Source organism: Streptomyces canarius (assembly GCF_014650735.1).
Lineage (GTDB): Bacteria > Actinomycetota > Actinomycetes > Streptomycetales > Streptomycetaceae > Streptomyces > Streptomyces olivaceoviridis.
Genome location: NZ_BMVN01000020.1, coordinates 115047 through 161086, shown reverse-complemented (window position 1 = coordinate 161086; position 46040 = coordinate 115047). Strand labels below are relative to the sequence as shown.

Sequence of the window (46040 nt, the reverse complement as noted above, 5' to 3'; positions counted from 1 at the left end):
ACGGCACCTTCTACGAACCGCAACCTGCCCCCACGGGTTGACGAAACCCATAGGGGCACCCCCCCCGTAGGTGTTGAGCTGCCAGGCCATGACGAACTCCGGGGCGTGGGATGAGTATCGGGTCGCCTGCCCGTCCTCGACCAGCCAGAGTCCGCGTTCGTCTCCCGGGGCTGGCGGCCCAGGGTGATCGCTGACGATTCGTACGGAGCGGCGGGTCGCTCAGCGCAAACTCGCATCGGACGAGGGTCAGTCCTGGTCGAGAACGTCTAGCTGCTCCGCCAAGAGGTCCCGGAGCTCACGTTCGAGTAACGAGGTCATGAACGAAGACAGTAGCGGTGCGGGCTGACATGGAACCCAAGACGGCGGGAGCTCACCATGCGGCGGATCCGCTGGCCTGCGCTATCACTCCATCAAGGGCTGTACTCAGAATGACGGTGCGTCGGTGTCCGTCCTACGTTGTCTGGGCTCGTCGATACGGCTCAGCACCAACAGGCACACCGCGTTCGTTGAACGAGCCCTCTTTCGCGGGGCCGTGTCACCGGCACGGCGGAGCCATCAGACGGGGGTTTCTGAGGCACGTTCGCGGTCGAGTCGACGACTGGTCGTTCGCGAACGTGCAGGTGTGGGTCGGCGCAGCCGAGGCATGTTGCTACTACTCGACGATCGCCTGATCCTCGCTGAGGATCAGGCCCCTGAACTGGTACTACGGCGTCGGGGTGGCGGGATTTGAACCCACGACCTCTTCGTCCCGAAGCAACTTGGGCGCCGGTGCTTCCTTGGGCTGGTACGGCTCTCACCTGCGCTGATGGTCCGCTGACGTTCGCGCTCGTCCGCCGTTGTTCGTCGGCGTTGTCACGCAGTTAGACACTCACCGGTCAACGGTCGATCGCTGGCGAGTCGCTTGTCAGTGCTGGCGCCTATGGTCTCAAGCGCGCGGTCGGCTACCGGGGGTCCCAGCTCGGAAGGGAATGGTTGCATTCCCGGCCTGTCTGGGGGTGGCCCGGAGAATCGTCCGGGACCTAACCGACGGTCGGGCTTCGTCGATGGCCAGCGGATGACCTGCCCGAGCCGACCGTGCACCCCCTCCGCGTAGGCAGACGCACGCTTTCCAACTGTGGTGGTGGCGCCGGAGGTCTCGGACGGGGTCGTTCACCTGTGTTCATGGGCGGCCGGTCGTCGGGGCTGCTGCTGCCTCCGGTCCGCTCTGAACGGCCATGAACGGCGCTGAATGAGACGGAAACTGAGACGGACGGCGGGACCTGGTTCGCTAGCATTCGCTGTTGGAGGGGGGACATGGCGCTGGCCAGCAAGGGATCACGACAGATCATTGTCGACGGCACGGCCTACCGCTGGCGGCTGCGAGGCCGGCCGACGTACGTCCAGGGCCTGGCCTGGTCGCCGTGCACGTTCGCGGTCGAGCATGCGGCCACCCCAGGCACGACGCTCGTGGTCACCACCAACCAGCCGCATCCGAGCAACTGGATCGGTCGCGAGGCTGAGCCTGTACTCCCTCCCGGTGTGGCTGCGGCTGTTCGGCTTGCCCTGCGCGTGGGGTGGACTCCGACGGCAGTGGGCCCTGCGTTCCACCTTGACCAGTCCGCTGGCTTTACGCCCTTTTACTGAACCGAGCTGTCGAAGTGAAAGACAAACGTTGGAACTGGTGAACCGGAGGTTCTTGCATGGACTGGGGACGCTCTGGGGGCGCTCAACCGGCTCATCAGGGCGGAGAGGACGTACTAGATGAGAGTGATCCTGACCGCCGCGATTAATTGATCTACACTCTTCCCAGTGGCAGGCACGTGGAGGGCGAGGAAATTGCGAGCGACCGAAGCACTCAGGGTGCTGTCTGAACTAGAAGGTGCAGGCGATCTGCGAGACGAGAGTGCATTCATCGAATGGGAATCCAAAGTTCTTGCGGTGCTACGTTCCACTTTTGGAGCTAATTCACCACACGTTAGCCGTTTCTCGTCCAGCGTCTCCGTTTTTCCAGATGGCATGACTTCGGGCAACCGAATTAAGGATAGGGAGCGCTACCGCCTCACCGCTGCGTCTAGGGGAAAGGCTGAAATCAGAGCCTCCATCTTTATTTTGGAAACGCTGCATCACGACAGTCCGCTAGACGATGCTTCAATCGATCCGGAACTTTGGGCACATGTACAGGGGCTCATCGCGGATGACGACTGGGCCAAGGTTCCAGCGGCTGTGGCCATTTTCGTAGAAGATAAGGCCCGGTCTTGGGCTGGAGATCCTCGCAATTCTAAGGGTGAAGTCCTTGTGGGTAAGGGGCTCTACACGCAAGTCTTGAACCCGTCGGGTATTTTGCGCATGGGTGGCCAGCAAAGCGAAATCGAAGGCTGGATGGCTTTGGGGAGTGGCCTCGCGCAGGCCATCGGGAACGTAGATCGACACCGCATTCAACAGCGTTCAGACGTGCGGCGATACGCAATGGGAGTTCTAGGACTAGGCAGCTTGCTGCTTACCCAGTTCCGATATGAGCACCCCGCGCGCGTTCAGGAGGCGGAGGCCCAGGCTCAAGCGGGCACGTTGGAGGCGGAGAGGCAGTAATTCTTCCCACGTTGCCACGTCGCTTACCAGAGCCAGGCCACGTCGGCAGAGGCATGGCCGCAAGAGACTGCGTCCCGCAGTTACTCTGCTAAGCGCCTGGCCACAGGGTGGGGCTACGCCCCACTGTTGGCAGCCTGGTCAGGGATGTGAGTAACTGCTCCACCATCTCGGGTCAATGGATGTCCGAGCAATGCCCGGTCCAAGTCAGCAGTGGACGGTAGCGATGGGCCTGTTCGGATACAGGCCATCAAAAGATCGCGTAACAAGGACCACGAAGACGTCAACGCTTCCTCAATTTTCGAGGCGTCCATTTTTGCACCATGGACGGCTTTAGAGCGTAGCGTGTAGAGCCGTTTGAATCTGGCCTGAACGTCTATCCTTTGCTCAAGGTCGTCAGAGATCAAAACGGCCGCATACATTGAGAGTCGAAAGCTAAGTTCATTCTGTACATCGAAGAGTGATTCGATGCCAGACCAGATGCGCGCCATCGCAGTGCGGGGGTCTTTGAGGAAAGGCGCATCTGCTGCCGAATCGTACGCGAGTCTATAGCTAGGCTGCTCGTGCAGCTCAAAGTCCCGCGCGAGCCGCAAGGTCACCCATTCGAGCTCGCTCTCGCTAATTACCGCTTGCGACACCCAAAGGGCTCGCCTGGGCTCTTCAAGCGGCTGAATTTCTACAGTGTTCAAGTGTGCGGCCACCTGCCCCCAGGGCACTTCAGAGTATGAGATCCCGTTGATCAGGCAGGACGTTTTCAGGCGCAAAAGAGAGATGGCTCGATATGCCACGTTGAGAGCCGCTTGGGTCGTTTCTGCAACGCGCTTGGAAATGTAAAATTCGTGACTAATGGTACCGGATAGGTGGTTGAGGTAGCTGAAATTATTCCTCCCTGCGGGAGTGAGCGCGCGAGCGAGAGAGCCGATGTCGGGCCTATTTGTGACCGGGGTGATGGCGAAAATCGGATCGTCCTGGCCTGCGGACACTGAAATCCCGTCACCAGTAGATCCTGTCGTCAATGTACAACCGGAAAGTCCGATGAAATGCCCTTTGCGTTTATCTCGATCCTGTTGGCGTTTCGCCTCATCGATGATGCGCTGCCCGTACTCGGCTTGACGTTCCAGAATTCTCGCGGCTCTGCGCAGCTCGTCGGCGGGACTCAGAGGCTTTTGTTCACCGGTAACGTCACTCAAGGGTTCTCCCCGACTCCTGGGCGGCTTGGTTGGTAAGGTACCTCCTGGATCCACTATGTTGCACAGGAATTGCACGGTCGGTGGAGCGGCTTTGGGCTGGAGCTGCTTTGGCGCGAGTGATCATGGCCCCGTAAGCTTCCGGCGCGTCGGGCAGTCTGTGGACCTGCCCGGTAAAGCACGACGTTGGGGCCATGATCTGCGAGGCTCGCGCCAAAGTGGCTGCCTAAAGCCGTGGAGCCGACCGCCCCAGCCACGACGTACCCCTTCTCTGACGTCAGGCGGCTGATTGCTGTGCGCGCGGCACGGGCGCCGGCCGGGCTGGAGCGGGGCGGAGACAGGAGCGCAGGCCCGGCCGGGGGCCGGGCCGCGCGCGGCGAGCGGAGCGAGCCGCCTTGAACCAGTAGAGAAAGTTTGAATCATGCTCGGGCTGCTGATCGTTGTGGCTGGCAGTACCGGCACCTGCTGTCTCGTGGTGTAGAACCCTGGGCATGGGGAGTGAGCGGCGGGAGCTGATGAAGGCGCTGGGAGCGCGTCATCGAGTGCTTCGTACACAGGCTGGCCTGACTGGTGCTGTGCTGGCGCAGCGTGCCGGTGTGGGGCAACCGACCGTGTCCAAGGTCGAGACCGGGCGCATGGTTCCGAGCCTGGACGTGCTCGACAGGCTTTCGCGGGCTCTCGGCCTGGACGAGTCGACCAGTCGTGAGCTGCGTGACCTCCTGGCCGCCGTGATGGCCGCCGCCGACTCTGGCTCGGCTGCGGACGACTCAACGGGGACCGGCGCGGCGGTAGATGATGCTGTCCGGTCCGCGCGACTGGTGCGCTCCTTTCAGTGCGTCGTTCTGCCGGCCATGTTGCAGAGTGCGGAGTACGCCCGGCACGTCTTCGAGAGTGCGCCCCGGTCGACGCCTGAGGCTGTCGGTCGGGCCGTCGCTGCCCGTGTGGAGCGGCAGAGCGTGTTGTACGAGCCGGGGCGTGAATCGGTGTTCGTGCTTACAGAGGCCGTGTTGCGGACCTGGCCGGGGACGCCGGCGCTGATGCTCGCTCAGTTGGACCGGCTCCTGGCAGTCGAGAGCCTGAGCACGGTACGGCTCGGGGTCATCCCCTGGCGTCGGCCGGTGCCGGTGCTGCCGCGTCATGGCTTCACCTTGTGCGACCAGCGGGCGGTCGTGGTGGAGACGTTCGACAGCGAGCGGGTGTCCACCGACGCTGAGGAGCTGGCTGCCTACCAGGAGACCTTCGCTCACTTCGAGCGGGCTGCGGTCTTCGGTCCTGAGGTGCGAGAACTGCTGTTGCTGGTGATGAAGGAGTTCCGCGAGCTCGGAGACTCCCTCACTCCTTAGAGGAATAATTCCTCTGAATGCCTGGCGCGCTGTGCACCCCTGGGAATACTCTGCCGCTGCGCTGTCTAGCCCCCTAGACGTACCGGAGGAGTCCCTGTGCTCACCAAGTGGTGCCGTGCTTTCCAAGGCTTGCCAGAAGAGGTGCCCCATGCTCGTCACTTCGTCGCGTCCCTGCTGGCCGACCGCGGGCCGGTGAATGATGCCGTCCTGGTCGTGAGTGAGCTTGCGACCAACGCCTTGCGGCACACGGTGAGCGGCTCGGACGGTGGCCGCTTCTTCGTGATCGTCGGCCTCGGCGACGATGTCGTGCGGATCGAGGTGGTCGATCAAGGCGGTGAGCTCGTGCCGCACCTTTGCCATGCCACCGACCGGGAAGAGGGCGGCCGTGGACTGAGGTTGATCGCAGCCGTCGCGAAGAACTGGGGCTACACGGTCTGGCGCGACGGGCGCTCGGTGTGGGCTGAACTGGCGCGAGCGAGTGCGTGAGCGCGTCGGGTGCGATGCCTCTTCGGGCCCCAGTCGCTGGCGGTGATGAGTGAGCCCGCGGGGTGTCCCTCGCCGGAGGTCCCGGTTCTTCGTGATCGGCGTTCATACAGGGCGGCGCCTCCCGCCCATTCCGTCTAGGGCCCTAGACTCCTGGGTACTTCCAGGAGGTGCGGTCATGTCGGACGAGTTGCAACGGATCACCGCGATCGATGATCCGTATCTGCTTCTGCGTGAGGTCACGAAGAGGCTGGCCGACGCGCAGCAAGAGGTGACCGAACTCGCCCGGCTCCGTCGCCGTGTGGTCCAGGACCTCCACGCGCAAGGGCTGTCCTATGCGCAGATCGCAGAGAAGGCCGGCTTGAGCCGGGGAAGGATTCATCAGATCCGGCACACCGGGCCGGCGCCAGAGGGAGCCTTTCTCGGTATGGGCGCCGTCACTGTTGTGACTCCGCTGCGATGGGACGCCGAGAAGAAGCGGCCGGTCGTCGCCATGGCCGACATGAACTCGGGCAAGCGGCTGGAGGAGCTGGCCAAGTCCTACGGGCTCGCCGTCAGCTCTGGCCACGTTCTCGTGAGTGGGGAGGTCGATCTCAACCGTGACGGCCTGATCGTCGTCTGCGGGCCCGGCATGTCCGAGGCGATGAAAGACCTGTACGCCCAGGACCCGGTACTCGGCTGGGAACACCCGGAAGGTGAACCGTGGGCTCTGGTCGACCGGCGAACCGGCGCTAGGTACAACGCGGGAGCCGACATCGAGCCCCGTCGTCCGCATGACGTCGGATACCTCGGCCGGCTGCCACGGCCGGACGGTAACGGCTCGGTCCTCGCCATCGCCGGAATCCACACCGCAGGCTCCCTCGGTGTGGTCCACCTGCTGACCTCGGACCTGAACACGCTCTGGGGGCAGGTGGGGGAACGTCACTTCTCCACGCTGGTGAGCGTCGAATACGACCCCGAGACCGACGAACCGCAATCCGTCGAACTGCTCTGCCCCCTCTACCTGCACGAAGCGGAGGCAACGGCGTGATCGTCGCCCTGGGGTCGCAACCGGCCGAAGCGGCGCGTGCGAACGAGGACTTCGCCGCTGCCGGTCTCGGTGCGGCCGTTCTCCTCGACGGCGCCGGTGTGGCCGGTGCGGAGACCGGATGTGTGCACGGCATCGCATGGTTCTCCTCGACGCTGGGCGGACTGCTGCTGAGCTCCATCGCGGCGGTCCCCGCCCGGCCGCTCGCCGACTGTCTCGCCGACTCGATCCGGACTGTGCGCTCCTTGCATGAAGACACGTGCGACCTGACATACCGGGCCAGTCCCACCAGCACGGTCGTCGCTGTCCGGGCCCACGCGGGAGTTCTGGACTATCTCGTCCTGGGAGACTCCACACTGCTCCTCGCCGGGACCGACGAGAGCGCGACCGCCATCACCGACCAGCGCCTGGACGAAGTCGGCAAGCGGCTGCGCGGACCGGTCGACACACTGCCCACCGGCTCATCAGAACACTCCGCCGCGCTCGCTGAATACCGGGACGCTCTGACCGGGCTCCGCAACCGGCCTGGCGGGTTCTGGATCGCCGGACCCACGCCAGAGGCGGCCGATCACGCCCTGGCCGGGACGGTGTCTCTGGACTCGCTCGCCTCCGTGACACTGCTGAGTGATGGTGCGACGCGACTCGTCGACAGCTTCGAGCTGGCCGACTGGAAAGAGACCCTGGCGCTCCTCAACTCGTCGGGGCCTGATGAGCTGATCCGCCGCGTACGTGAAGCTGAGGCCGGCGACCCCGACGGTCGACGTTGGCCCCGTGGCAAGACGCACGACGATGCGACCGTCCTTCACTGGTCGCTGATGTAGCGGGTTCGGCAGAGGCTGAGACGGACGACTCGCCCACACTCGTATACCCCCCTAGACAGTTGACGGGGTGTCGGTTACCTTTACTGTCGACCCCCCTAGACAGTTGGGTGGTCGCCCTCCTGTGCTGTCTAGGGGGGTATCCAGTCCGAGCGGTGCCGATCAACGAAGGCACCGACAACTCAGTGAGGTACTGATGCGAGTCATTCCCGTAGACACCTCGGCCGCCACGCTGCTCGTCACCAAGCTGCCGGAGGTGAAGGTCAGGGACCGGCAGACCGGTGAGGTCGCCGTGGACCCCGTGACCAATCAGCGGCTCATGACGCTGGAGCTGGTGTTCATCGCGGCCGGCGGTTCGGACATGATCAAGGTCACCGTTCCCGAGCAGGGCATTGGCGAGGGTCTGGTCATGGGAGCGCCGGTCATCCTGTCGGGACTGGTGGCCCGTCCCTGGGAGAGCGAGTTCGGCGGGCGGGCCCGTCACGGCATCGCCTACCGGGCCGACGCCGTCATGGTCAACACGCCTATCGCGGCGCAGGGCTGATCGCCATGACTGACACAGTACGAGTGCTGTTACCGGTCCTGCTGGTCCTAGTGGTGCTCCTGGTGGTGCGTCGCCGCATGCCGGTGGTGTTCTGGTGGCTCGTCGGGTATCCGGTCGTCGCGCTGCGCTTGCTCATCTCGTACCGCGCGACGATGGACGCGTGCGGCCTGACGGTCCCGGCTTCGGCCGTCCGCCGGGCGACTGCCCGGATGATGGGGCGGCAGGCGGCGCCCGTACCGCCCCGGCGGACCTTCCCACTGCCGACCGGGTCCGGCCTCGTGATGCGGCTGCGTATGGCGACCGGACAGGCACCCGAGGACTTCACCGCCTCGGCCGACCGGCTGCGGCACGCCTGGGGAGCCCATGCCGTGCACGTGCGCCCCACGAAACCGGGGTGGCTGGAACTGCGGCTGGTCGGCTGGGATGTGCTCGCCGAGGTACGCCCCGCTCGCCGTCGACTGGCGGCCGAGCCGCTCCGCCTGCCCTTGGCCCTCCGAGAGGACGGCCGTTGGCACGTACGGGACTTCCGCACCGTGCCGCACGAACTGATCCTGGGCGCCACACAGTCCGGCAAGTCCGTGTACCTGCGCAACCTGCTGTGCGGCCTGGCCCGACAACGGGTCGTGCTCGTCGGGATCGACTGCAAATGGGGCGTCGAACTGGCCCCGTTCGCGCCCCGGTTGTCCGCGCTCGCCGACGACCCGGACCGCGCGAACGAACTCCTGGACGTGCTGGTGGAAGAGATGGAGGCACGGTTCCGACTCATCGGTCTCAGTGGCGGGACCGGCCCGGACACTTCCCTCACCTCGGACGTATGGGGATTGCCGGAAACGGTGCGGCCAGTACCGGTCGTGGTCGTCGTCGACGAGGTCGCGGAACTCTTCCTCGCCGCGAACAAGGACGACGAGAAGCGGCGGGACGCCATGGTCACCAAGCTCATCCGCCTCGCCCAGCTCGGCCGCGCGGCCGGCATCTACCTTGAAGTCTGCGGGCAGCGCTTTGGTGCCGAACTCGGCAAGGGCGCGACCATGCTGCGCGCTCAGTTGACCGGCCGCGTCTGCCACCGTGTCAACGATGAAGCCTCGGCGAACATGGCGCTGGCCGACATCTCGCCTGAGGCTGCGCTGGCCGCCACTTCCATCCCCGCCGAACGGCCTGGTGTCGCGGTCGTCGGCGACTCCTCCGGCGGCTGGTCTCGCGTCCGCTCGCCCCATCTCACCCTCGCGGACGCAGCGGCCGTCTGCCGCGACACCTCGGCCCTGGTCCCGGAACTGCCCCGGCTCGACTCCTTCCGGCCCGCCGTTGCCGTCGAATCCGCCGGATCGTCCTCCACGCCTGCTGCTGCGCCCACCGCGCGCCCGGTGACCGAGTAGCCCGCTCCATCACCTCACGGTCGGCGTGACCGCCTCGCGCCATGTCCCTACCCCTCCCATGCCCAAAGCAGGAAGGAACCGGAGCCGATGCGTGCCCACATGGTCCGCGTGGACGCCGTTGTCGTCCAGGCCGTCATCGCGGGCGCCCTGTCCTTCTCCCACCTCCACGACCTCGCGGCGGCGGCTGGACAGGGCGGCTGGAAGGCGTGGGCCTACCCCGTGAGCGTCGACCTGCTGCTGGTCGCCGCATGGCGCCGGATGAGGCAACAGCAGCGAGCGGGGCAGGCGGCCGGTAGCCCGCGGCTGTGGTTCCTGGTGGCACTGGCCGCATCTCTTGGTGCCAACGTCGCCACCGCCGGACTTCTCGACCTGGACCACGTCCCCGCCTCGCTCCGCGTCGTCGTCGCGGGCTGGCCCGCCGTCGCCTTCTTCGGCGGCACTCTCCTGGCCCACACGCCGCACGGCCCGGACACGTCGGCGGTCCCGGAGTCGTCGACCACTGACCCGTCCGAGGAACAGGCCACCGCACCGGCCGCCGTCGATGCTCCCGCACCGGACGCGCTATCAGCTCCGGCTCCCGAGCCCACCACGTCCGAGCCGGAAACCGTCCCGGCTCCGCCGCCCGGCCCCGCCGTCGCGCTGCCGCCCGTGCTCATCGACCGTGTCCGGGCCCTGGCCGACGAACACCGCTCGACCACCGGCCGCCCCGCCGACCCCGACGCCGTACGCGCCCGGCTCGGCTTGCCCCCGTCCATGACCGCGTCCGTCGCCGCCCACCTCTGAGAGGAGCACCGCCATGCACCGCCGCTTCCGCAACGTCCTCCGCATCGGCCCCGTGAACGTCGCCTCCTACGTCGACCGGGGCAGGAACCGCCACCTGGCCGCCTGCACCGCGCCCCGCTGCGACTTCTCCGCCGAGTACGACTCACGCGCCGCCGTCGAACTCGCCGCCCGCACCCACCGCTGCTCGGCCTGACAGGAGACCCCCCATGGACGTCCCGCTCTGGCTCGCCCTGCTCGTCGTCGGCGTCCTCGGCGTCAAGCTCATCCGCCCGCCCTGGTGGCTCATCGCCGTACTCCTCCTCGGCGGCTACCTCCTCGCCGACAGCCTGCTGGCCCCCGTCATCAACTCCCTCATCCAGTAACCCGCCAAAGGAGACCTCTCATGTTCCGGCCGAAGATCCCGACCATGCCGCAGCCGACTGGCCTGGCCACCCCTCCCACCATCATCGAGCCGACCACGGTCACCCCGGCCCCCTCGGCCACGCCGCCGGCCTCCCAGGCTCTGGCCGCATCCCGCCCGGCCGTCCAGCTCACCCCCGGAACCGTTCTCGCCCTCGTCGGCGGTGGCACCGCCGTGGTCCTGGTCGTCGGTGCCGTCCTCGTCTCCATGCTCCTCGCCGTCGCCCTTACCGCCACCTCGGTCGCCGTCTGCGCCGTCGTCACCCGCTCCCTGCTCACCCGCCGCTGATTCGGAAACTGCTCCCGCCCGGCTTGCCCCTACTGTCTAGCCCCCTGGACAGGCAGGCCGGGCGGCCACCCCAGACTGCTTAAGGAGGAACCCGCACATGCGCCCGCCGGCTCCCCTGGGAGCCATCCGTCACCTGGCCGCCCTCGCCCGGCACGGCGACGTGAGTGCTTACGCCCGGCAGATCCAGCGTCTCGGCGGCTGTGAACGGCCCGTACGAATGGAGGGCCACCGGCTGGACGTCCACGCCGCCACGGGCGAGATCGTCCGAGAAGTCGCCGACCGCCATCTTCCTGCCGGACAGCTCCTCATCCGCTGCAACAACCGCCGCGCCACCCGGTGCGCCACCTGCGCCGAGACGTACCGCAAGGACACCTTCCACCTGGTCACGGCCGGTCTGAGCGGCGGCAAAGGCATCGGCCCGGCCGTCGCCCAACACCCGCGCGTCTTCGCGACGTTCACCGCCCCTTCCTTCGGCCCCGTCCACAACCGCCACACCGGTGGCTGCTGCCGCTGTGGACGCCCCCACCCGGAGGACGACCCCGCCCTGGGCACACCGCTGAACGCGGAGCGGTACGACTACCGGGCAGCCGTCCTCTGGAACGCCCACGCCGGTGCCCTCTGGGCCCGCTTCGCCACCTACCTGCGCCAGCAGCTCGCCTCCCGCGCGGGCGTCACCCGCACCGCGCTGCGTGACTGCCTCAAGGTGTCGTACGCCAAGGTCGCCGAGTACCAGCGGCGCGGTGCCGTCCACTTCCACGCGGTGATCCGCCTCGACGGTCCGGACGGCGCCGAGTCCGCCCCGCCGGCCTGGGCCACGACCGAACTCCTCACCGACGCCATCCGCTCGGCGGCCCGCCTCGCCGAGGCACCCGGCCCCGTGCTCGACGGCCGCACGTACGCCTTCCGCTTCGGTGATCAGCTCGACATCCGCCCCATCCGCTCCGCCGACTTTGCAGGCAGCTCGGAGCTCTCAAGCCGGGCCGTGGCTGCCTACATCGCCAAGTACGCCACGAAGGGCGCCGAGACCGCCGGCACCCTGGACCGTCCCGTCCGCAACCCGATCACGGACCTGATCGGCTCCGGCGTCACCAACCACGCCCGGCGGATGATCCTCACCTGCTGGCACCTCGGTGGGCTCCCCGAACTCGAAGCCCTGCGTCTGCGCAAGTGGGCCCACATGCTCGGCTTTCGCGGCCACTTCTCCACCAAGTCCCGGGCCTACTCCGTGACCCTCGGCGCCCTCCGCCAGGAACGCGCTGACCACAACGAAGCCTTGGCCCGCGCACGCGCCGCCGAGGCGGGCCACCCGCTGCCCGACCCGGACACCGTCCTTGTCCTCTCCCACTGGCGCTTCGCCGGAACCGGACTGACAGACGCGGAAGCCGTCTTCTCGCCCTCTCGATCAACCGTTCTTGACGCACAAGGAGAACCCGACCGTGCACGATGACGAACTCCTGACCGTTGCCGAGGTGATGGCCCGTCTACGGCTCGGCCGTTCCAAGGTGTACGACCTGATCCGCGCGCGGCGCCTGCCCTCGGTCACCATCGGCCGATGCCGGCGCATCCCGGCATCCGCCCTGGGCTCCTTCATCGCCGGACAGATGGAGCGTGCGGCCTGATGACCAAGCGTCGGAGCCGCGGTGACGGCGGCCTGCACTGGGACGAGAAGCGGCAACGGTGGATCGCCACGGCGAACCTGGGCTTTGATCCGAGCGGCAAGCGGATCGTGAAGCGGGGGAGTGGCAAGACCAAGACAGAGGCGAAGAACAAGCTCAAGGAGGTATTGCGGGACCACGAAGACGGCCTTGCGATCGCGCCCACCAACTACACGGTCAAGGACGCGGTGACGGACTGGCTCGCGTTCGGCCTCGTGGGCGTCGATCCCAGCACGGCCAAGACCTGCGCGATCCTCTGCCAGACGCACGTCATCCCGTCGCTGGGCGCTCGCAAGCTCCGCGACCTGAGCGCCGAGGACGTTGACCGCTGGCTCGCTGCCAAGGCGAAGACCCTCAGCACGCGCACCCTCCAGTCCATCCACTCGTGCCTGAACCGCTCGGTCAAGCGGGCCATGGCCCGGGACAAGGTGAAGCGGAACGTCGTCGAGCTGTGCTCGGTGCCACAGGGGCAAGCGGGGCGTCCCTCCAAGGCGCTCACCTTCGCCCAAGCCGAAGCCGTGCTGAAGGGCGCCGAGGGAACCTCGATGTACGCGTACATCGTCATCGCCCTGCTGACGGGTGCCCGCACAGAGGAACTGCGGGCTCTCACCTGGGACCACGTCTTCCTGAAGGGCAAGCCGGACACCGACCCGCCGCAGCCTCCGCACATCGCAGTGTGGCGCTCGGTCCGTCGGGGCGGGGACACCAAGACCCGGAAGTCCCGGCGAACCCTCGCTCTGCCGGCGCGCTGTGTCGATGCCCTGTGGCAGCAGTTCGAGGATCAGGGGTGGGATCGGCTCGCCGCTGATGACGCGTGGGAGGAACACGGCCTCGTCTTCTCCTCGGCCGTGGGCAAGCCGCTCGACGCAGCCAACGTCCGCCGGGCCTTCCGCCAGGCGCTGAAGGGCATCGACGGGATCGACCCCGATGAGTGGACCCCGAGGGAACTGCGGCACAGCTTCGTGTCCCTGCTCTCCGACCAGGGCGTGCCGCTAGAGGAGATCTCCCGACTCGTCGGACACTCGGGTACGGCCGTGACCGAGGAGGTCTACCGGAAGCAGATTCGGCCTGTGATCCAGACCGGCGCCACAACCATGGACCGTATCTTCAGATGACGGCTAGCGCTGTGAGCACTTGAGCGGTGGAGGGCCCAAGGCCCCCACCGCTCCTTCGCTATCAGAACACAGTCACGTATCCGACGTCGGGCCGTCTTCGCTATCGCCGCGCCAGAAGTCACGTAGCTCCCGGGCGGCCTTGATTACGGACATGAACGCCCCTACTGCCATCACGAAGAGCACAGCGACGAGTCCAACGAGATCTGCAACATCGAGCAGCACAGACCTGACCTTGTCGTACCAAAGCACTGGGCTGTGTCCCTTTCTTGATCACACAGCCAGACTGGGCATAGGGGCAGGCTCAGCCCGACCGTGTTCGCGGTCGAGGTGAGTTCTGCCAGCGCCAGAAGATCACGCAAGGTGCAAGGTGGTGCAGTTGAAGTAGTGGCACTTACTTCAACGGTCCTCACGACGGCGGGCTAGATGATTCGTGGAACTTCGGCCGCGCGGAGCCGGATGAACCTCGAAAGACACCTGTCGCGGCCGACCTAGTCGGTCTGTCGCTCGCGAACTACGAGCTGGCCTCTCCTGGCAGCTCGTGGCCGACCTGTTCGGTCTGACGCCTGAGTCCCTGCAACGTGAGGGCACCACACTAGCGGCATGCGGCGTCCCGAGGGTCAGATTGTCTGTGATGGCTTGCGTGTGCGGAACGTATCGGAGCGCATAGTCACGCAGTTAGTCACTCAAACCAGCAGGGGCCTGATCCGCTCTCACGGATCAGGCCCCTGACCTGGTACTACGGCGTCGGGGTGGCGGGATTTGAACCCACGACCTCTTCGTCCCGAACGAAGCGCGCTGCCAAGCTGCGCTACACCCCGGTGTCGCTGCTTCTCGCGGCGACGACGTTTACTTTAGCCCACCGGTGGCTGTAGACGAAATCCGGTTTAGGCGGGGTGGCGGACCGGGGTCGGGCGGGTGTGGTCGAGGGCCACCAGGAGGACGGCCAGGGCGTAGATCGCGAGGCCGATGAGGAGGGCGTTGGCCAGGGTGCTGCGGTAGCCGTGGGTCGCCACGTCCAGGAAGGGATAGAGGTACCGGGACGGGCTGGTCGGCGGCAGGAACGCGGGCCTCGTGAGGGAGAAGACCAGGTAGGCCAGGGGGTAGAGGAGCCAGGCCGCGGTCTGGCGGAGGTGCAGGCGGGCCGCGGGGGTCAGGAGGAGCCAGTCCAGCAGGGCCGCCACCGGGACCAGGAGGTGGAGGACCTGGAGGGCTGCCCACTGGGCGTGCCAGCGCTCCGGGGGCGCCGTCGCTCCGGTCATGGAGAACGGGGGCGTCGTGTGGGCCAGGAGCAGGTGGTAGACCAGGGCCGAGGTCAGGACGTAGAGGAGTGTGGCGCCTGTCACGGCCGACGGGAGCGGGCGGCGGGCCCTCCAGGCCCTCGACGCGGACAGGAGCATCACCACGGTCAGCAGGATGCCGGCCTGGACGCTGAAGTAGCTCAGGATGTCGGCCGGTGGGCCCAGCAGGAGTTCCAGCGCGACGCCGACGGCCGCCGCCACGGCGGTCACCAGGCGGAACACCGCGGCCCGGGGGCGGCGGACCGGGGCCACCACCGCCGTGGCCGGGACCGGGGCGGGCAGCAGCAAGGGTGGGGCCGGGACCGCGGGCAGGTCCGGGATCTCCCTGGGTATCGGGGCGGTCATGCCCTCACGCTAGGAGTGGGGGAGGGGGGCGGCCATGTGGACGCGTCCGTATGGGGGAGGGCGGGGAGGGGGTGTGCAGGGGACGGGTGTCTCGGGTGTCGTGCGGTGCCCCCCGCTCCTTGCCCCTGCCTCTTCCCTTACTCCTCGTCCCTGCCCCCTTACCCCGTTGCTCCCCTACTCCCTCCCCACCAACGTCAGCAGCGTCGCCTCCGGTGGGCAGGCGAAGCGGACCGGGGTGTAGCGGCTGGTGCCGCAGCCCGCCGAGACGTGGAGGTAGGAGGTGTGACCCTCCGCCGTGTGCGTGGAGAGGCCCTTCACGCGGTCCGTGTCCAGGTCGCAGTTGGTGACCAGGGCGCCGTAGAAGGGGATGCACAGCTGGCCGCCGTGGGTGTGGCCGGCCAGGATCAGGGGATAGGCGTCCGCCGTGAACGCGTCCAGGACCCGCAGGTACGGCGCGTGGACCACGCCGAGCGAGAAGTCGTACGACCCGGAGGGGCCGCCGGCCACCTGGGCGTAGCGGTCGCGCTTGATGTGCGGGTCGTCCAGCCCCGTCAGCTCGATCGAGACGCCCTCGACCTTCAGGACGCCCCGCGTGTTCGTCAGGTTCAGCCAGCCCGCCTCGTCGAATCCGTCCCGCAGGTCCTGCCACGGGTTGTGGATCGCGCCGACCACCGGCGGGTTGCCGTTCAGGCCGTGCCGGCCGTTCGTCTTCTCCAGCAGGTAGCGGGCGGGGTTGCGGGGCCTGGGGCCGTAGTAGTCGTTGGAGCCGAAGACGTACGCGCCCGGGAACTCCATCAGCGGGCCCAGGGCGTCCATGACCTCGGGGACGCCCTCGGGGTCCGACAGGTTGTCGCCCGTGTTGATCACGAAGTCGGGGCGCAGCCCGGCCAGCGACCGCAGCCAGCGCTGCTTCTTGCGCTGCCCGCTCACCATGTGGATGTCGGAGACCTGAAGCACGCGCAGCGGGCGCATGCCCGGGGGGAGGACGGGGACGGTGACCCGTCGGAGGCGGAAGGAACGGGCCTCGAAGCCCGCCGCATAGACCAGGCCGGCGGCGCCGGCCGCCACGATTCCCAGGGGGATTCCGTATCGCGCGCGCATGTGCCCATCGTGTCAGACGCGTTGACCGTGGTGAGACCGGCCGCCCGGTAAATCGGCGGGCGTGCCGGTCGGTACACCTGCGACAATCGGGCCATGACCACCACGCTCAAGTCGAAGCTGCACGACGACCTCAACGCCGCGATCAAGGCGCGCGACGAGCTCCGCTCCTCGACCCTCCGGCTGACGCTCGCCGCGATCACCAAGGAGGAGGTCGCGGGCAAGGAGAAGCGTGAGCTCTCCGACGACGAGGTGCTGAAGGTGATCACCCGCGAGGCCAAGAAGCGCCGTGAGGCGGCCGACGCCTTCGCGCAGGGCGGCCGCGCCGAGCAGGCCGAGCGGGAGAAGGCGGAGGGCGAGGTGCTCGCCGGGTACCTGCCCAAGCAGCTGTCCGACGAGGAGCTGAACGCGATCGTCGCCCAGGCCGTGGAGGAGGCGAAGGCGGCCGGCGCCGAGGGGCCGCGGGCCATGGGCGCCGTCATGAAGATCGTGAACCCGAAGGTGGCCGGCCAGGCCGAGGGCGGCCGGGTCGCCGCCGCGGTGAAGAAGCTCCTTCAGGGCTGAGCGACTGGTTCGGGGCTGGGCAACTGGTTCGGGGCTGAGCGACAGGTTCAGTGCCAAGAGGCCGCTTCGGCGCTGAGAGGCCGCTGCACGTCAGCGGGGCCGCACCCGTCACACAGGTGCGGCCCCGCTGTCGTACGTCGTACGGCAGACCGGTGACGGTGGCTACCTTCGCCCGCCCCCGTGCCCGCCCCCGTGGTTCCCGCCGTTCACCTGGCCCTGGATGAAGTTCCCGGGGATGGAGATGGTCGGTGTCGGGAACGTGCCGCCGAGGGTGCCGCCGGTCGCGTCACCGGTGCTGCCGTCCGTCGCTCCCCCGTCCGTCGGGCCGCCGATCAGTCCGCCGGTCAGCTGTCCCGTCGTGTCCCCGTTGTTGCCGTCCTCCGTCCCCCCGTCGCCTTTTCCCGGATCATCACCCTCGTGGGTGCCGTCGGGGATGTCGACCAGGTGGAAGTCTTCGACGGGCTTTCCCTCCAGCGCGCCGCTCATCATGTCGCGCCAGATCGGGCCCGGGACCTCACCGCCGTAGACCTTGTCGTGCGGGACGCCGCCGATGGTGATGTTGGTCATCTTCCGCTTGTGCTGCGGGTCGCCGACCCAGACCGCGCCCGCCATGTTCGGGGTGTAGCCGACGAACCAGGCGGCGAAGCGCTCGTCCGTGGTACCCGTCTTGCCCGCGCTGGGGCGGTTGCCGAGACCGGCCTCCTGACCCGTGCCGTCCTCGACCACGCCCTTCAGGAGCGTGCTGACCGTGTCGGCGGTCTTCTCCGACATCGCCCGCGAGCAGGTCGACTTCGGCACCGGCAGGGACTTCCGCTCGCTGCCGACCTTCTTGGTGACCGACTCGATGGCGATCGGCGTGCAGTACATCCCCCGCGACGCGAAGGTGGCGTACGCGTTCGCCATCGTCAGCGGGGACATCTCCTGGGTGCCGAGCGCGATGGACGGGGCCTGCGTGATCTTGCGGCCGTCCGCGCGCTGCACGCCCATCTGCTTGGCCATGTTGATGACCGGGCAGATGCCGATGTCGCTGATCAGCTGCACGTAGTAGGTGTTGACCGACTTGGCGGTCGCCTCCTTCATGGCGTACGGACCGCGCTCGGACTCGTTCTCGTTGGTCAGCTTGGTGGGCTTGTTCGGGTCGTCGCGCCAGGTCTTGCCGTCACACGCCGAGACCGGGCTCGGATACGTCATCTCGTACGGCGACGAGTACTCCTGCGTCGGGGGCCTGCCCCCCTCGATGGCCGCCGCGGCGACGATCGGCTTGAACGTGGAACCGGGCTGGTAGCCGGCGCCGCCGCCCATGTCCCCGTTGACCGACAGGTTGATCGTCGTCTCGTCGTTCTTGACGTTGACGCCGTACGGGCGTGACTGGCCCATGGCGAGGATCTTGCCGGTGCCGGGCTCGACGATGGTCGCGGCGGTCGCCACCGCGTCGCTCTTGTAGACGTGGTCCTTGATGGACGCCTGCGCGGACTGCTGGGCCTGCGGATCGAGCGTCGTACGGATCGTCAGGCCGCCCCGGTTCCAGAGCTTGGCCCGGGCCTCCTTGGACTTGCCGAAGACCGGGTCGGTGAGGACGACCTGGCGGACGTAGTCACAGAAGAAGCCGGCGTCCTTCACCGCGGTGATGCAGCCGTTCTTGGGGCGGCTGGTGTTGAGGCCGAGCGGTTTCCCCTTGGCCTGGTCGGCCTCCTTCTGGGAGATGTCGCCGACCTCCGCCATGCGTTGCAGGACGGTGTTGCGCCGCTTGGTGGCCTCCGCCTCGTCGTTCACCGGGTCGTAGCGGCTCGGGGACTGCACGATGCCGGCCAGCAGGGCCGACTCCTGGAGGTTCAGGTCCTTGGCGTGCTTGGAGAAGTAGCGCTGGGAGGCGGCCTCGACGCCGTAGGCCTGCTCGCCGAAGAAGGTGATGTTCAGGTAGTTCTCAAGGATCTTCTTCTTGCCGAGCTTGTCCTCGATCTGGATCGCGTACTTCAGCTCGCGGATCTTGCGGCCCAGGGTCTGCTGGGTGGCCTCGGCGACCTTCGTCGGGTCGTCGCCGGCCTCCTCGATGAAGTAGTTCTTCACCAGCTGCTGGGTGAGCGTGGAGGCGCCCTGGGCGACCCCGCCCTCCTGCGCGTTCTTGTTCAGGGCGCGCAGCACGCCCTTGAGGTCGACGGCGCCGTGCTTGTAGAAGCGCGAGTCCTCGATCGCGACGATCGCCTTCTGCATGTACGGCGAGATGTCCTTGAGGTCGACCACCGTACGGTCGCGGGAGTAGACGGTCGCGATCTGTTTGCCCTGGTTGTCCAGGATCGTCGTGCGCTGGCTCAGTTGGGGGCTCTTCAGGTTGGCCGGGATCTCGTCGAAGCCCTGGACCGAGCCCTTGGCCGCGAGGCCGAGCGCGCCGGCAGCGGGCAGCGCGATGCCCGCCATCACGGCTCCGGCGAGCACACTGACACCGAGGAACTTGGCGGCCTGCTGCATGGGCGACAGACCGCCGCCCGGGCGCTTCTTTGGCATGGGGGCAGCCTAATCCGTACTGTTGAGCGTTCCTAAGGAGCGACCGCATCACGGCACGGCAAAGCGGGGGGTCTGCGTTCCCATTCGCCGGACACGCGCGCAGGCCTTGGCCTAAGCTGCTCTCGACTGTCACAGCTGAGCGGTCACCTAGCTATACGTCCGGCGCACCCGAATCGTTCCGGACGTAGCCCGAACTTCCCAGGGACGGGCCCGTTTCCTGAGAAGGCCGAGCCCGATTCCGCCTCATGTGTCACCTGACGTCCGGTGTGACGTATCGCGACTGTCCCGGTTTGCCGGGATGGTCACGCATGTCGCCAGCTCACTCCCGCGGGTGATCTGCCGCTTACCCATAGTCCGTTCGGGCCATTCAAGATTGGGCCCGCAGGGGGTGTTGCGCTGTCCCCACCTTCCGTAACGTCCTCAACTGGCTGCGGTGAATATGCCGCTGCCGCCGTGGGGGAGCCTCGATTCGGGAGAGGACGGCGCCGGTATGGGCTGGGTAACCGACTGGAGTGCGCAGGCTGCCTGCCGCACTACCGATCCGGATGAACTGTTCGTTCAGGGAGCAGCGCAGAACAGGGCCAAGGCGGTGTGCACCGGATGCCCGGTACGCACGGAGTGCCTGGCAGACGCGCTGGACAACCGCGTCGAGTTCGGCGTGTGGGGAGGCATGACGGAGCGTGAGCGCCGCGCACTGCTGCGCCGGCGGCCCACCGTGACCTCCTGGCGGAGGCTGCTGGAAACCGCACGCTCGGAGTACGAGCGGGGCGCGGGAATCGTCCCCCTCGACAACGACGAGGTGTACGAGAACTACGCGGCGGTGAGCTGAGGGCATCCCCTGGGGCCATCCACCTGGGGCCATCCCCCTCGGGCATCCCGTTCGGGTATCTCGTTCGGGCAAACCCCCAGGGCGCGCTCTTGGAGCACCTCGCGGGCGCATGGTCCGGTGACCGGTGCATGTCCCATGGGTATATGCCCGATGGGCACGTGGTCCGGGAGGACCGCTTCAGCAGCAGCCCGGGTGGACCCGCGTGCCTCTTCCGTGCGCGTGTGTGCGGAGCCTGGCGCGTGTGACGGCGCGCGACCGCCATAGCTGTGGTCTGCCACGTCCTGTGATCCGCCGTGTACCTGCGGTCCCGCCCACCTGCCCTCTGGTCTACGTGCGTTCCGCCTCCGTGCGTTCGGCCTACGTGTGTTCCGGCCGCCCGGCCGCCAGGCGGTCACCGATGTCGCGCAGGCCCGCGAGGTCATGGACGTCGCCGGGCAGCGCGGGTACCTCGACCACCGCCACCTCGGGGTGGCGGGCGGTGAAACGGCCACGCGTGCGCTGCTCGCGTGAGAGCAGTTGCATGCGGTCGGCGTGCAGCCTCAGCAGTCTCGCGGTGAGCCGGTCGACGGAGCGCTCCGTGTCGGCGGGGGAGCCTTCTGCGGAAGCGGTGGCTGCGGTCTCGGCTGCGGGTTGTGCTGCGGGTTGTGCCTCGGCCTCGGCCGCGGACTCGGCTGGGGGTTGTGCCGCGGTCTCGGTCGCGGGACGTGCCGGTGCCTCAGCCGCGAGTGTTCCTGAACTGCCGTACGTGTCGGGAGAGTTACGAAGTCCAGCTTTCCCGTCCCCCTGATCCACAATGCGGGGGTCCTCAAGATTTTCCGCGGCGGCGAGCGCCCGCTCGGCCGACAGCCGTCCGGCGCCGCTGCCATGGACCCGGTTGAGCACCAGGCCCATCAGCGGCATGTCCTCCGCGGCCAGCCGCTCCACGAAGTACGCGGCTTCGCGCAGGGCGTCCCGCTCCGGCGCCGCCACCACCAGGAACGCCGTGCCGGGCGCCTGGAGCAGCTTGTAGGTGGCGTCCGCGCGCGTGCGGAAGCCGCCGAAGGTGGTGTCCATCGCGGCCACGAACGTCTGCACGTCCTTCAGCAGCTGACCGCCCAGCAGCTTGCCCAGCGTGCCGGTCATCATCGACATGCCGACGTTGAGGAAGGCCATCCCCGCGCGGCCGCCCAGCTTGGCGGGGGCGGTCAGCAGCCGGATGAGCCGGCCGTCCAGGAAGGAGCCGAGCCGCTTGGGCGCGTCCAGGAAGTCCAGCGCCGAGCGGGAGGGCGGGGTGTCGACCACGATCAGGTCCCACTCGTCCTTCGCCCGCAGTTGGCCCAGCTTCTCCATCGCCATGTACTCCTGCGTGCCCGCGAAGCCCGCCGAGAGCGACTGGTAGAAGGGGTTCGCCAGGATCGCGGCGGCCCGCTCCCGGTCCGCGTGCGCCTCCACGACCTCGTCGAAGGTGCGCTTCATGTCGAGCATCATGGCGTGCAGCTCGCCGTCGCCCTCCGTGCCCTTCACCCTGCGCGGCACGTTGTCCAGGGAGTCGATGCCCATCGACTGGGCCAGCCGCTTGGCCGGGTCGATGGTCAGCACGACCACCTTGCGGCCCCGTTCGGCCGCCCGGAGCCCGAGGGCGGCCGCGGTCGTCGTCTTGCCGACCCCGCCCGCGCCGCAGCACACCACGATCCGCGTCTTCGGGTCGTCGAGCAGCGGATCGACGTCCAGCACGCGCGCGGGGGAGAGCCGCGGGCGTGCCGCGTCCTGGTGGGGGGCGGCGTTCTGCGCCTCGGCCGGGTCCGCACTCATGACAACCCCTGCTTCCGCAGCTCGGTGGCGAGTTCGTACAGGCCCGCGAGGTCCATGCCCTCGGCGAGCAGCGGCAGCTCGTGCAACGGCAGGTCCAGCTCGCCGAGGACCGCGCGCTGTTCCTGCTCCAGCGCGTACCGCTCGGCGTACTCCGCGGCCTGATCCAGCAGCGGGTCCACCAGCTTCTCGGCGTTCCCGCCGCGCCGGGCCCCGCCCAGACCGGCCGCCGAGAGCGCCTGTGCGACCGATGAACGCTCCACGGTCCGTACGAGTTCCAGATCGGTGGCGTCCAACACCTCCGGCCGGACCATGTTCACGATGACCCGGCCCACCGGCAGCCGCGCCGCGCGCAGCTCCGCGATGCCGTCGGCGGTCTCCTGGACCGGCATCTCCTCCAGCAGGGTCACCAGGTGCACGGCCGTCTCCGGCGACTTCAGCACCCGCATGACGGCCTGTGCCTGATTGTGTATGGGGCCGATCTTCGCGAGGCCCGCCACCTCGTCGTTGACGTTCAGGAAGCGGGTGATGCGGCCGGTCGGCGGGGCGTCCATGACGACGTAGTCGTAGGCGAACCTCCCCGACCTGTCCTTGCGGCGCACCGCCTCGCACGCCTTGCCGGTCAGCAGGACGTCCCTGAGGCCGGGCGCGATGGTGGTCGCGAAGTCGATCGCGCCCAGCTTCTTCAGCGCCCGGCCCGCGCCGCCGAGCTTGTAGAACATCTGGAGATAGTCCAGAAGGGCCAGTTCCGGATCGATGGCGAGGGCGTACACCTCGCCGCCGCCCGGAGCGACCGCGATCTTCCGCTCCTCGTACGGAAGTGCTTCCGTCTCGAAGAGCTGCGCGATGCCCTGCCGGCCCTCGACCTCCACGAGAAGCGTCCGCTTCCCCTCGGTCGCGAGGGCCAGCGCGAGTGCGGCGGCGACCGTCGTCTTTCCGGTCCCGCCCTTGCCGCTGACGACCTGGAGCCTGCTCACATCTTCGAGACTAACCAGTCCGGGCGACACTCACGCGGGAGGCTGTGGATAACGGGGGCCGTGGTGGGCCGCCGGACCCTCCGGTCGCAGCGGCTACAGTCGCCCCCATGACCAAGAAGTGGGAATACCAGACCGTGCCGCTGCTGATCCACGCCACGAAGCAGATCCTGGACAGCTGGGGCGACCAGGGCTACGAACTCGTCCAGGTCGTGCCCGGTCCCAACCCGGAGTCGCTCGTGGCGTACCTGAAGCGGGAGAAGCCGGAGGCGGACGCGTGAGCGCGGTCGAGGCCAAGCTGGCCGAACTGGGTCTGACCCTGCCGGACGTCGTACCGCCGCTGGCCGCGTACCAGCCGGCCGTGCGGTCGGGGGTGTACGTCTACACCGCCGGCCAGCTGCCGATGGTCGAGGGCAAGCTGCCGGTCACCGGCAAGGTGGGCGCCGAGGTCACCGCGGAGGAGGCCAAGGAGCTGGCCCGCACCTGCGTGCTGAACGCGCTCGCCGCCGTGAAGTCCGTCGTCGGCGACCTGGACCGCATCGCGCGCGTGGTGAAGGTCGTCGGCTTCGTCGCCTCGGCGGCCGACTTCACCGGGCAGCCCGGTGTCGTCAACGGCGCCAGCGAACTGCTCGGTGAGGTGCTCGGCGAGAAGGGCGTGCACGCCCGCAGCGCGGTCGGCGTCGCGGTCCTCCCGCTGGACGCGCCCGTCGAGGTGGAGATCCAGGTCGAGCTGGACCGGTAGCCCCCCGGCAGGCCCGCTGACCTCGGGTACCTCTCGAACATTCGCCCTACACGGGATAGCCTCCGGCCATGGCGAACGGTCAGTGGTACCCCCCGGAGTGGCCCGACCGCATCCGCGCGCTCGCGGACGGCACCCTCACCCCGGTGACCCCGAGGCGCGCGGCCACGGTGCTGCTCCTGAAGGACACCCCGGACGGGCCGGTCGTCCACATGCTGCGCAGACGCGCCTCCATGGCCTTCGCCGGGGGCGCGTACGCGTATCCCGGGGGCGGCGTCGACCCGCGGGACGACGACCGCCAGATCCGCTGGGCGGGCCCCACGCGCGCGTGGTGGGCCGAACGGCTCGGCGTCGACGCGGCGGGCGCCCAGGCGATCGTCTGCGCGGCCGTGCGGGAGACCTACGAGGAGGCCGGCGTCCTGCTGGCCGGACCCGACCCGGACTCGGTCGTCGGCGACACCACCGGCGACGACTGGGAAGCCGACCGTGCCGCCCTGGTCGCGCGCGAGCTGTCCTTCGCCGAGTTCCTCGACCGGCGCGGCCTGGTGCTGCGCTCGGACCTGCTGGGCGCCTGGACCCGGTGGATCACCCCGGAGTTCGAGGCCCGCCGCTACGACACCTGGTTCTTCGTGGCCGCCCTCCCCGAGGGGCAGCGCACCCGGAACGCCTCCACGGAGGCCGACCGCACGGTGTGGATCCGCCCCGAGGAGGCCGCCGCCGGGTACGACAAGGGCGAGCTGCTGATGATGCCGCCCACCGTCGCCACCCTGCGCCAGCTGCTCCCGTACGGCAGCGCCGCCGAGGCGCTGGCCGCCGCTCCCGCGCGCGACATGACCCCGGTGCTGGCCCGGGCCCGCCTCCAGGACGGCGAGATCGTCCTCTCCTGGCCCGGACACGACGAGTTCACCAAGCACGTCCCGACCGCTCCGACGCCCGCTGAGACGACCGGTGGAGGCCCCGCATGACCGACGCAGCAGCCCTGCCGGGCCAGCCCCGGGGCGGAGTGCTCTCGGGCCCGGCCACCGAACGGGCCGTCAACGTGCTGGCGCCCAACGCCTCCGCGATGACCCTGGACGGCACCAACACCTGGATCGTCGCCGAGCCCGACTCCGACCTGGCCGTGGTGATCGACCCCGGGCCGCTGGACGACGGTCACCTGCGCAACGTCGTGGACACGGCCGAGAAGGCCGGCAAGCACATAGCCCTGACCCTGCTCACCCACGGCCATCCCGACCACGCCGAGGGCGCCGTCCGCTTCGCCGAACTGACCGCCACGCGCGTGCGTGCCCTCGATCCGGGCCTGCGGCTGGGCGACGAGGGGCTGGCCGCCGGAGACGTCGTCACCGTCGGCGGCCTGGAGCTGAGGGTCGTACCGACCCCCGGGCACACCGCGGACTCGCTGTCCTTCCACCTCCCGGCCGACCGGGCGGTGCTGACCGGCGACACCGTCCTCGGGCGCGGCACGACGGTCGTGGCGCACCCCGACGGCCGGCTCGGCGACTACCTGGACTCCCTGCGCCGCCTGCGGTCCCTGACGGTGGACGACGGCGTGCACACCGTCCTGCCGGGCCACGGGCCGGTCCTCGACGACGCCCAGGGCGCCGTCGAGTTCTACCTCGCCCACCGCGCCCACCGGCTCGCCCAGGTGGAGACCGCGGTCGAGAACGGCTACCAGACCCCGGCCCAGGTCGTCGCCCATGTGTACGCCGACGTCGACCGCTCGCTGTGGCCGGCGGCGGAACTCTCGGTCCGGGCCCAGCTGGACTACCTCAGCGAGCACGGGCTGATCTAGGGCGACGCCGGGAACGGCAGGGGCTAGTCCGGCCGCGGGGCCTTCACGCCGTGCACGCGCGTGTACTCCGTCGCGAGCCAGGGGCCCAGGTCGTCGACGTACGTCCGCAGGACGTCGGGGTCGCCGACCGGTTCACAGCCGTACTCGGCCGCCGTACGCAGCTGCGCGGCCCGCGGCGGGTAGTAGGCGCCGAACACCTCGGCCATCTCGCGCAGATCGCTGGTCCAGCCCTGCCAGCGGGGCATGACGAGCGTGAAGGCGGTACGGACGAGATGCCGGGACATGAAGCGCACGAGCGGCCGGCGGGCCTCCTCGGTGTCCTCCGCCCCGGCGATCCGTTCCCGCCAGCGCGGCAGCCACCGGGCGAGGTCGCCGTTGGTCTCGCGGGCCAGCAGGGAGTCGGGGCGGTAGCGGGGCAGGTGCGCGGCGAGGTCGTCACCGAGCAGCGGGGTGCACAGGCAGGCGACGAACCAGCCCATGTCATGGCGCTCCAGGTCGCTCAGCAGCCGCTCCCGGCCGTAGAGCGGCGTGCCGACGCCGTCGATCTGCGGGAACTCCCGGTCGACCGCCTCTCCGAGGACGCGTACGGCGTCCCGGTCGGCGTCGGTCGGCTCCTCGCGCAGGGCGACCAGGAGGTCCAGGTCGCTGCGCCCCACGCGCGCGGTGCCGCGCGGGACCGACCCGTAGAGGTAGGCGCTGTGCAAGCGGGTGCCGAAGACGGCCGGCAGCCGGTCCTGGACGGCGGCCACGACGGGGCGGAAGGGGGACCGCACGCGCGCGAGGGAACCTTCGCGGACGAAGCGGCCCTGGGCGTCGACGCCACCGGGGGCGGGGAGCACGGTCATGGACCTACTGTGCCGTCCGCCCACGCCCCGGGCAGCCGGGTTTTCCGGCCGCCGGGTCCGCGTCAGCGCGACCGCTTCGCCAGCCTCTCCACGTCCAGCAGGATCACGGCCCGCGCCTCCAGGCGGAGCCAGCCGCGCTGGGCGAAGTCCGCCAGCGCCTTGTTCACGGTCTCGCGGGAGGCGCCGACCAGCTGGGCCAGCTCCTCCTGGGTGAGGTCGTGGACGACGTGGATGCCCTCCTCGGACTGCACGCCGAAGCGGCGGGAGAGGTCCAGCAGGGCGCGCGCCACGCGGCCGGGGACGTCCGAGAAGACCAGGTCGGACATGGCGTCGTTGGTCTTGCGCAGACGGCGGGCGACGGCGCGCAGCAGGGCGCCGGCGACCTCGGGCCGGGCGTTGAGCCAGGGCTGGAGGTCGCCGTGGCCGAGACCGAGCAGCTTGACCTCGGTCAGCGCGGTCGCGGTGGCCGTGCGGGGGCCCGGGTCGAACAGCGACAGTTCGCCGATCAGCTCGCCGGGGCCGACGACGGCGAGCATGTTCTCGCGGCCGTCCGGGGAGGTGCGGTGCAGCTTGACCTTGCCCTCGGTGACGACGTACAGCCGGTCCCCGGGGTCGCCCTCGTGGAACAGGGAGTCGCCGCGTGCGAGGGTCACCTCACTCATGGAGGCGCGAAGCTCCGCGGCCTGCTCGTCGTCGAGAGCCGCGAAGAGCGGGTTGCGCCGCAGAACGTCGTCCACGAGTTCTCTCCTTGTCGACCTGCTCAGGGGATCTTGCTCCCCTATGTGCCAGGGGTCCGTGTTCCCCATTTTGCCGGACGGTCCAAACAGTGTGATCTGTCACAAGGATGCCGCACAGGTGTCCCGGGGTAAGCGTCAGGGGTCCGATCGGGGGCCGCTCAGCGGGCTCCGGCGCGGATGTCGGTGCCGGGCTTTAGGCTGGCCGGGTGTCCAAATCGCCGGTGAGAGCACAGGGCAAGGGGGCTGGGCGGGTGGTTGCGCGTCATGATTCCGCTGTGGGCGAACAGGATCCCGGTGGAAGTAATAAAACAGGCAAATCGGTCAAAAAGGCTGCCGTTGCCGTGAAGAAGACTTCGGCCGCGAAGAAGGCGCCTGCCGCCGAGAAGGCCCCTGCCGCGAAGAAGGCGCCTGCGGCCAGGAAGACCCCCGCCGCGAAGAAGAGCGCGACCGGCAAGAAGGCCCCGGCCATGAAGAAGGCCGCCGTCGTGAAGCAGGCCGCGTCCGTCGAGAAGCCCGCCAGGAAGGCCGCCCCCGTCAAGAAGATCGCCGTCACGCCCCCGTCCGGCGAGTCCCCCACCGCCCTGGTCCGCCGCGCCCGCCGGATCAACCGCGAGCTGGCCGAGGTGTACCCGTACGCCCACCCGGAACTGGACTTCGAGAACCCCTTCCAGCTGCTGGTCGCCACCGTGCTGTCGGCCCAGACCACCGACCTGCGGGTCAACCAGACCACCCCGGCGCTCTTCGCCAAGCACCCCACCCCCGAGGACCTCGCCGTCGCCAACCCGGAGGAGGTCGAGGAGATCCTGCGCCCCTGCGGCTTCTTCCGCGCCAAGACCAAGTCGGTCATAGGGCTCTCCAAGGCGCTCGTCGAGAACTTCGGCGGCGAGGTGCCCGGCACGCTGGAGGAGCTGGTCACGCTGCCCGGCGTGGGCCGCAAGACCGCCTTCGTCGTCCTCGGCAACGCCTTCGGCCGGCCCGGGATCACCGTGGACACCCACTTCCAGCGGCTGGTCCGGCGCTGGCAGTGGACCGACGAGACCGACCCCGACAAGATCGAGGCTGCCGTCGGCGCGCTCTTCCCCAAGAGCGACTGGACCGACCTGTCCCATCACGTGATCTGGCACGGCCGCCGTATCTGCCACGCTCGCAAGCCCGCCTGCGGCGCCTGTCCCATCGCCCCGCTCTGCCCGGCCTACGGCGAGGGCGAGACCGACCCGGAGAAGGCGAAGAAGCTGCTGAAGTACGAGAAGGGCGGCTTCCCGGGACAGCGGCTCAAGCCCCCGCAGGCCTACCTCGACGCGGGCGGCAGGCCGGCGCCGCCGCTGGGGGCCGCGTGACGGAACGATCTCGGGGCCCTCGGGCGTTGGAGAGTGCAGAGCGACGGGGGTGGCGATGACGAGGGCAAGTGACACACAGGGCGGTCCGGTGACGCTCAGCAAGGAAGGGCTGCCGGACTGGCTGGAGCCCGTCGTGCGCGCCGCCGAGACGATCCAGCCGCTCCAGCTGAGCCGGTTCCTGCCGCCGGAGAACGGCTCGGGGCGCCAGTCGGCCGTACTGATCCTGTTCGGCGAGGGGGAGCGGGGCCCGGAGCTGCTGCTCATGGAGCGCGCGGGCTCGCTGCGCTCCCACGCCGGACAGCCGTCGTTCCCGGGCGGCGCGCTGGATCCGGAGGACGGCGATCCGCAGGAGGAGGGCCCCCTGCGGGCCGCGCTGCGCGAGGCCGAGGAGGAGACCGGGCTTGACCCGTCCGGCGTGCAGCTCTTCGGCGTGCTGCCGAGGCTGTACATCCCGGTCAGCGGCTTCGTCGTCACCCCCGTGCTGGGCTGGTGGCGCAAGCCCAGCCCGGTCGGCGTCGTCGACCCGAACGAGACCGCGCGGGTCTTCACCGTCCCCGTGGCGGATCTCACGGACCCCGCCCACCGCGCCACGGCCGTCCATCCCCGTGGCCACAGCGGCCCGGCATTCCTGGTCGAATCGGCCCTGGTGTGGGGTTTCACGGCCGGGGTGATCGACCGCCTGCTGCACTTCGCGGGCTGGGAGCGCCCCTGGGACCGCGGCAAGCAGGTCCCGCTCGACTGGCACGCATGACAGGGTGATCCCGTGAACGTGCTGGACATCCTGCTGCTGGTCGCGGCCGTGTGGTTCGCGGTGGTGGGCTACCGCCAGGGCTTCGTCGTCGGCATCCTGTCGGTGATCGGGTTCCTGGGCGGCGGCCTGGTCGCCGTGTACGCGCTGCCCGTCCTCTGGGACGCCGTGACCGGCAAGGCCAAGGTCGGCACCACCGCCGCCGTCGTCGCCGTGGTCGTCGTGATCGTCTGCGCCTCCGTGGGCCAGGCCCTGACCACCCACCTCGGCAACAAGCTGCGCCGGCACATCATCTGGTCCCCGGCGCGCGCCCTGGACGCCACCGGCGGTGCCCTCGTCAACGTCGTCGCGATGCTCCTGGTCGCCTGGCTGATCGGTTCCGCCCTGGCCGGTACGACCCTGCCGACGCTCGGCAGGGAGGTACGCGGCTCCAAGGTCCTCCTCGGGGTCTCCCGGGCGCTGCCCGCGCAGGCCGACACCTGGTTCGCGGACTTCTCCTCCGTGCTCGCGCAGAACGGCTTCCCGCAGGTCTTCAGCCCGTTCGCCAACGAGCCGATCAAGGACGTACAGCCGCCCGACCCGGCCCTGGAGAGCAGCCCGGTCGCCTTCCACGCCCAGCGCTCCATCGTCAAGGTCACCGGCACCGCCCAGAGCTGCGGCAAGGTCCTTGAGGGCAGCGGGTTCGTCTTCGCCGACCGCCGCGTGATGACCAACGCGCACGTCGTCGGCGGGGTCGACGCGCCGCGCGTGCAGATAGGCGGAGAGGGCCGCAGGCACGACGCGAAGGTCGTCCTGTACGACTGGAAGCGCGACATCGCCGTACTCGACGTACCGGACCTGAAGGCGACCGCCCTGCGGTTCACCTCGCAGGACGCGGCCTGGGGCGACGGCGCGATCGTCGCGGGCTTCCCGGAGAACGGCTCGTACGACGTGCGCGCCGCGCGCGTGCGCGGGCGCATCACGGCCAACGGCCCCGACATCTACCACCGCGGCACGGTCCGCCGCGACGTCTACTCCCTCTACGCCACCGTCCGCCAGGGCAACTCCGGCGGCCCGCTGCTCACCCCGGACGGCAAGGTGTACGGCGTGGTGTTCGCCAAGTCCCTCGACGACGCGGACACCGGCTACGCCCTGACGGCGGACGAGATCCAGGCCGACATCGAGCGGGGGCGTACGGCGAACGAGCAGGTGGGTACGGACAGCTGCGCCCTGTAGGACGACGCGGCGCGTTCAGCCCCGCGGGTGACGCAGGCGCACCGAGACCCAGCGGGCCCGGCGGCGCAGGATGCGCGGGATCCCCACCCGGAGGTCCGCTTCCGCGAGTTGCGGGGTGCCTCGCTGAGGCGTGCTCAGACCCGTGGCCGAGCGGCGGTTGCGGGGTGCGTCACTGTAGTCGTGCGTCCAGCCCATACCCCGACGTGTGCCCCCACCCCAAGGTCGATAACCGCTTGTGCGCCCCCCAATTGGCCTATGCGGCAGGCATGTGGCCGTTCGGGGGACAACTGTTCAGGAAATCGGATACTCCACGCATCGAACCTTCACCGCACGGTCACCGAACGGGCGCCTGACGCCTCATCGGTCGGGCTCGGGGTCCTTGAGCCAGTTGATCAGTTCGGTGGAGAACGCCGCCGGGTCCTCCTCGTGCGGGAAGTGGCCGAGCCCGTCGAACAGCCGCCAGCGGTACGGCGCTTCGACGTACTCGCCCGAACCGGCCGCGCTGCGCGTCCGGGTCACCGGGTCCAGCGAGCCGTGCAGGTGCAGCGTCGGCACCCGTACGGGCCGCTTCATCCGGCGGTAGAACTGCACGCCGTCCGGCCGGGCCAGCGAACGCACCAGCCAGCGGTACGGCTCGATCGCGCAGTGCGCGGTGGACGGGATGCACATGGCCCGCCGGTACGTCTCCAGGGCCGCGTCCTGCGGCAGCCGCGGCCCGGACCAGTCCCGGATCAGCCGGCCCGCCAGCGCGCCCCCGTCGGCGGTCAGTTGGCGCTCGGGGATCCAGGGCCGCTGGAACCCCCAGATGTAGGAGTTGGCGGCCGTCTGCCGGGCGTCCCGCAGCATCGCCGCGCGCCAGCGCCGCGGATGCGGCATGGACGCCACCGCCAGGCGCCGCACGAGCTTGGGCCGCATGGCCGCCGCCGTCCACGCCAGGTAGCCGCCGAGGTCGTGGCCGACCAGCGCGGCGTCCGGCTCGCCGAGGGACCGGATCACCCCGGTGACGTCCAGCGCGAGGTTGGCGGGGTCGTACCCGCGGGGCGTGCGGTCGCTGCCGCCGACGCCCCGCAGGTCCATCGCCACCGCCCGGTAGCCCGCGTCCGCGAGCGCGGTCAGCTGGTGCCGCCACGTCCACCAGAACTGCGGGAAGCCGTGCAGCAGCAGGACCAGCGGGCCGTCGCCGAGCTCGGCGATGTGGAAGCGCGCGCCGTTCGCGGCGACGTCCCTGTGACTCCAGGGACCTTCGATCCGTACGGCCGAGGGAGCGGCGGGGTCCGTCATGACGACGAGCGTGCCACAGCCTCGATGGCCGCGGGAGCCCGGTCCTCGGGCAGCTCCGGACGCGGGTGCGGCTTGGCGTTCTGGAGGACGCCCGCCGACTGCTTCATCGAGGCCGCCACCTTCTGCGGGCCCTGGCTCTTCTTGGCCTTCTTCGCGAACACCGTGCCGATGAGCGCGAGGAGGCCGGCGACCAGCACGTTGGCCGCGAAGGACAGCACGAAGCAGATCGCCAGGTTCCAGTGGCTCCAGGTGCGAATGCCGTAGGCCAGGGCGAAGTTGAGCATCGGCAGGGAGAACACCAGTACCGCGCCCGCCATCGAGAAGGCGCCGCCGCTGACCGCGCCGCGCTTCACGTCCTGCTTGAGCTGGGCCTTGGCCAGCGCGATCTCGTCGTGCACCAGCGCCGACAATTCGGTCGTCGCCGAGGCGAACAGCTGGCCGATGCTGCGTTCGGCGCCGACCGGGCTGCCGTCGGGTGCGCTCATCGCGTTCTCCCTCAGAGGTCTCTCGTGGGTCTTACGTACCGTTGGGTCTTGCAGTGCCGTCTTGCGTACCGTCTTGATTTGTACCGTCTCGTCAGATCATGCCGGACGGCCGTCCTCCCCGCCTGCCCCGCCCGGCACTTCCCGAAGCCCGTGGCGCGCTTCGGCGGCCAGCCGGCGGTGTTCGGCGGCCTTGCGCTCGTGGATCTCGGCCATCCGGAGGTGGTACGCCGGGTCGTCCTGCTCGTAGACGTCCGGGATGCCGTCGAGGTCCTCGTCGCGCTCCTCCTCCTCGCACAGCCTGCGGTACTTGGCGTTGCGCAGCTTCAGCAGCACCGTCGCGCACGCCGTCGCGATCAGCGACCCGGTGAGGACCGCCGCCTTCACCTCGTCGGTCAGGACCGTGTCGCCCTCGAAGGCCAGCTCGCCGATGAGCAGCGAGACCGTGAACCCGATCCCGGCGAGCGTCGCCACCGCGAAGACGTCGGCCCACGCCAGGTCCTCGCTGAGCTGCGCGCGGGTGAAGCGGACCGTCAGCCAGGTGCCGCCGAAGATGCCGACCGCCTTGCCCACGACCAGGCCGAGCACCACGCCGAGCGTCTCGGGTCTCGTGAACACGTCCCCGAGCGCCCCGCCGGATATCGGCACACCGGCGCTGAACAGCGCGAACAGCGGTACGGCGAGCCCGGCGGACAGGGGCCGCACCAGATGCTCGATGCGCTCGGCCGGCGAGCGCTCCTCACCCTCCCGGGTGGTACAGCGCAGCATCAGGCCCATCGCCACGCCGGCGATGGTGGCGTGCACGCCGCTGTTGTACATCAGCGCCCAGACGACGACGCCGAGCGGCACGTACACGTACCAGCCGCGTACCCCCTTGCGCAGCAGCAGCCAGAAGACCGCGAGTCCGGCGGCGGCCCCGCCGAGGGCGGCGAAGTTCAGCCGGTCGGTGAAGAAGACCGCGATGATCAGTATGGCGAAGAGGTCGTCGACGACCGCGAGCGTGAGCAGGAAGGCGCGCAGGGCGCTGGGCAGTGAGGTGCCGATGACCGCGAGGACGGCGAGCGCGAAGGCGATGTCGGTGGCGGTGGGCACCGCCCAGCCCTGCGTGGAGCCGTGCCCGGCGACGTTGGTGAGGGTGTACACGAGCGCCGGTGCGGCCATCCCGCACAGCGCCGCCACCACGGGCAGCGCGGCCGCCCGGGGGTCGCGCAGGTCACCGGCGACCAGCTCGCGCTTGAGCTCGATGCCGGCGACGAAGAAGAACACGGCGAGCAGGCCGTCGGCGGCCCAGTGGGCGACGGAGAGGTGCAGGCCGAGGGCTCCGGGGCCGGCGTGGAAGTCGCTGACCGTCTCGTAGCCGTGGCGGATGCCGGGGACGTTCGCCCAGACCAGCGCGGCCACGGCGGCGAGGAGCAGCAGCACACCGCCGACGGTCTCGGTGCGCAGCGCGTCCGCGACGAAGGAGCGCTCGGGCAGCGACAGGCGGCCGAGGACCTTGCGGGGGGCGGTGCGGATGCGGGGGCGGTGCGCGGTCACGGGAGACCTCCGGGGCAGGCGGGACTCACATGCCGACCAGACTTCCCGGCGCACCTGGCGTGCCGCTCCGTACGGCACTTTGTTTACTTTACCTAACGTGCCGTACGCCCGGGTCCGCGATCTCCACCGTGGACGCCCGAGGGGAACCGGCACGTTCGCCGGCCGGGTGCCCCTCGGGGTGCCGCTCAGTCCTCCCGTTCCGTTCAGTCCTCGCTGGGCGATGCGGGCAGCTTGGCCTGGATGAGGTCCATGACCGTGGAGTCCGTCAGCGTGGTCACGTCACCGAGCTGGCGGTTCTCGGCGACGTCCCGCAGCAGACGGCGCATGATCTTGCCGGAGCGGGTCTTCGGCAGCTCCGCCACCGGCAGGATCCGCTTGGGCTTGGCGATCGGGCCGAGCGTGGCGCCGACGTGGTCGCGCAGCTCCCCGACGAGCGCCTCGTTCTCCGAGGCCGTGCCGCGCAGGATGACGAACGCGACGATGGCCTGGCCGGTGGTCTCGTCCGCGGCGCCGACGACGGCGGCCTCGGCGACCGACGGGTGCGAGACGAGCGCCGACTCCACCTCGGTGGTGGAGATGTTGTGCCCGGAGACGAGCATCACGTCGTCCACCCGGCCCAGCAGCCAGATGTCCCCGTCCTCGTCCTTCTTCGCGCCGTCACCGGCGAAGTACCTGCCCTCGAAGCGGGACCAGTAGGTGTCGAGGAACCGCTGGTCGTCGCCCCAGATGGTGCGCAGCATCGACGGCCACGGTTCGGTCAGCACCAGGTAGCCACCGCCGCCGTCGGGCACCTCGTTCGCCTCGTCGTCGACGACGGTCGCGCTGATGCCGGGCAGCGGACGCTGCGCGGAGCCGGGCTTGGCCTCGGTGACGCCGGGCAGCGGCGAGATCATCATGGCGCCGGTCTCGGTCTGCCACCAGGTGTCCACGACCGGCGTCCTGTCGGCGCCGATGTGCTTGCGGTACCAGATCCACGCCTCGGGGTTGATGGGCTCGCCCACCGAGCCGAGGACGCGCAAGGAGGACAGGTCGAACTTGGCGGGGATGTCGTCGCCCCACTTCATGAACGTCCGGATCGCGGTCGGCGCCGTGTAGAGGATCGTGACCTTGTACTTCTGCACGATCTCCCAGAACCGGCCCTGGTGCGGGGTGTCCGGCGTGCCCTCGTACATCACCTGCGTCGCACCGTTGGCCAGCGGGCCGTACACGATGTACGAGTGCCCGGTCACCCAGCCGACGTCGGCCGTGCACCAGTACACGTCCGTCTCCGGCTTGAGGTCGAAGACCGCCCAGTGGGTGTAGGCCGTCTGGGTGAGGTAGCCGCCGGAGGTGTGCAGGATGCCCTTCGGCTTCCCCGTGGTGCCGGAGGTGTAGAGGATGAACAGCGGGTGCTCGGCCTCGAACGCCTCGGGGGTGTGCTCGGCCGACTGGCGGGCGACGATGTCGTCCCACCACACGTCCCGGCCCTCGGTCCAGGCCACCTCCTGGCCGGTGCGGCGGACCACGAGCACGTGCTCGACGTTGTCCACCTTGCCGATCGCCTCGTCCACCGCGGGCTTGAGCGCGGACGGCTTGCCGCGCCGGTAGCCGCCGTCGGCGGTGATGATCACCTTGGCGTCCGCGTCCTGGATCCGGGTCGCGAGCGCGTCCGCCGAGAAGCCGCCGAAGACGACCGAGTGCGCGGCGCCGATCCGGGCGGAGGCCAGCATCGCGATCGCGGTCTCCGGGATCATCGGCATGTAGATGGCGACGCGGTCGCCCTTGCGCACGCCCAGCTCCAGCAGGGCGTTGGCGGCCCGGGAGACCTCGTCCTTCAGCTCCGCGTAGGTGATCGCCCGGCTGTCACCGGGCTCACCCTCGAAGTGGATGGCGACGCGGTCCCCGTGTCCGGCCTCCACATGCCGGTCCACGCAGTTGTAGGCGACGTTCAGCTCGCCGTCCTTGAACCACTTCGCGAACGGCGGGTTCGACCAGTCCAGCGTCTCGGTCGGTTCCTTGGCCCAGGTCAGCCGACGGGCCTGCTCGGCCCAGAAGCCGAGCCTGTCAGCCTTGGCCTGTTCATACGCCTCCGCGGTGACGTTGGCGTGTGCTGCCAGGTCGGCGGGGGGCGCGAACCTGCGTTCTTCCTTGAGCAGGTTGGCCAGGCTCTCGTTGCTCACGACATCTCCCTCTCGAAGGGTGTCCGTTGTGTCCCAGGCCACAGCTCATCAGACACGGGGGTCCGATGACAAGGGTCGACCGAAAAATTGGTTTAGACCTGTCCGGGGCTCGTGACCCACACCCCTTCGCGTGCCTCCTCACCTCCGCCGATGCCTCCCGCGACGTCCTCGAACACCACTGCCTCCTCCGTCCCCGCGAGCAGGTAGGCCTGGGCCTCGCCCACGTGGAAATACATGCCGTGCAGTTCCAGCGCCCCCTCGGCCAGCGCCCGGGCCACCGGCCCGTGCTCCCTCAGATGCGCCAACTGCTGGACCACGTTGGTCAGGCACAGCAGCTCCACCGTGTCCGCGGGCTCCCGCCCGGCCAGCCGGGGCCGCCCGGGAGGATCGCCGGCCGTTCGCGCCAGGCTCGGCAGCCCGTGCCGCAGCCACCGCTGGAGCGGGGTGCCGTCCCCCTGGCCGGCCCCCGTGGTCAGCAGTGCCTGCATCGCCCCGCACCCGGAGTGCCCGCACACCGTGATCGAGCGCACCCCGAGCACGTCCACCGCGTACTCGATGGCGGCGGCCACCGAGTCGTCGCCGTGCTCCTCGCCCGGCGGCGGCACCAGGTTGCCGACGTTGCGGACGACGAACAGGTCGCCGGGACCACTGGCAGTGATCATCGACGTGACGAGCCGGGAGTCGGCGCAGGTCAGGAAGAGCTGGGAGGGCCGCTGGCCCTCCCGGGCGAGCCGCGCCAGCTCCTCCCGCACCAGCGGGGCGGTGTTCCGCTGGAACGAGCTGATGCCACGGGCCAGTTCCCGGCCGGCCCCCTGCCCTTCCCGGACGGCCGGGGCTGCGGCGAAGCATGCCTGGTGGTTGCGCCAGGGGGTCCAGGGGCGGCACCGGCACTCGGTGGCCGGGGCCCGCTCGGCGGTCCGGATTCCGTCGCGCCGGCCGGCGAGCTCGGCCGTGCCTCCCCGCGCGGTGTGGGAGCTGCGCCAGTCCTGCAACGACTCGTACGCCGCGTGGTCCATGAACGAGCCGTCCAACTCCACGACGGCGTGGGCGCCTTGGGGTACGAGATGCAGGGTCCGGCTGAGCCGGGGCACCGCGAGGAAGGTCAGCTGACCTCGGACGCGTACGTGATGGACTCCTTCCTTCTCGTGGTGGGTGATGCGGGTGCGGGCGAGGCGGTGCAGGGCGACGGCGACCGCCACGGCGACCCCGAGGAACACGCCCTGGAGGACGCCGAGGGCCACCACGCCGAGTGTGGTCACGGCGTAGACCGGCACTTCGCGGTGGCGCGTCACCGTGCGGATGTGGTGCAGGGACACCATCTGGATGCCGACGGCCATCACCAGGGCGGCGAGGGAGGCGAGCGGGATCTCCTCCAGGACCGGGACCATCAGCAGCGCGGCGACTACTACGAGAACGCCGTGCACCATCGTGGAGTTCCGGCTGACGGCACCTGAATTCACATTCGCGGTACTGCGCACCGCCACGCCCGCGATCGGCAGCCCGCCGAGGGTGCCGGAGACGATGTTGGCGGCGCCCTGGCCGAGCAGCTCCCGGTCCAGGTCCGAGCGGCCGATGCGGGACTGCGGGCCGGTGCGGGCGGCGACCAGCTTGTCCACGGCCACCGCACCGAGCAGCGACTGCACGCTGCACACCAGGGTGGTGGTGAGCACGGCGGCCACCAGGCCGAGAGCCGGACCCTCGGGCAGCCCGGCCAGGGCGTGGCTGTGCCAGGACGGCAGCTCGACCCGGGGGAGGCTCAGGCCGGTGAGGGCGGCGGTCGCGGCGGCTCCGGTGACGGCGACGAGGGCGGCCGGCACCCTGCGCAGCAGCCGGCCGGCGCGGCCGGGCAGGCGGGGCCAGGCCAGCAGCAGGGCCAGGGTCAGCACGCTCATCGACATGGCGGCCGGGTGCAGGTCGGCCAACTGGGCGGGCAGGGCGCGCAGGTTGGCGAGGACGGAGCTGTCCGGGTTGCCGCCGAGGACGATGTGCAGCTGGGCGACGGCGATGGTGATGCCGATGCCGGCCAGCATGCCGTGCACCACGGCCGGGCTCACCGCGAGTGCCCCGCGCGCCACCCGCAGGCAGCCGAGACCGAGCTGGGCGAGACCGGCGAGGACGGTGATGCCGCAGGTGACCCGCCAGCCGTAACGGTGGATCAGGTCGGCGGTGACCACGGTGAGTCCGGCGGCGGGACCGCTGACCTGGAGGGGGCAGCCGCCCAGCCGCCCGACGACGATTCCGCCGACCGCGGCGGCGACGAGTCCGGCCTGGAGCGGGGCGCCGGTGGCCAGGGCGATGCCGAGGGAGAGCGGCAGGGCGATCAGGAAGACCGCGACGGCCGCGGACAGATCGGCGCCCGCGACGGGGAAGCGGCGGCGGGTCGGTGCGGGGTTGTGCGGCGGGTGGGGGTGCGGGGTGTGAGGGGGTGCGCAGGCGGACATGTTCCCGTCTCCTCCGGGGCGGCGCGGTCGCGGACTGGGTGGGAGCCGCGGCGATGGGCGGGCTCGGTCGCGGCCGTGGGTCACGGCGTGCAGCGGCGGGATGGATCAACGCTCGGTAAAAGAACCGTAATGCCGAGTAAAGCCAAAGCATAGTTTTGTGGGGCGAAAGGGGTGGAAGATCGCCCGCTTGAGTGAAGTGGGCATTTGATCGGCTTGTCGTACTAACTCCTTCTCGGTCCCGTGCGACCTTGGCGGCGCTGCCGGTGCGAACCCGGCACATCACTCGAAAACGGCCCTCGTCAGGGGGTGCCTGAGAGAAGGAAGAAGGTGGGCGGAACATGGCCGCCACCCAGAGGATCGCCGTCGCCGCCATGGTCGCCGCGGCCTGTGCGGCGTCGTTCGCCGGTTGCGCGACCGACTCCAGCGGCACCAAGAAAGGGGCGCCCGGCCCGGGGCAGGCGGCGCCGGCGCCGGCGCCGGGCAGTGTGCTCAGGCTGATCGGCGACGGTTCCACCGCCTACACCGGATCCCAGCCGTATCTGCCCCGGCCCGAGCGGCTGAGCCCGGGTCAGAAGCCCCCTCAGTTCGTGGTGTTCTCCTGGGACGGCGCGGGCGAGGACAGCCAGAAGCTGTTCTCGCACTTCCGCAAGGTCGCCAAGGAGAACAACGCGACCATGACGTACTTCCTCAGCGGCGTGTACCTGCTGCCGGAGGAGAAGCGTGACCTGTACAAGCCCCCGCAGCACTCGCCGGGTCGCTCCGACATCGGCTTCAACGATGAGCAGGGCATCACCGACACCCTCAAGCAGGTGCGGCTGGCCTGGCTGGAGGGCAACGAGATCGGCACCCACTTCAACGGTCACTTCTGCGGGCCCGACGGCGGGGTCGGCACCTGGTCGGTGGAGGAGTGGAAGAGCGAGATCGCCCAGGCCAAGAACTTCGTGAAGTCCTGGCGGACCAACACCGGCATGAAGCGGGCGGCTCCGCTGCCCTTCGACTACGACAAGGAGCTGATCGGCGCCCGCACCCCCTGCCTGGAAGGCCGGAAGAACTTCGTCAAGGCCGCCCGCCAGCTGGGCTTCCGCTACGACTCCAGCGGAGTCGACGACCAGGTCTGGCCCAAGAAGAAGGAGGGCCTGTGGGACCTGTCGATGCAGTTGGTGCCCTTCCCGGGCCACACCTATGAGCAGCTGACCATGGACTACAACTTCATGGTCAACCAGTCCGGCACCAAGACCCAGGGCGACCCCGACAAGTTCGACTACTGGGGTGCCCAGATGCGGGACGGACTCGTCAAGGGCTTCTACCGCGCCTACGACGGCAACCGCGCGCCCCTGATCATCGGCAACCACTTCGAGTCCTGGAACGGCGGCACCTACATGCGCGCCGTCGAAGACGTGGTCAAGACGGTGTGCACCAAGCCCGAGGTGCGCTGTGTCTCCTTCCACCAGCTGGCCGACTGGCTCGACGCCCAGGACCCGGGGACCCTGGCCAAGCTGCGCACCCTGAAGGTGGGCGAGGCCCCACGGCAGGGCTGGGCGTCCTTCCTGTCCGGCCACCCGGCTCCGGCGCCCAAGGGTGTGCCCGGGGCGCCGGCGGACGAGTCGTAGACGTCAGGCCGCAGTCGCCACACTTTCGCCGAGCACGAAGTGGGGGTCGACCTGCGCCGCCAGGTCGGCCCCGGTGCGCTCGTTGCCCCAGGACTCGGCGTTCTTCAGGTGGAAGTGCACCATCTGGCGGGTGTAGCGCTCCCAGTCGCGCTGCTCGTAGGTGGCGTCGACGGTGGCCTTGAGCAGGTCCAGGGCGCGGGCGTTGGGCTCCTCCAGGAGGGCGAACCGGGGCGGGCGGCCCTTCTCCATGGCGCGCACCCAGTCCGAGCGCCCGACCGTCACGAGCAGGTCGTCCCCGACCTCCTCGCGCAGGAAGTCGAGGTCGTCCGGGTCCTGGGTCTTGTTGCCGACGACCTTGAGGGCGACGCCGAAGTCACGGGCGTACTCCTTGTACTGGCGGTAGACGGAGACCCCCTTCCGGGTCGGCTCCGCGACGAGGAACGTCATGTCGAAGCGGGTGAACATGCCGGAGGCGAAGGAGTCCGAACCGGCCGTCATGTCGACCACGACGTACTCGTCGGGGCCGTCGACGAGGTGGTTCAGGAACAGCTCCACCGCTCCCGTCTTGGAGTGGTAGCAGGCGACCCCCAGGTCGGCGTCCGTGAAGGGGCCCGTGACCATCAAACGGGCGGCGCCGCCGTCGAGTTCCACCGGGCGCGCGCAGGCGTCGTAGACCGGGTTGGGCTCGCGCACCCCGACCAGTCGCGAGCCCTCGCCGGGCGGGGTCGTCTTGATCATCGTCGCGGCCGAGGCGATGCGCGGGTTGGTGCCGCGCAGGTAGTCCTTGATCAGCGAGAGCTGTTCGCCCATGGCGGGCAGTGCCGCCGCCTCCTCCTCGCCGAGGCCGAGCGCGGGGCCGAGGTGCTGGTTGATGTCCGCGTCGATGGCGACCACCGGGGCGCCGGAGGCGACGAGATGGCGGATGAAGAGGGAAGAGAGCGTGGTCTTGCCGCTGCCGCCCTTCCCGACGAAAGCAATTTTCATGTTCACCAAGAGTAGTCGAGCGATAGCTGTATGTGTCACGCGGCAGTGAAGAAGACCACTCCTTCGTGGGGTGGGCCGACGGGGTGCGTAGTGTCGTACTCATGAGTACGACAGGCGCGACCGCCGATCCGCTCGCGGCCCTGGGCTCGCTGCCCGGTGTGGCCGAGTCCGTTGAGTCCGTGCGCAAGGCCGTGGACCGGGTCTACGGGCACCGGATCATGCGACGTCGCAGCAACGAGATCACCTCCGAGGCGGCCCTGCGCGGCGCCCGTGGCTCGGCGGCGCTGTCCGGCGCGGACTGGGCCCTGGAGGAGGTGCGCCGCCGCACCGACTTCGGTGTCGACGCCGAGGCCCGCGTCATGGGCGCGGCCCTGCGGCTCACCGCGGAGGCGGGGCAGCTGCTGTCCATCTGGCGCCAGTCGCCCCTGCGGGTGCTGGCCCGGCTGCACCTGGTGGCCGCGGCGAGCGGCGAGGACCAGGTCGGCAGGCCGCGTCTGGCCGGCGAGCCGGTCGACGAGCCGCTGGTCGAGCTGCCGCTGCCGGACGCCGAGGAGGTCTCGGGCCGGCTGGAGGGGCTGGCTGACCTGATCATCGCCGGCACATCCGCGCCCGCGCTCGTCACGGCCGCCGTGGTGCACGGCGAACTGCTCGCGCTGCGCCCCTTCACCTCTCACAACGGCCTGGTCGCGCGCGCGGCCGAGCGGATCGTGCTGATCGGCAGCGGACTGGACCCGAAGGCGGTCTGCCCGGCCGAGGTGGGCCACGCCGAACTGGGCCGGGCCTCCTACCTGGCCGCCCTGGACGGGTACGTCTCCGGCACCCCCGAGGGCATGGCCGGCTGGATCGCCCACTGTGGCCGGGCGGTCGAACTGGGCGTACGCGAGTCGACGGCGGTGTGCGAGGCGCTCCAGCGCGGCGCGGCCTGACCACCCCGGCGAGCAAGCTCCGGGCCGCGGAACCCCGGAGGGCCGAGAAACCCCGGAGGGCGGGGAGCCGCGGACAGCGCAGGCCCGGGACGGTGCGGCGGGGCGTCCTGACAAGGGTTGCGGCGGTACGAGGTGCTCGTACCGCCGCCGGCATGATCACCGGGTTACCAAGCGTCCTCGATATGTCGCCCATCAGGTCGGGATCTTTGCCCGTCACCTGGTGCGGCTGGCCCGTAATCGACGGGTCGACGTCGCGTGGGTGCCCGGTTTCATGCTGGGTCCGTGGGGCCAATGCGTAGTGGTAGGGGATCCTCTCGGATGTCCTTTGGTCTCGCGGGCCTAGGTTCTTTGTACCGCGAGCCGGGAGGAAGCGGAACCCCTGCCTGTACTTCTTTACTTTCAGGTTCAAACAGGGTGAAACGGGCGCCGGTTCAGGCCGTGCCACGGCGCCGGCTCGTGTACCAGACGAAGCCGGCGGTGGCCGCTGCCGCCCCTATGGCCGCCGCGGCGACCAGCGCCGGGCGGGGCGGGACGGAGAACGCGGGCAGTCGCTTCTTGAGGCGGACCGGGTGGCGGAACTCCAGAATCGGCCACCCACGCGCGAAGGCCTCGCGGCGCAGCGCGCGGTCCGGGTTCACGGCGTGCGGGTGCCCGACGGCCTGGAGCATCGGCAGGTCGGTCGCCGAGTCGCTGTAGGCGTAGCAGCGGTCGAGGTCGTAGCCCTCGGATACGGCCAGCTCCCTGATGGCCTCGGCCTTCGTCGGGCCGTAGGCGTAGTACTCCACCTCTCCGGTGAAACAGCCGTCGTCACCGACGATCATGCGGGTGGCGACCACTCGGTCCGCGCCCAGCAGTTCCCCGATCGGCTCGACCACCTCGGCGCCCGAGGTGGACACGATCACCACGTCCCGGCCGGCCGCATGGTGCTCCTCGATGAGGGAGGCGGCCTCGTCGTAGATGATCGGGTCGATCAGCTCGTGCAGGGTCTCGGCGACGATCTCCCGCACCTGCTGGACGTTCCAGCCGCGGCACAGTGCGGAGAGATACTCGCGCATGCGCTCCATCTGGTCGTGGTCCAGACCGCCGGCCAGGAAGACGAACTGGGCATATGCGGTACGCAACGCGGCCCTGCGGTTGATCAGCCCGCCTTGGTAGAAGGACTTGCTGAAGGTGAGGGTGCTGGACTTCGCAATGACCGTCTTGTCCAGGTCAAAGAAGGCCGCTGCGCGGGGCAAGGAGTGGTTTTCCACGTCCCTGAGCATAGGCGCCCACCATTCGGCGTAAGGTGGGGCGTGTGGGTTTGCCTGAGAGGGCTCTCGGGTACACCATGGAAGTCACGGATCGTTCGCGACCGTGCTAACCCGGTCCGACTCCTCCCCCCCCGAGTCGGCCGTGGGGACGACCCCCGCTCTCCCCCCCGGCGGGGGTCGTCGCATGTCCGGATGGGTTTTCTCCCTCCTCCCCTTCCTTGACGCGGCCGTACGGCAGGCATTGCTCCGCCGTGGGCCGCGCTCGCGGCATGCCCATGATCGGTGACGCAGGGTAATCGTCAGGCTGCTCTGTGGATATCGCGCACGCGCCGGTGCGGGGCTCACCGGTATGAGTGACGGAGATATTCACAGGGTCCGGGTTGTCCACAGTTATCGACCAAGATCCACATCATTTCGCGGATCACTGCACCGTGATTCCAGCGCACTCCGGCCGAGGCGAGTTCATCGCCGGGTCCGATTGCCGGAGCGCGTATGGCCGGTTCCTATCGGCCGTTCATATGGAGGCCGCTTGCCGGTTCTTCACACCTTTGGGAAATCGCGTGGTCGCAGGGGCTGCGCGGCCCATGCAGCGAAGGGGGAACACCCGTGACCGGAACCGTCACCCACGACCCGCCGCCCGGCCCCGCAGACCGGCCCGGACGGCCGCTCATCGTCACCGAGGACGCCGTCCTCCTGGACGATCTGCTGCGCCTGTGCGCGGCGGCGGGCGCCACACCCGAGGTCCACCACGCCGTACCGGAGTCCGGCGACGGCTGGGCGGTCGCCCCGCTCGTACTCGTCGGCGACGACGCCGCCCACCGGATGTGCGGCGCCGCGCGCCGGCCCGGAGTGGTGCTGGTGGGCCGCGACCAGGACGACCCGGGGGTGTGGAAACGAGCCGTCCGGATCGGCGCCGACCACGTCCTGATGCTCCCCGACGGCGAACCCTGGCTGGTCGATCGCATCGCCGACGTCGCCGAGGGCATCGGCCGCCCGGCCCTCACCGTCGGGGTGATCGGCGGCCGGGGCGGAGCCGGCGCGTCCACGCTCGCCTGCGCGCTCGCCGTCACCTCCGCGCGTGAGGGACTGCGCACCCTCCTGGTGGACGCCGATCCGCTGGGCGGCGGGCTCGACGTACTCCTCGGCGGCGAGAGCGCCGAAGGGCTGCGCTGGCCCGCTTTCGCCGCCTCCCGGGGCCGGGTCGGCGGCGGCGCCCTGGAGGAGTCACTGCCCGAGCTGCACTCCCTGCGCGTGCTCAGCTGGGACCGCGGCGACTGCGTCGCCGTTCCGCCTCCCGCGGTCCGTGCGGTGCTGGCAGCCGCCCGGCGGCGCGGCGGCACGGTCGTCGTCGACCTGCCCCGACGCCTCGACGACGGGGTCGCCGAGGCCCTCGCCCAGCTCGACATGGCCCTGCTCGTCGTCCCGGCCGAGCTGCGGGCCGTCGCAGCCGCCGGCCGCGTCGCCTCCGTCGTCGGAATGGTCGTGCGGGACCTGCGGGTCGCGGTTCGCGGGCCGTACGCACCCGGCCTGGACGACCACGAGGTGGCCCGGCTGCTCGGCCTGCCGCTGGCCGGCGAGGTGCCCGTCGAACCGGCGCTGCTGCGCCCGCGGGGTGGCGCGAAACCGCCGGGCGCGACCGGACGCGGACCGCTCGCCCGTTTCTGCACGCACTTCTGGGAGCGGGCGCTGGTCGAGACGGGAGGCATCCGATGACGCTGCCCGGACTCGACCGGGCCGACGGCGCGGCCCTGCTCGACGGCGTCCGCCGCCGTCTCGCCGAGAGCGGCGCCGAACCCACGCCTGCGCGCGTGGCCCAGGCCCTGCGCGAACAGGGCCGGGTGCTCGGCGACGCGGAAGTCCTCGGCGCCGCCGCGCACCTGCGGTCCGAACTCGTCGGCACCGGTCCCCTGGAACCCCTGCTCGCCGACCCGGACGTCACCGACGTCCTGGTCTCCGCCCCGGACCGGGTCTGGGTGGACCGCGGCGGCGGCCTGGAGCTGACCCCGGTGACCTTCCCCGACGCGGCTGCCGTACGACGCCTCGCGCAGCGGCTGGCCGCCGTGGCCGGACGCAGGCTGGACGACGCCCGGCCCTGGGCGGACGCCCGGCTGCCCGACGGCACCCGGCTGCACGCGGTGCTGCCCCCGGTCGCCGTCGGCTGCACCTGCCTCGCCCTGCGGGTGGTACGGCCCCGGGCCTTCACCCTGGAAGAGCTCGTCGCGGCCGGCACGGTGCCACCCGGCGGCGACCGGATCCTGAGGGCGCTGCTCGACGCCCGGCTGTCCTTCCTCGTCAGCGGCGGCACCGGCTGCGGCAAGACGACCCTGCTCAGCGCACTGCTCGGGCTCGTCGGACCCGGCGAGCGGATCGTGCTCGCCGAGGACTCGGCCGAGCTGAGGCCGGACCACCCGCACGTCGTCCGGCTGGAGACCCGGCCCGCCAACCAGGAGGGCGCCGGTCTGGTCACCCTGGAGGACCTGGTGCGGCAGGCGCTGCGGATGCGGCCGGACCGGCTGGTCGTCGGCGAGGTGCGCGGCCCCGAGGTCGTGCATCTGCTCGCGGCCCTCAACACCGGTCATGAAGGCGGATGTTGCACGGTCCACGCCAACGCGGCGGCGGATGTGCCGGCCCGGCTGGAGGCGCTGGCCACGGCCGCCGGGCTGGACCGGGCCGCGCTCCACAGCCAGTTGGCGGCGGCCCTGTCCGTGGTGGTGCACCTCGTACGGGACCGGTCCGGGCGGCGCCGGATCGCCGAGGTGCACGTGCTGGAGCGGGACACCACCGGGCTGGTGCGGACGGTACCGGCCCTGCGCTGGGGCGAGCGGGCGTTCGTGCGGGAGCGGGGGTGGGGGCGGTTGCGGCACCTGCTGGGGGACGCGGGGGAGCGCGGGGACGACTGAGGGGTGGCACGGCGGGCGGGCGGCGAGTGGGGGTGGTGGCCGTTTGGTCCGGCCAGGGGGATCGGTGGGGCGAGTGCGTTCG

General features: G+C 69.9%; 44 protein-coding genes and 1 tRNA gene. 28 read left to right on the top strand and 17 right to left on the bottom strand.

Annotated features, from left to right (window positions below; genetic code table 11):
- The first annotated feature begins 1293 nt into the window (after positions 1-1293).
- Both IE294_RS26675 and IE294_RS26670 read left to right on the top strand, forming a co-directional pair.
- Positions 1294-1623 (top strand): hypothetical protein, encoded by a 330-nt coding sequence (locus IE294_RS26675; protein WP_189890227.1) that lies wholly within the window; start codon positions 1294-1296, stop codon positions 1621-1623.
- Positions 1624-1815: 192 nt separating this feature from the next.
- Positions 1816-2565 (top strand): TIGR02391 family protein, encoded by a 750-nt coding sequence (locus tag IE294_RS26670; protein WP_189890225.1) that lies wholly within the window; start codon positions 1816-1818, stop codon positions 2563-2565.
- Positions 2566-2678: 113 nt separating this feature from the next.
- Here IE294_RS26670 and IE294_RS26665 read toward each other — a convergent pair whose 3' ends face one another.
- Positions 2679-3752: a HEPN domain-containing protein gene (locus tag IE294_RS26665; RefSeq protein WP_189890224.1), complete on the bottom strand. Its 1074-nt coding sequence runs from the start codon at positions 3750-3752 to the stop codon at positions 2679-2681.
- A 488-nt stretch (positions 3753-4240) separates the two neighbouring features.
- On the opposite strand from IE294_RS26665, the gene IE294_RS26660 reads away from it, so the two are divergent.
- The 13 genes from IE294_RS26660 to IE294_RS26600 all read left to right on the top strand — a co-directional run bounded on the left by IE294_RS26660 (position 4241) and on the right by IE294_RS26600 (position 13578).
- Entirely contained in the window at positions 4241-5092 is an 852-nt protein-coding gene (locus tag IE294_RS26660) for a helix-turn-helix domain-containing protein (protein WP_189890222.1), read from the top strand.
- A gap of 96 nt (positions 5093-5188) precedes the next feature.
- Positions 5189-5578 (top strand): ATP-binding protein, encoded by a 390-nt coding sequence (locus IE294_RS26655; protein WP_189890221.1) that lies wholly within the window; start codon positions 5189-5191, stop codon positions 5576-5578.
- Positions 5579-5753: 175 nt separating this feature from the next.
- A complete protein-coding gene (locus IE294_RS26650; protein WP_189890219.1) occupies positions 5754-6605 on the top strand; it encodes a sigma factor-like helix-turn-helix DNA-binding protein in 852 nt (283 codons plus the stop codon).
- A complete protein-coding gene (locus IE294_RS26645) occupies positions 6602-7423 on the top strand; it encodes an integrase (RefSeq protein WP_189890217.1) in 822 nt (273 codons plus the stop codon). Before IE294_RS26650 ends, IE294_RS26645 begins: the two co-directional genes overlap by 4 nt.
- A 193-nt stretch (positions 7424-7616) precedes the next feature.
- On the top strand, positions 7617-7964 hold the full coding sequence (locus IE294_RS26640) for an SCO3933 family regulatory protein (protein WP_189890216.1): 348 nt from the start codon (positions 7617-7619) through the stop codon (positions 7962-7964).
- Between the two features lie 5 nt (positions 7965-7969).
- Entirely contained in the window at positions 7970-9337 is a 1368-nt protein-coding gene (locus IE294_RS26635) for an FtsK/SpoIIIE domain-containing protein (protein ID WP_189890214.1), read from the top strand.
- An 87-nt stretch (positions 9338-9424) separates the two neighbouring features.
- Positions 9425-10120, top strand: coding sequence for a DUF2637 domain-containing protein (locus IE294_RS26630; RefSeq protein WP_189890213.1), 696 nt, complete (start codon positions 9425-9427; stop codon positions 10118-10120).
- Between the two features lie 13 nt (positions 10121-10133).
- A complete protein-coding gene (locus IE294_RS26625; RefSeq protein ID WP_189890211.1) occupies positions 10134-10313 on the top strand; it encodes a mobile element transfer protein in 180 nt (59 codons plus the stop codon).
- 13 nt (positions 10314-10326) lie between these two features.
- Entirely contained in the window at positions 10327-10482 is a 156-nt protein-coding gene (locus IE294_RS26620; protein ID WP_189890210.1) for a hypothetical protein, read from the top strand.
- A 20-nt stretch (positions 10483-10502) separates the two neighbouring features.
- Positions 10503-10808, top strand: a complete 306-nt coding sequence (locus IE294_RS26615) for a SpdD-like protein (protein WP_189890208.1) — start codon at positions 10503-10505, stop codon at positions 10806-10808.
- A gap of 97 nt (positions 10809-10905) precedes the next feature.
- The gene (locus IE294_RS26610) at positions 10906-12255 is read left to right on the top strand and encodes a replication initiator (RefSeq protein WP_189890206.1); all 1350 of its coding nucleotides are present in this window, start codon (positions 10906-10908) and stop codon (positions 12253-12255) included.
- Positions 12245-12427, top strand: a complete 183-nt coding sequence (locus IE294_RS26605; RefSeq protein ID WP_189890205.1) for a helix-turn-helix domain-containing protein — start codon at positions 12245-12247, stop codon at positions 12425-12427. Before IE294_RS26610 ends, IE294_RS26605 begins: the two co-directional genes overlap by 11 nt.
- Complete coding sequence (locus IE294_RS26600) at positions 12427-13578, top strand: site-specific integrase (protein ID WP_189890203.1); 1152 nt, start codon at positions 12427-12429, stop codon at positions 13576-13578. The genes IE294_RS26605 and IE294_RS26600 overlap by 1 nt, the downstream gene beginning before the upstream one ends.
- Before the next feature lie 744 nt (positions 13579-14322).
- Here the strand turns inward: IE294_RS26600 and IE294_RS26595 are convergent.
- From IE294_RS26595 to IE294_RS26585, 3 genes are all read right to left on the bottom strand, one after another.
- Positions 14323-14396: transfer RNA gene (locus IE294_RS26595), tRNA-Pro, on the bottom strand.
- A gap of 66 nt (positions 14397-14462) precedes the next feature.
- Positions 14463-15221, bottom strand: a complete 759-nt coding sequence (locus tag IE294_RS26590; RefSeq protein ID WP_189890201.1) for a Pr6Pr family membrane protein — start codon at positions 15219-15221, stop codon at positions 14463-14465.
- A gap of 174 nt (positions 15222-15395) precedes the next feature.
- Positions 15396-16322 (bottom strand): metallophosphoesterase, encoded by a 927-nt coding sequence (locus tag IE294_RS26585; protein ID WP_189816872.1) that lies wholly within the window; start codon positions 16320-16322, stop codon positions 15396-15398.
- A 93-nt stretch (positions 16323-16415) separates the two neighbouring features.
- On the opposite strand from IE294_RS26585, the gene IE294_RS26580 reads away from it, so the two are divergent.
- Entirely contained in the window at positions 16416-16883 is a 468-nt protein-coding gene (locus tag IE294_RS26580) for a GatB/YqeY domain-containing protein (protein ID WP_103814669.1), read from the top strand.
- A gap of 162 nt (positions 16884-17045) precedes the next feature.
- Here IE294_RS26580 and IE294_RS26575 read toward each other — a convergent pair whose 3' ends face one another.
- Positions 17046-19385 carry a transglycosylase domain-containing protein gene (locus IE294_RS26575; protein ID WP_189890200.1) on the bottom strand — a complete coding sequence of 780 codons (2340 nt, stop codon included), beginning with the start codon at positions 19383-19385 and terminating at the stop codon, positions 17046-17048.
- Between the two features lie 490 nt (positions 19386-19875).
- On the opposite strand from IE294_RS26575, the gene wblA reads away from it, so the two are divergent.
- Positions 19876-20214: a transcriptional regulator WblA gene (gene wblA, locus IE294_RS26570; RefSeq protein WP_018547931.1), complete on the top strand. Its 339-nt coding sequence runs from the start codon at positions 19876-19878 to the stop codon at positions 20212-20214.
- Positions 20215-20571: 357 nt separating this feature from the next.
- Here the strand turns inward: wblA and bagB are convergent, their stop codons facing one another.
- Positions 20572-22005, bottom strand: a complete 1434-nt coding sequence (gene bagB / locus IE294_RS26565; RefSeq protein WP_189890198.1) for an ATPase BagB — start codon at positions 22003-22005, stop codon at positions 20572-20574.
- Positions 22002-22979, bottom strand: a complete 978-nt coding sequence (bagA, locus tag IE294_RS26560) for an ATPase BagA (RefSeq protein WP_189890197.1) — start codon at positions 22977-22979, stop codon at positions 22002-22004. Before bagA ends, bagB begins: the two co-directional genes overlap by 4 nt.
- Before the next feature lie 107 nt (positions 22980-23086).
- On the opposite strand from bagA, the gene sp36 reads away from it, so the two are divergent.
- The 4 genes from sp36 (at position 23087) to IE294_RS26540 (ending at position 25507) form a co-directional block, all read left to right on the top strand.
- Positions 23087-23257 carry a Sp36 family protein gene (gene sp36, locus IE294_RS26555; protein ID WP_014674017.1) on the top strand — a complete coding sequence of 57 codons (171 nt, stop codon included), beginning with the start codon at positions 23087-23089 and terminating at the stop codon, positions 23255-23257.
- Complete coding sequence (locus IE294_RS26550; protein WP_189890195.1) at positions 23254-23718, top strand: RidA family protein; 465 nt, start codon at positions 23254-23256, stop codon at positions 23716-23718. Before sp36 ends, IE294_RS26550 begins: the two co-directional genes overlap by 4 nt.
- A 68-nt stretch (positions 23719-23786) precedes the next feature.
- On the top strand, positions 23787-24680 hold the full coding sequence (locus IE294_RS26545; protein ID WP_189890193.1) for an NUDIX hydrolase: 894 nt from the start codon (positions 23787-23789) through the stop codon (positions 24678-24680).
- Complete coding sequence (locus tag IE294_RS26540; RefSeq protein ID WP_189890192.1) at positions 24677-25507, top strand: MBL fold metallo-hydrolase; 831 nt, start codon at positions 24677-24679, stop codon at positions 25505-25507. Before IE294_RS26545 ends, IE294_RS26540 begins: the two co-directional genes overlap by 4 nt.
- Positions 25508-25530: 23 nt before the next feature.
- On the opposite strand, the gene IE294_RS26535 is transcribed toward IE294_RS26540, so the two are convergent.
- Positions 25531-26352 (bottom strand): nucleotidyltransferase domain-containing protein, encoded by an 822-nt coding sequence (locus IE294_RS26535; RefSeq protein ID WP_189890187.1) that lies wholly within the window; start codon positions 26350-26352, stop codon positions 25531-25533.
- A gap of 62 nt (positions 26353-26414) precedes the next feature.
- The gene (locus tag IE294_RS26530) at positions 26415-27089 is read right to left on the bottom strand and encodes a Crp/Fnr family transcriptional regulator (RefSeq protein WP_014674022.1); all 675 of its coding nucleotides are present in this window, start codon (positions 27087-27089) and stop codon (positions 26415-26417) included.
- A 341-nt stretch (positions 27090-27430) separates the two neighbouring features.
- Between IE294_RS26530 and nth the strand changes: the two genes are divergently transcribed.
- Genes nth through IE294_RS26515 form a run of 3 tightly spaced genes read left to right on the top strand, consistent with a single transcriptional unit; the run spans position 27431 to position 30389 of the window.
- Positions 27431-28426, top strand: coding sequence for an endonuclease III (gene nth / locus IE294_RS26525; RefSeq protein WP_189890185.1), 996 nt, complete (start codon positions 27431-27433; stop codon positions 28424-28426).
- 55 nt (positions 28427-28481) lie between these two features.
- Positions 28482-29177, top strand: a complete 696-nt coding sequence (locus IE294_RS26520; protein ID WP_189816863.1) for an NUDIX hydrolase — start codon at positions 28482-28484, stop codon at positions 29175-29177.
- A gap of 12 nt (positions 29178-29189) precedes the next feature.
- A complete protein-coding gene (locus IE294_RS26515) occupies positions 29190-30389 on the top strand; it encodes a MarP family serine protease (RefSeq protein WP_189890183.1) in 1200 nt (399 codons plus the stop codon).
- A 15-nt stretch (positions 30390-30404) separates the two neighbouring features.
- Here the strand turns inward: IE294_RS26515 and IE294_RS47835 are convergent, their stop codons facing one another.
- From IE294_RS47835 to IE294_RS26490, 6 genes are all read right to left on the bottom strand, one after another.
- Positions 30405-30584, bottom strand: coding sequence for a hypothetical protein (locus IE294_RS47835; protein ID WP_078629584.1), 180 nt, complete (start codon positions 30582-30584; stop codon positions 30405-30407).
- Positions 30585-30746: 162 nt separating this feature from the next.
- Positions 30747-31670 carry an alpha/beta fold hydrolase gene (locus tag IE294_RS26510; protein WP_189890182.1) on the bottom strand — a complete coding sequence of 308 codons (924 nt, stop codon included), beginning with the start codon at positions 31668-31670 and terminating at the stop codon, positions 30747-30749.
- Entirely contained in the window at positions 31667-32155 is a 489-nt protein-coding gene (locus IE294_RS26505) for a phage holin family protein (RefSeq protein ID WP_014674027.1), read from the bottom strand. Before IE294_RS26505 ends, IE294_RS26510 begins: the two co-directional genes overlap by 4 nt.
- Positions 32156-32251: 96 nt before the next feature.
- Entirely contained in the window at positions 32252-33688 is a 1437-nt protein-coding gene (gene nhaA / locus IE294_RS26500) for a Na+/H+ antiporter NhaA (protein ID WP_189890180.1), read from the bottom strand.
- A 203-nt stretch (positions 33689-33891) separates the two neighbouring features.
- On the bottom strand, positions 33892-35847 hold the full coding sequence (acs, locus tag IE294_RS26495) for an acetate--CoA ligase (protein WP_189890178.1): 1956 nt from the start codon (positions 35845-35847) through the stop codon (positions 33892-33894).
- Positions 35848-35939: 92 nt separating this feature from the next.
- Positions 35940-38288 (bottom strand): SulP family inorganic anion transporter, encoded by a 2349-nt coding sequence (locus tag IE294_RS26490; RefSeq protein WP_189890176.1) that lies wholly within the window; start codon positions 38286-38288, stop codon positions 35940-35942.
- A gap of 338 nt (positions 38289-38626) precedes the next feature.
- Between IE294_RS26490 and IE294_RS26485 the strand changes: the two genes are divergently transcribed.
- Positions 38627-39898: a polysaccharide deacetylase family protein gene (locus IE294_RS26485; RefSeq protein WP_189890174.1), complete on the top strand. Its 1272-nt coding sequence runs from the start codon at positions 38627-38629 to the stop codon at positions 39896-39898.
- Between the two features lie 3 nt (positions 39899-39901).
- On the opposite strand, the gene IE294_RS26480 is transcribed toward IE294_RS26485, so the two are convergent.
- Positions 39902-40882: an ATP-binding protein gene (locus IE294_RS26480; protein ID WP_189890173.1), complete on the bottom strand. Its 981-nt coding sequence runs from the start codon at positions 40880-40882 to the stop codon at positions 39902-39904.
- Between the two features lie 101 nt (positions 40883-40983).
- Between IE294_RS26480 and IE294_RS26475 the strand changes: the two genes are divergently transcribed.
- Complete coding sequence (locus tag IE294_RS26475; RefSeq protein WP_189890171.1) at positions 40984-41808, top strand: Fic family protein; 825 nt, start codon at positions 40984-40986, stop codon at positions 41806-41808.
- A gap of 431 nt (positions 41809-42239) precedes the next feature.
- Here the strand turns inward: IE294_RS26475 and IE294_RS26470 are convergent, their stop codons facing one another.
- Positions 42240-43070 (bottom strand): HAD family hydrolase, encoded by an 831-nt coding sequence (locus tag IE294_RS26470; RefSeq protein WP_189890169.1) that lies wholly within the window; start codon positions 43068-43070, stop codon positions 42240-42242.
- Between the two features lie 594 nt (positions 43071-43664).
- On the opposite strand from IE294_RS26470, the gene ssd reads away from it, so the two are divergent.
- On the top strand, positions 43665-44771 hold the full coding sequence (gene ssd, locus IE294_RS26465) for a septum site-determining protein Ssd (protein WP_189890166.1): 1107 nt from the start codon (positions 43665-43667) through the stop codon (positions 44769-44771).
- On the top strand, positions 44768-45958 hold the full coding sequence (locus IE294_RS26460) for a TadA family conjugal transfer-associated ATPase (protein ID WP_189890164.1): 1191 nt from the start codon (positions 44768-44770) through the stop codon (positions 45956-45958). The genes ssd and IE294_RS26460 overlap by 4 nt, the downstream gene beginning before the upstream one ends.
- Positions 45959-46040: the final 82 nt, after the last annotated feature.

Bases quoted from the DNA above. Each gene is read 5' to 3' on its own strand.
- IE294_RS26535 (WP_189890187.1), bottom strand. From the start codon at position 26,352: ATGACCGTGCTCCCCGCCCCCGGTGGCGTCGACGCCCAGGGCCGCTTC.
- sp36 (WP_014674017.1), top strand. From the start codon at position 23,087: ATGACCAAGAAGTGGGAATACCAGACCGTGCCGCTGCTGATCCACGCC.
- IE294_RS26615 (WP_189890208.1), top strand. From the start codon at position 10,503: ATGTTCCGGCCGAAGATCCCGACCATGCCGCAGCCGACTGGCCTGGCC.
- IE294_RS26480 (WP_189890173.1), bottom strand. From the start codon at position 40,882: ATGAAAATTGCTTTCGTCGGGAAGGGCGGCAGCGGCAAGACCACGCTC.
- IE294_RS26545 (WP_189890193.1), top strand. From the start codon at position 23,787: ATGGCGAACGGTCAGTGGTACCCCCCGGAGTGGCCCGACCGCATCCGC.
- IE294_RS26635 (WP_189890214.1), top strand. From the start codon at position 7,970: ATGACTGACACAGTACGAGTGCTGTTACCGGTCCTGCTGGTCCTAGTG.
- IE294_RS26640 (WP_189890216.1), top strand. From the start codon at position 7,617: ATGCGAGTCATTCCCGTAGACACCTCGGCCGCCACGCTGCTCGTCACC.
- IE294_RS26505 (WP_014674027.1), bottom strand. From the start codon at position 32,155: ATGAGCGCACCCGACGGCAGCCCGGTCGGCGCCGAACGCAGCATCGGC.
- IE294_RS26575 (WP_189890200.1), bottom strand. From the start codon at position 19,385: ATGCCAAAGAAGCGCCCGGGCGGCGGTCTGTCGCCCATGCAGCAGGCC.
- IE294_RS26485 (WP_189890174.1), top strand. From the start codon at position 38,627: ATGGCCGCCACCCAGAGGATCGCCGTCGCCGCCATGGTCGCCGCGGCC.
- IE294_RS26460 (WP_189890164.1), top strand. From the start codon at position 44,768: ATGACGCTGCCCGGACTCGACCGGGCCGACGGCGCGGCCCTGCTCGAC.
- IE294_RS26660 (WP_189890222.1), top strand. From the start codon at position 4,241: ATGGGGAGTGAGCGGCGGGAGCTGATGAAGGCGCTGGGAGCGCGTCAT.
- IE294_RS26540 (WP_189890192.1), top strand. From the start codon at position 24,677: ATGACCGACGCAGCAGCCCTGCCGGGCCAGCCCCGGGGCGGAGTGCTC.
- IE294_RS26580 (WP_103814669.1), top strand. From the start codon at position 16,416: ATGACCACCACGCTCAAGTCGAAGCTGCACGACGACCTCAACGCCGCG.
- IE294_RS26625 (WP_189890211.1), top strand. From the start codon at position 10,134: ATGCACCGCCGCTTCCGCAACGTCCTCCGCATCGGCCCCGTGAACGTC.
- IE294_RS26650 (WP_189890219.1), top strand. From the start codon at position 5,754: ATGTCGGACGAGTTGCAACGGATCACCGCGATCGATGATCCGTATCTG.
- wblA (WP_018547931.1), top strand. From the start codon at position 19,876: ATGGGCTGGGTAACCGACTGGAGTGCGCAGGCTGCCTGCCGCACTACC.
- IE294_RS26585 (WP_189816872.1), bottom strand. From the start codon at position 16,322: ATGCGCGCGCGATACGGAATCCCCCTGGGAATCGTGGCGGCCGGCGCC.
- IE294_RS26600 (WP_189890203.1), top strand. From the start codon at position 12,427: ATGACCAAGCGTCGGAGCCGCGGTGACGGCGGCCTGCACTGGGACGAG.
- IE294_RS26490 (WP_189890176.1), bottom strand. From the start codon at position 38,288: ATGTCCGCCTGCGCACCCCCTCACACCCCGCACCCCCACCCGCCGCAC.
- IE294_RS26475 (WP_189890171.1), top strand. From the start codon at position 40,984: ATGAGTACGACAGGCGCGACCGCCGATCCGCTCGCGGCCCTGGGCTCG.
- IE294_RS26610 (WP_189890206.1), top strand. From the start codon at position 10,906: ATGCGCCCGCCGGCTCCCCTGGGAGCCATCCGTCACCTGGCCGCCCTC.
- IE294_RS26590 (WP_189890201.1), bottom strand. From the start codon at position 15,221: ATGACCGCCCCGATACCCAGGGAGATCCCGGACCTGCCCGCGGTCCCG.
- IE294_RS26675 (WP_189890227.1), top strand. From the start codon at position 1,294: ATGGCGCTGGCCAGCAAGGGATCACGACAGATCATTGTCGACGGCACG.
- IE294_RS26620 (WP_189890210.1), top strand. From the start codon at position 10,327: ATGGACGTCCCGCTCTGGCTCGCCCTGCTCGTCGTCGGCGTCCTCGGC.
- IE294_RS26510 (WP_189890182.1), bottom strand. From the start codon at position 31,670: ATGACGGACCCCGCCGCTCCCTCGGCCGTACGGATCGAAGGTCCCTGG.
- bagB (WP_189890198.1), bottom strand. From the start codon at position 22,005: ATGAGTGCGGACCCGGCCGAGGCGCAGAACGCCGCCCCCCACCAGGAC.
- IE294_RS26630 (WP_189890213.1), top strand. From the start codon at position 9,425: ATGCGTGCCCACATGGTCCGCGTGGACGCCGTTGTCGTCCAGGCCGTC.
- IE294_RS26520 (WP_189816863.1), top strand. From the start codon at position 28,482: ATGACGAGGGCAAGTGACACACAGGGCGGTCCGGTGACGCTCAGCAAG.
- IE294_RS47835 (WP_078629584.1), bottom strand. From the start codon at position 30,584: ATGGGCTGGACGCACGACTACAGTGACGCACCCCGCAACCGCCGCTCG.
- IE294_RS26470 (WP_189890169.1), bottom strand. From the start codon at position 43,070: ATGCTCAGGGACGTGGAAAACCACTCCTTGCCCCGCGCAGCGGCCTTC.